We start from the raw sequence: 57,671 nt of genomic DNA on the forward strand, positions 1-57,671 counted from the left end.
CCGCTGGAGAACGGCAGCTCCCCCTGGGCGACCTGATCGCGGTAGAAGCGCGGGTCGGTGAACACCTGCATGAACCAGCTGGGCCGCAGGATCGTCCAGGCGTGCCCGCTGTCGCGTACCGCGCGCTCAGCGCGCGGCGCCCATCCGGCGGCTCCCATGTAGTCGGCGTCCTGCTCGGACAACAGGACGATCCGGGTCCGGGAGGGCGTCTCGGGGAGGAGCGCGCCGATGAGGTCCGGCGCGTCCGCGCGATCCGGTCGGACGATGTACATCGCGTCCACGCCGTCGGTCGCCGCCGACCATCCGGCTGGGTCGTCCCACGAGAAGGCGATCGGCCGTACGCCGCCGATGTTGACCGAGTCCGGGTTGCTGCTGCCGCCGAGTACGTCGATGCTCGGCCGCTCGGCCAGCAGCCTGGCCAGCGCCAGCCCGGTCTTTCCACGGACTCCGGTCACCAGCACGCGGGTCGGGTCGGCCCCCGTCGAACTCTGATTCGTCACGTCCAGTCGCTCCCTTTGGTTTAGTGACTAAAGTTCATCGACTCCACTAAAGCAGCGTTATCTGAGCGAGTCAACTAATCTCTGGCCATGACCGAGGTGGCGGACACCCTTGCCCGGCAGGTGTGGGATCTTGTATTCGCCTACGACGCGGCCTATGACCGAGCGGCGCAGGTCGCCGGGCTCAGTGCCGCGCAGGCGTGTCTGCTCGAACATCTCTCCGGAGGTAGTCGCTCGATGGGGGAACTCGCCGTTGAGCTGCTGTGCGACGCCTCGAACGTCACCCAGCTCGTTACCCGGCTGGAGGCCCGCGGCCTGGTGGCCCGGGTGCCCGACCCGGATGACAGGCGGATAAAGCGCGTGTCGGTCACGCCGGCGGGGCATGACGTGCAGCGTGCCGTGCGGCGGGCCTTCGAGTTCCCGTCCGAGCGGATCGGGCTGCTCACCGATCAGGAGCAGCGCCAGCTGTCGGGTCTGCTGGGGAAGGTGCTGGGCCGGGCTTCGTAGCACGTGCCCGGCGGGTGCCGCCAGGCCCAGCACGGTTCGCCGACGGTCAGGCTCGGCCGGCTCGGCGAGCCGCAAACGCGGCGTTGGCTATGTGCAACCATCGATGTTAGCGCCATCATCCGCCGTCTAGTTCGCCGCCACAGGGTTCGGAGCGCCGGGTGCTCCCGGTGGTTGCTGAGGGTGGTCGGATGAACGCGACGACCAGGCACGTGTCTGATAATTCGGGTACGTCGCGGGCCCCATGATTCCGGAAAGTTTCGACTTGACGAACGGCATGTTATCGCCCACAGTCGATGGTCAAGGACGGCGATGCCTACGGCTTACCGGGCAAGCCTGCTTCGTCGGGCCGGTGGACCAGGCGTGTGCGGGGACATGCGGACATCCATGTTAGCGCTAACACAAGGCGCCACGGACGCTCGACGGCGTGCCCATCATCGGGCTTGCTGGTCGGGTCTCGGTCATTGAAGGAGGAACATGTCTGCCCTTGGTAGGTCTCCATCTCTCCCGCCGCCCACGCGGCAACGTAGGTGGTTGCTGCGGGTCGCCGCCGCCGGTGTGACGGCGGTGGTGGCCGGTAGTGCCGCAGCGGTGGCGGTGTCGACACCCGCCGCTGCGGCGACCGTCGACACGAACGCGTGGTACGTGCTTGTCAACCGCAACAGCGGCAAGGCCCTGGACGTGTACAACCTGGCCACGAACGACGGTGCGCGGATCACCCAGTGGTCGCGGAACAACGGCAACCAGCAACAGTGGCAGTTCGTGGACTCCGGCGGTGGCTACTACCGGCTGAAGTCACGGCTGTCCAACAAGGTGCTGGACGTCTACAACTTCTCCACCGCCAACGGTGCCAGCATCGTGCAGTGGTCCGACCACAACGGGACGAACCAGCAGTTCCGGCTGGCCGACTCCGACGGTGGCTACGTCCGGTTGATCAACCGGAACAGCAACAAGGTGATGGAGGTCCAGGGCGCCTCGACCGCCGACGGCGGAAACATCGTGCAGTACGACGACTGGAACGGCGCCAACCAGCAGTGGCAGCTCGTCCGCGTCGACGGCGGCACGAACCCGCCGCCGACCACGCCGCCCCCGTCGGGCACCTGCAACCTGCCGTCGTCGTACCGGTGGTCGTCGACCGGAGCGTTGGCGCAGCCGAGGTCTGGTTGGGTGTCGTTGAAGGACTTCACCCACGCGCCGTACAACGGGCAGCACCTGGTCTACGGGACTACCCATGACACCGGTACGACGTGGGGTTCGATGAACTTCGGGCTGTTCTCGAACTGGAACCAGATGGGTTCGGCAAGCCAGAACCAGATGCCGTTCGCCGCTGTCGCGCCCTCACTGTTCTACTTCGCACCCCGCAACCTGTGGGTGCTTGCCTACCAGTGGGGTGGTCCGGCGTTCTCCTACCGGACCTCGACGAACCCGACGAACGTGAACAGCTGGTCCGCGCACCAGACGTTGTTCACGGGGTCGATCTCGAACTCGGGTACTGGTCCGATCGACCAGGCGTTGATCGGTGACGACCAGAACATGTACCTGTTCTTCGCCGGTGACAACGGTCGGATCTACCGGGCCAGCATGCCGATCGGCAACTTCCCGGGCAGCTTCGGGTCGAACTACACCACGATCATGACTGACACCACGAACAACCTGTTCGAGGGTGTGCAGGTGTACAAGCTCCAGGGCCAGCAGCGGTACCTGATGATCGTCGAGGCGATCGGCTCGCAGGGCCGCTACTTCCGCTCCTTCACCGCCACGAGTCTCGGTGGCAGCTGGACCCCGCAGGCGGCGACGGAGAGCAACCCGTTCGCTGGCAAGGCCAACAGCGGCGCCACCTGGACCAACGACATCAGCCACGGCGAGCTCATCCGCACCAACGCCGACCAGACGATGACCGTGGACCCCTGCAACCTGCAACTGCTCTACCAGGGACGGTCACCCAACTCCGGCGGTGACTACGGCCTGCTGCCGTACCGTCCCGGCCTGCTCACCCTGCAACGCTGACGACACGAAACAGATCCGGCGCGAAAGATGCCTGATCGTCGCGGATGAGGGCGCTCGTCGAATCGGATGAGCGCCGGCATCCCCGCGGTCGATCGGGTGGGGCCGGAACGGGCGGGCTCGGTGTACACCGAGCCCGCCCGGTCAGTCGGTGGATGCCGTTTGCCGGCGCCCTGGCGGGGAAGTCCCGCGAGTGCGGCGGCGGTGACCGTCGCCGGCAGGAGGGGATGCCGACGATGACGAACCACCCGTCCATCGCACCGCCCCTGAGTGCCGTGGACGCGCCGACGCGGCTGACCATCGGGGTGGAAGAGGAGTTCCTGCTGCTGGACCCGGAATCGGGAGAGAGCCTGCCGATCGCCGACCGGGTGCTGACAGCGCTGCACGGGACGGCCCGCGCACAGAGCCGGCAGGAGTTCCGGCACAGCATGGTGGAGATGGTCACCCCCGTCTGTGCCGACCTGGCCGATCTCCGGACGCACCTGATCACTCTGCGACGTGCCGCTGCGGAAGCAGCGCGGTCGGTGGGAGCCCGGCTGGTCGCGGTGGGCGCCACTCCGGTCAACGAGTCGCACCGGACGGTGCCGGACGAACCCCGCTACCGCGCCATGTCCCGCCGGTTCGGTCCGGTCGCACACGATCCAGCCGTCTGCGGCTGCCACGTGCACGTGGGTCTGCCGGACCGGGATCTGGCGGTGCAGGTCTGCAACCACCTACGGCCGTGGTTGCCGGTGGTGCAGGCGCTCACCGCCAACTCGCCGCTGCACGACGGCACGGACACCGGCCACGCGAGCTGGCGCTCCATGCAGCTGGAGCGCTGGCCGAGCATCGGCCCCACCCCGTACTTCGCCTCCGTCGCCGACTACGACGCGACGGTGGCGGAACTTGTCGACGCGGGAATCATGCTCGATGCGGCGATGGTCTACTGGTACGCCCGACCGTCCGCCAGCTACCCCACCGTGGAAATCCGGGTCGGGGATGTCTGCCCGGGGGTGGACGACACGGTATTGGTCGCGGCACTGGTGCGAGCCCTGGTCGCCACCATGGTCGACCAGGTGCGTGCCGGCGTTCCCGCGCCCCGCCTGCGTAGTTGTCTGCTCGCGGCGGCCCACTGGCGAGCTGCTCACGAGGGGTTGGACGGCCGGCTGATAGATCTGCGCGGTGGCGGCGCGCGTTCGGCGTGGGACCTGGTGGAGGAGTTGTTCACCACGGTGGCCCCCGCGCTGGTCCGGCACGGCGACTTGTCGTACGTCCAGCAGCAGCTGGCCCGGTTGCGCCGCGACGGCACCGGCGCGGCCCGGCAGCGGCGGGTCATCGCGCGCACCGGTGGCGACGTGCGCGCGGTCCTCGACCACCTCGCCGCCGAGACCACCGCCGGCTAGCACCCTCAGCGGATGTCGTGGGTCTGGAGCCAGAGTTCGAGCAGGCCCAGCTGCCACAACTTGTTGCTGCCCGCGGTGGCCTGCGCCTGTTCCGGGTCGGCGAGCAGCGTCTCCACGTACGCCTGCCGGAACAGCCCACGCTCCCGAGCGGCCGGCGCCCGCAGCGCCGCCACCACGAGGTCGCGGACCGGGCCGTCGACGTTGCGTAGCGCGGGTACCGGAAAGTAGCCCTTAGGTCGGTCGATCACCTCGGCCGGCAGCACCTCGCGGGCGACCTCCTTGAGCACCCCCTTGCCGCCATTGGCGACCTTGTGCTGCGGCGGGCAGGCCGCCGCGAGAACGACCAGATCCTGGTCGAGAAAGGGGGTACGGACCTCAAGCCCCCAGGCCATGCTCATGCTGTCCACCCGCTTGACCGGATCGTCCGGGAGCATCAGGTGGGTGTCCAGGCGCAGCACCGCGTCGAGGGCGGTGTCCGCACCCGGGGCGTTCAGCTCCGCGAAGACCAGATCCCGGCTGGCATCGACGTCGACGGCGTACGCCGGACCCACCACCCGGATCAGCTCGGCGTGGTCGCGGTCGAAGAAGGCGGCGGTGAAGGTCTGCGCCGCCTCGGCCCGGGACACCTGGGTCAGGGGCTGGTGGTAGCCGTACCCGGCGAACACCTCGTCGGCGCCCTGCCCGGACTGCGCCACCTTGACATGTGCCGCGACCTGCTCGGAAAGCAGGTGGAAGGCGACCACGTCATGGCTGCCCATCGGCTCGGTCATCGCCTCGACCGTCCGGCGGACGGCCGGTACCAGGTCGTCGTTGGTGAGTTGGATGCGGAGATGGTCGGTGCCGTACGCGCGGGCGACCAGATCGGAGTAGTGGAACTCGTCGCCGGCCTCGCCGTGCCGGCTGTCGAAGCCGATGCTGAAGGTGCGCAGGTGCTGCTGCCCGGCCTCGGCGAGCAGTGCCACGATCAGACTCGAGTCCAGCCCGCCGGAGAGCAGCACACCCACCGGCACATCGGCGACGAGCCGGCGTCGTACGGCGGTACGCAGCGCGTCGCCGATCGCGGCCCGCCAGTCCCGGTCGTCCCAGCCGGCGTGGCCGGGTTTCCGGACGTAGTCCGGCCGCCAGTAGACGCGATCGCGGCTACGCCCGTCGGCCTCGACGACCCGCACGGTCGCCGGCGGTAGCTTCCGGACACCGCGCAGGATGGTGCGGGGCGCCGGCACGATCGAGTGCCACGACAGGTAGTGGTGCAGCGCCACCGGGTCCACGCTGGTGTCCACGTCACCCGCCTTGAGCAGCGCCGGCAACGTCGAGGCGAACCGCAACCGGCTCGGCGTCTCGGCGAGGTAGAGGGGCTTGATGCCGAGTCGGTCCCGGGCCAGCACGAGCCGACGCCGGGTGCGGTCGATCAGGCCGACAGCGAACATGCCGACCAGGTGATCGACGAAGTCCTCGCCCCACTGCGCGTACGCCACCAGGATCACCTCGGTGTCACTGGTGGAATGGAAGGTGTGCCCTGCGGCACTTAGCTCCGCGCGCAGCTCCGGGTAGTTGTAGACGCAGCCGTTGAAGACCAGCGCGAGGCCGAGATCCTCTCGCACCATGGGCTGGCCGCCCGCGTCGGACAGGTCGATGACTGTCAGTCGGCGGTGCCCGAGGGTCACCCAGCCATCGCTCCACAGGCCCTCGCCGTCCGGGCCCCGGGACCGCATCGCTTCGGTCATCCGGGTCACCGCGTCGGCGTCAGGCGTGGTGCCGTCGAACCTCACCTCACCGCTGATGCCGCACATCAGGTTCCGATGTCATGCCTCGTCCTCGTGTCGCGGCGCGCAGTCGTCCGTGACGGCAGGTCGACTGGTCCTCCGTCCCCGACCATCAGGCGTGGTGGGACGGCCGGCCTGCCTCGACCGTACGTGGCTGGTGTGCCAGGCGAGGACGGATTGGGGAAGGAAGCGGCAGGTCCTCCGTCCGGCGGAACAGAGCTACCGGGACGGGTACCGAGGCGAAGTGCCGGGGGGTGGCGCTGGTAGGCGTGCCACCCCCGGGTAGAGATCCGGTCGAACACGGCGAAACGTGACCCCGGAGATCGGCCTGCTCTGTCTCGGCGGGCCAGGCTTGGTCGCGCACGCAGTGGGAACGCGGTCACCGCCAGCCGGATCGTCGAGGAGGATTTGCCGTGACGGACACCTCGTCCAGCAGGTCGACCACCGACCAGGCCGAAGGCGGCTTCGCCGTCGTGGAGATGTTCACCTCCCAGGGGTGCAACAGCTGTCCCCCCGCCGAGGAGGTGCTGTCCGAGATCGAACAGAGCGCTCGGAAGCGGGGCCGGCCCGTGTACACGCTGGGCTTCCACGTCGACTACTGGGATCACCTCGGGTGGCCCGACCCGTACGCCGACGGCGCGTACACCCGGCGGCAGGAGGACTATGCCCGGGCCTTCGGGTCGGGTGGCCTGTACACCCCGCAGATGATCGTCAACGGCACTACCGACTTCGTCGGCTCCGACCGCCGGCAGGCGTCGGAGGCGATCGAATCCGCCCTGGCCACGGCGGCGATCACACCTCTGAGCCTGTCAGTGGTCGAAGCGGGCGGCGACGGTGCACGCCGGCTGACCGTGGACTACCGGGTCGACCGTCCGCCGGCGCTGGGAACGATGAACGTGGCGGTCGTGGAGGATGGTCTGGAGAACGACGTCCCCCGTGGGGAGAACGCCGGGCGGCGGTTGCGCCAGGACGCCGTGGTCCGCGCCTTCACGTCGGAGCGGGTCGACGGGGATCTCGGGCAGGTCGAGCTTACGGTGCCGGCCGATCTCGATCACCGCCGCGCGATGGTGATCGGTTACGTGCAGAACGACGGTCACCGGGCGGTCGTCGGTGCCGCCGTTTCGACGTTCGCCCGGTAGGCCGGCCCGGCCTACCGGGCCGCTGCGTCGAGGGCGTCCTGGCAGGCCCGGGCGAGCCGTCGCTGACGGGTCAGCCGTCGCCACAACCCGAGCGGCGGCGCGAGGGCGGTACGCACAGGTGCCGCCGTCACGGCCAGGACCCCGTCGGTCAGCTCGCCCCGGGTAGTCCACGGGGTCCACCGTTCGAGGTCGGGGGCGGAGAAGTCGTGCCCCAGCAGCACCGCAGGCCCGTTGGCGGGCAGCCGTCCGGCGAGGCTGCGCACCCGGACCGGCTCGGCCCCCTCGCGGTCGGGCCGGGTCACCGAGTCCACGTACAGATGCTGATCGTCTCGGGCGACCGCCAGCACCTCACCGGCCCCGCCGACGCGGGCACCGACGGCGGTCGCCGAAACGACCTCCAGCGCCACGATCAGTCGGGGCAGGTACCACCAGTGCTCCCGGCGTAGCAGTGGTGAGTCGATAAGCGCCCGTGCCGGTGGGTACTTGCGCAGTTCCTGGTCGAGCAACCGCTCCACGAACAGCGCGCCGTCGCGATCCTCGGTCAGCCGGGGCCGCCCTGCCACCGCGACCGGCCGCCAGGTACGCCCGGTGAGCCGGTCGTCGGAGACGACAAGCGCCGCATCCGGAGCGGTGGCCAACTGGCGCGCCAGGCCAACCTCGGCGTACGGGAACGCGACGGCGGGCCGGTCGCCGAGCAGCAGCGGCGTGACCGGTCGGGCCTGCGGCCGGCCGTCCCGGTCGAGCCAGGCCAACTCGCCGACGGTGGCAGCCTGGATCGCGCGGCGAACATCCGTACCCACGTCCATGTGATCCGACCCGTTCGGTCGACCTTGCAATGTGATCTCCATTACATTACCGACAGGTTTCGGGATCTGCACACGAGCGCCCGCCCCTGAGGGCCGCAAGGAGGCAGCCGTATGCCCGCCATCGTCGTCGTCATCGCGGTCATGGCGATGTTCGCCCTCGGCTACCGGTACTACTCGCGTTACCTCGCCGACCGGGTGTACGGGTTGGACCCCGCCTACGTGACCCCGGCGCACCGGTTCGCCGACGGAGTCGACTTCGTCCCCACGAACAAACATGTGCTCTTCGGCCACCACTTCACCTCGATCGCCGGGGCCGCCCCGATCGTCGGTCCGGCGATCGCGGTGTTCTGGGGGTGGGGCCCGGCGTTGGCCTGGGTGGTGTTCGGCACCATCTTCGCGGCCGGCGTACACGACTTCGGGGCGCTCGCGGTCTCGGTACGACACCGGGCGCGTAACATCGGCACCCTCGCCGCGGACGTGATCAGCAAGCGGGCCCGGACGCTGTTCCTGCTGATCATCTTTTTCCTGCTCACGCTCGTGAACGCGGTCTTCGCGGTGGTGATCGGCAATTTGCTCGTGGCGTACCCGGGGGCGGTCATCCCGATCTTCGTGGAGATTCCGCTCGCCATCGCGATCGGTCAGTACATCTACCGCACCCGTAGCGCGGCGCTGGTGCCGTCGCTCATCGGCGTGGCCGCGCTCTACTTCCTGATCTGGGTGGGCAACCTCTACCCGATCGAGATCACCGGGCTGGCCGACGCGCTGGGTTTCGAGCGGACGCGTGACCTGTGGGTGATCATCCTCTTCGTCTACGCGTTCATCGCCTCGCGGTTGCCGGTCTGGTTGCTGTTGCAGCCGCGCGACTACATCAACTCCCACCAGCTGTTCATCGCCATTGCGGTGATCTTCGCTGGAGTGCTGGTCGGGATGGACCGGATCGTGGCGCCGATGTTCAACGACGTACCGGCCGGCTCGCCGAGCATCTTCCCGTTCCTGTTCATCACCGTCGCGTGCGGTGCGATATCCGGGTTCCACTCGTTGGTGGCCTCCGGCACCACGTCCAAACAGCTCGACAAGGAGACCGACGCCCGGTATGTCGGCTACGCCGGGGCGATCGGCGAGGGAAGCCTCGCCCTCGGGTCGATCATCGCGGTCACGGCCGGGGTCGCCGCCACGCGGGCCGAGTGGGAGGGGTTGTACGCCAGTTACGCCGAAGCGTCCGGCGGCGCCACCCGTAACTTCGTCAACGGCATCGCCAGCTTCGCCACCAACCTCGGCATCGAGTTCCAGCTCGCGACCGTCTTCGCGGCGGTGGTGGTGATCTCGTTCGCGGCCACCACGATGGACACCGGCGTCCGGTTGCAGCGCTACATCGTGCAGGAGATCGCCGAGTTGGTCGGGTGGCGACGGCTGTCCCGTCACCTGACCCTGGCCGGGCTGCTGGCGGTCGCCGCACCACTGACACTCGCCCTGCTGCCGGGCGGTGGGGACGCCGGCTACACCTTCGGAGTGCTGTGGCGACTCTTCGGCACCACCAATCAGCTCACCGCCGGCCTCGCCCTGGCTGTCATCGCGGTCTGGGTGCTGCGCCGTCGGCGCAACCCGGTCGCGGTCGTCGTGCCGCTCGTCTTCCTGCTGGTGATGACGACCTGGGCGCTGATCGTGCAGTTGCGCGAGTTCGTGGCGGCCGACGAGTGGGTGCTGGCCCCGCTGGACGCCATCATCTTCGTCCTCGCGCTCTGGCTGATCGTGGAGGCGGTGCTCGCGCTGCGCCGCGCCAGTGGCCAGCCCGCCGAGTCGGCAGCGGACTCCGGGCCGGGACCTGACAGCAGCGGTGCCAGCGAATCCGAGCCGGGCGACACGTCGCAGCAGGCCGTCGGAGCCGAGCCGGCAGCCGGTGCCGGCGCCATCGACGATCGCCGCTGATGGCCCGGCACCGGGTTCTGCTGATCCGACCGTGGGACGCCGCCGGGGCCGGCTCCGGCTGCTGCACCGGCGCGGCCGGCAGCTGCGTCGAGGGCCGGCACGAGGATCCCGCGCTGGCTCGGCAGCGGGCCGACCAGCGCCCGTTGGGCGAGGTCTACCAGGTGGTACGCGCCGGTCTGCCCGCCGAGGTCGCGGTGGAGATCGTCGACCCACGTAACACGCTGTTCCTGCTGCCGGCGATCGTGCGCGACGGTCGCCGGCACCGGCGGTCCTGGCGGGCCCTGTTGCGCGACCTGGTCCGGGGTACCGGGTACGCGGCGATCGTTGTGGACGGCCGGGTGGTGAGCGAATCCGGCCTTCCCTCGCCGGATCAGGCCCTGCACATCGTCCGGGGGGCGCTCGGCTCGTCGGCCGCCCTCAGCCGCCGCAGCAGCCGCCGGTCCGGTCGGTAGCCGGCGCGTCGGTGCCGACCAGGTTCAGCGGTGTGCTGAGCAGACCGCCGCTGATGCCTGTGGCGAGGCCCTTGCCGGCCGCGGCGGGAGCTGGGCCGCAGCAGTCGTCACCGGCGACCGAGTCGGCCGGGTTACTGCTGCACACCCCCGTCTCGGGCAGTTCGAGCTGTACGTCGCGGGCGGCCTGCCAGTCGCCGGCTAGGGCGGCGACCACGGATCGGGTCTGTTCGTAACCGGTGGCCATGAGGAAGGTGGGCGCACGGCCGTAGCTCTTCATGCCGACGGCGTAGTAGCCGGGTTCCGGGTGGGCGAGTTCGTCGACGCCGTGCGGCGGGACGGTGCCGCAGGAGTGCTCGTTGGGGTCGATCAGCGGAGCGAGAGCGCGGGTGGCGCCCATGATCGGGTCGAGGTCCAGGCGCAGCTCGGCGGCGATCGTGTGGTCGGGCCGGAAACCGGTGGCGGCGACGATCCGGTCCACCGTGACCTGCTCCTGGGTGCCGTCACCGCGTCGGACGAGCACCGCGACCCGGCCGTCGGTGGGGGTGATCGCGTGGACGGAGAAGCCGGTGAGCAGTCGGATGCGGCCGGCGTCGACGTGCGTACGCAGGCGGGAACCGAGCGCGCCGCGAGCGGGTAGCGCGTCCGCGTCGCCGCCGCCGTAGGTGCGCGTCGGGGACAGCGCGCGGATGGCCCAGGTGACCTCGGTGCCGGGCGTGGTGGCGGCGAGTTCGGCGAGCGAGAGCAGGGTGTTGGCGGCGGAGTGCCCGGCGCCGACGACAAGCGTGTGCCGACCGGCGAAACGGACCCGGTCGGTGCCGAGGACGTCGGGCAGCGCGTGCTCCAGGTGGGCCGCGGCGTCGGTTTCGCCCTGCGCGGGCAGGCCGGAGGCGCCGAGCACGTTCGGGGTGTCCCAGGTGCCCGAGGCGTCGATGACGGCTCGGGCGAGGATCTCCCGGCCGTCGGTGAGGCGGAGCAGGAACGGGGCGGATTCCCGACCGGTCGTGCGCAGCCTGTCGTAGCCGAGTCGGCTGATCGCCGCGACCCGGGCGCCGTAGCGCAGCTGTGGCTTGAGCTGCGGCAGGTCCGCGAGAGGCTGTAGATAGTGCTCGACCAGTTCGGCGCCGGTCGGCAGGGCGTCCGGGTCGGGTGCCACCCAGCCGGCCTCGTCGAGCAGGCGGCGGGCGGCCGGGTCGATGTTGTACCGCCAGGGTGAGAAGACGCGCACGTGGGCCCACTGCCGTACGGCGGCGCCGGCACCGTCGCCCGCCTCCAGGACGGTGTACGGGAGTGCGCGCTCGTGCAGGTGGGCGGCGGCGGCGAGGCCGACCGGCCCGGCACCGATGACGGCGACGGGTAGCTGGTCCAGGCTCATCACGTACTCCTCGCGTTTGATGGTTGTCGAAACAGCGTGGCGTGGCGAGGCTGTCTCGATGCTCTTCGAAACAGAGAGTTGCACGTTGCTTAGACAAATGTCAACCTAGGGGCATGTCGAAGCAGGCAGCACCACTTTCCCTCGACTTCACCGCCGCGACGTGCTGCCCACCGCTGACCCAGCAGCGGGTGCCGGGTGAGGCCGCCGCCGCGCTGGCACCCGCGTTCAAGGCGCTCGGCGATCCGGTTCGGCTCCAGTTGATGTCGATGATCGCCTCCGCCGAGGGCGGTGAGGTGTGTGTCTGTGACCTGACTCCGGCTTTCGACTTGAGCGGGCCGACGATCTCGCACCACCTGCGGACGCTGCGCGAGGCGGGTCTGGTCGACTCCGAACGACGGGGGACCTGGGTCTACTACCGGGCCCGACCCCAGGTGCTGCGGCAGCTCGCCGCCCTGCTGGCGGTCGAACCGACGGCTCCGGCCGGCCGGTGACTCGGGCGGGGAATCCCGCCCCGGCGGTCCACGTTCTCTCCTGCGTACGACGTACGGCCCGAGTCGAGGAGAAACGGACATGAAGGTACGTAGTTCGCTCCGATCGCTGAAGCGGAAGCCGGGTTCGACAGTGGTGCGCCGACGCGGCCGGGTGGTCGTGGTGAACCGGGTCAACCCGCAGTGGAAGAGCCGCCAGGGCTGAGCTGGTCGAGCGCTGGTTGGTGCCGCTCCCGCTGGCCGACCGGCACCGTGCCGGGGACCGTCGCATCGGTGCCACCGGGCGGCTGCCGGTCGTCATCGGGCGGCTGTGGCGGTGAGATCCAGGTGACGAGTACCACCGAAATGATCATCAAGAGGAACCACGACGTCAGCTTCGTCAACGAGACCGGATGCCAACCGTCGACCTGGCTCGGGTAGAGCCACGCGTTCGACCAGGTGGCGATGTTCTCCGCGAGCCAGATGAAGAAGGCGACGAGGACGAAGGCCAGCAGCAGCGGCATCCGCCACCGCGCCCGGAATATGCGGAAGTGCATGACACAGCGGCCGAACACGAGCGCGACAACCGCGATGAGCGGCCACCGCACGTCCGGCAGGTAGTGGTTGGTGAAGAAGTTGAGATAGATCGCGACCGCCACGAGGGCTGTCAACAGGCGCCGCGGATACCGCGTGAAGCGCAGGTCGAAGAGCCGGTTCACCCGGACCAGGTAGGAGCCGACCGCCGCGTACATGAAGCCACTGAACAGGGGCACCCCGCCGAGGCGGAGCACGCCGTCGGGCTCGTAGGTCCACGAGCCGATGTGGGTCTTGAACAGTTCCATCACCGTGCCGACGAGGTGGAACAGGACGATCACCCGTAGTTCGCGCAGGGTCTCCAGACGCCCGGCCACCATGGCGACCTGAATGGCGACGGCGGCGACGGTGAGGGCATCGTTGCGAGCGAGCGCGGCGTCGTCCGGATACCAGAGGTGCGCCGCGCTGAGGATCGCCAGCATGGCGGCGCCGAACACACACGCCCAGGCCTGCTTGAGCCCGAAGACCACGAACTCGGTGAGCCATCCGGCCGGACCGTGCCGCGGCAGCCGGGCCAGCCCCGCGCGGAAACGGGCATCGATCGCGCGTTCGGCGGTGGTGAGCGTGGTCCGTCGGTCGTGGATGTGCCGCATCGCCCCGAGGTTAGTGCCGGGCCGGCCGGCCTGGACAGTCTCCCCGCGCCCGCCTGGGCAGCGTGCTGACCTCGCGGTTCAGCGCCGGAGCAGGACCGGTCGGTGGTACGACTGAGGCGCGATCACCAGGACCCGGGGGGCGGGAATGTCCAGGGAGCTGCCGGCACGGCTGTTGCGGCGGCGCGAGGTCTCCCGGCGGGCGTCGTTCCTGGAACTCTTCTTCGATCTGGCCTTCATCCTGGCGTTGAACCGGTTGTCCCGTGCTCTGGAGGACGACCTCAGCGTGGGCGGGGCGTTCCGGACGGCACTGCTGCTGGCCGCCATCTGGTGGGTCTGGTTCGTCACCGCCTGGTCGACCGACTGGTTCGAGCCGCGTACCCCACTGATCACCACGCTGCTGATCTGGGTGATGTTCGGCGGGATGTTGATGGCCGCCGCGGCACCGACCGCGTACGCCGGACACGCGCTTGTCTTCGCCGGTGCCTACGTGGCGATCCATCTGGGTCGGGCCGCCCTGCTGCTGCCGGCCCTGCACGGGCACCCGCTGCAACTGCGGACCCTGCGGGTGGCGATCTGGTTCGCCGTCTCCGGGGTGCTGTGGCTGACCGGGGCGTTCGTCGGACCGGCCCAGGTGGTCCTCTGGACGGTGGCGGTGGTGCTTGACTACTCGATGGCGCGACTGCGCTGGCCGACACCGGCGCTAGGGCGCAGCAGTTGGGAGAACCTCCAGATCATCGGGGAGCACCTGTCCGAGCGTTACCAGCAGATCTTCATCATCGCCCTGGGCGAACTGATCCTGACCGCCGGCATCACGTACAGCCAACACGGATTCGACGTCGGCCGCAGTCTGGCGTTCGCCCTGATGTTCATCAACGCGGTGAGTCTCGGCCGGCTCTACCTGGTGCCCGGGGGAATGCGGCTGGGTGCCGCGATCGAGGCACTGGGACCCCCTGGAAGCAGGTTGGGGCTGCTCGCCGGCTACCTGCACCTGGTGATGATCGCCGGCGTGTTGGCGACCGGGGTCGGCTCACGTCTGATGATCATCGAACCGTTCTCCCATGACCCGGCCGCGATCGTGGTCATGGGCTCCGGGCCGGCGCTCTTTCTGACCGGCTGGATCCTGTTCGCGCTGGCCGTGCAGGGCCGGATCTCCTGGCACCGGGTGATCGGGATGGCCGCCATTCTGGTCGCCGTCGCGGCGGCCCACGAACAGTCGCTGCTTGTCAACTCCGCGATCGTCACCGGCCTGCTGATCCTGATAGCGCACGGCGACACGCTGGCCCGCCGTGCGCGCCGACCCAGCAGCTGACAGGTGCGGGGGCCGTCCCTGCCACCGCCCCGGCGGATCTGCCCGACCGCGGATGCGCGGGAAAGATGACACGCTTCGGTTGTCCGGATGCCGGGTCCGCCGTTCGTCATGTCGGTGGAACCACAGATCCTGACGAATAAACGAAAGGCACTGACGTGAAGTACCTGATGCTTGTCTGCACCGACACCGAGCCGGACCCGGAGTCGAGCAACCACCCCGACGTCGAGGTGTGGGTGGCGGAGAACGACGCGTCCGGCCGACGCCTCCAGGGTGCCCAGCTGGCACCGGCGTCGGCCGCCACCACGGTACGGGTCCGCAACGGCCAGTTGCTGGTCTCCGACGGGCCGTTCGCCGAGGTCAAGGAGATGATCGTCGGCTTCGACCTGCTGGAGTGCGTTGATCTCGACGAGGCCATCGAGGTCGCCCGGGCGCATCCGATGGCGTGGGCCGGGCGGATCGAACTTCGTCCGTTCGCCGACTTCGAGCAGTGACGGATCCGGCCGCCGAGATCGTGGTGTCGCCGGCGCTGGGCGAAGCCGGCGCTGCGGTGCAACGGCATGCCGACAACGGGGGCACGGCGGTCGGTCGGGCCGCGGCGGCGCAAGCCGTCGCGGCCACCGCCGTCGAGGCGTACCCGCGGATCGTGGCTGCCCTGATCCGGATCACCGGTGACTGGACGCTGGCCGAGGACTGTACCCAGGAGGCGCTGGCCCGGGCGCTGGACCGCTGGCCGGTCGACGGGGTGCCGACCAACCCGGCGGGCTGGTTGATGGCTGTCGCCCGCAACCGGCTGCTCGACGTGGTGCGGCGGGCGTCGGTCGAGCGGCGCAAGCTGCGTGACCTGGCGGTGCTGGCGCTGACCGCCGCCACGGCGGATCCGGTACCTGACGAAGAGGTGGTGGACGACCGGCTGCGGCTCATCTTCACCTGCTGCCATCCGGCGCTCGCGCCGCAGGCGAGGATCGCGTTGACCCTCCGGACGATCTGCGCGGTGCCCACCGCCGACATCGCGCGGGCCTTTCTGGTCAGCGAGTCCACGATGACCCGGCGGCTGACCCGGGCCAAGGCGAGGATCGCCGAGGCGGGCATCCCCTACCGGGTACCGCGTGGCGACGCCCTGACCGAGCGACTGCCCGGGGTGCTTGGCGTGTTGTACCTGCTGTTCACCCAGGGATACGACGCGGACGGCGAGCCGGCCTTCGCCGAGGAGGCGATCAGGTTGGCCCGGCTGCTGGTCCGACTCATGCCGGAGCAGTCGGAGGCGAAGGCGTTGCTGGCGCTCTGCCTGTTGCAGCACTCCCGCCGGGCCGCCCGACGGGACAGCGACGGCAGCCTGGTGCCGCTCGATCGACAGGACCGGTCCCGCTGGGACCACGCGGCGATCGCCGAGGCCGACCGCCTGCTCGGCGGGCTGACCCAGTCCGGCCCGTACGCGTGGCAGGCCCGGATCGCGGCATGCCACGCCACCGCGCCCAGCCCCGAGCGGACCGACTGGCGACGGATCGCCGACTGCTACGACCAGCTCGCGCAGGTGCAGCCCACCCCTGTGGTCGCACTGAACCGGGCCGTCGCGCACGGGTACGCGTACGGGCCGACAACCGGGCTGGCCCTGCTCGCCGAGGCCCGCGCCGGTGGTGGGCTGGACGGCTATCCGTTGACCCTGGCGGCCGAGGCGGATCTCGTCGCCCGACACGGCGACCGCGATCGTGCGGCGGCGCTGTTCCGTGCCGCGGCGGACCGGGTGCACAGTGAGGCCGAGCGCCGGGCACTGCTGGAGCGGGCGCGACGCGGGTAGTCGACCTTCTGGGCCGGTGCCGGGAGGCGGCAACCGGACACCCGCGGCGTCGGGCCGTACCGGGCTGCGCAAACGACGAAAGCGGTCGATACTGCGGAGATGATGCGGTGGGCCCGGATGAGCGCCGTCGTTCTGCTCGCGTCGAGCGTGGCGGCCTGTGACGGCGCGTCGCCGGACGCCGCCCCGGTGTCGCCGCCGGCCGCCACCTCGGCCTCGCCGGTACCAGGGGCCCCGTCCGCAGGTTGGCCGGCACCGCCGCTCCGGCTGCCCAGCGCCGGGCCCGGCGACGCCTGCCCGGTCACCGAGCCCCGGCCCTGGTCCGACACCGACCAGGCGTCCCGGGTGCTCGGCCCCGGCCCGTTGTACCCGGTGGCCGATTACTTCGTCGACGGTGTCCTGCAACTACGCGACGAGGACCGGGAACAGGACGGCACATACACGAAGAAGGTCCGGTGGATCGGCTCCGGCTACACCGGGCCGGTGCTGGTACGGGCGGCCCGGATCGACGCGCCGGGCAGCGCGACAGTGACGTTCTCCTACACGGGTGAGCCACGCGACGACGGACACTACGCCGTGCTGGGCGATCCGGAGAGCGACCTGCCGGCCACCACGACGGTCAGTGGACCGGGTTGCTACGCCTACCAGGTCGACGGGGTGTCGTTCAGCGTGGCTGTCGTCTTCCGGGCCGCCCCGGCAGCCCTCGACGGCCCGTCCTGATCGCCCGGCGTGCCGTACCTGTCACGGCCGCGACGCCGGCTCCGCCGTCCCGCTCAGGTAGTCGACTCCGGTGGCGGTCGTCGTCGGCAACGGCGACGGAACAGGAGCGTGGTTTCATGGGCGCATGGCGAACCCGGTGATCCTCTCCGTCGACGACGACCCGGCGGTCTCCCGGGCTGTCGCACGGGACATCCGGCGTCGCTACGGCGACCGCTACCGGGTGGTCCGTGCCGCGTCCGGGCCGGAGGCGTTGGAGGCGCTGCGCGAGGTCAAGCTGCGGGGAGACCAGGTGGCGCTGCTGTTGGCCGACTACCGGATGCCGGAGATGAACGGCATCGAGTTCCTGGAAGCCGCGATGGACCTGTTCCCCGCCGCCCGCCGGGTGCTGCTGACCGCGTACGCGGACACCGGTGCGGCGATCGACGCGATCAATCTGGTCGACCTCGATCACTACCTGCTCAAACCCTGGCACCCGCCGGAGGAGAAGCTCTACCCGGTGGTCGACTCGCTGCTGGAGGCGTGGGCGGCCAGCCCGGCCGCCGGGGCCAGCGAGATCCGGGTGGTCGGGCACCGCTGGTCCGCCGAGTCGTTCACGGTAAGGGACTTCCTCGCCCGCAACCTGGTCCCGTACCGGTGGCTGCTGACCGAGGACCCCGAGGCCGGCCGGCTGCTCACGGCGGCCGGGGTGACCCCGGCCGACGTCCCGCTGGTGGTCACCGCCGACGGCAAGGCGCTGGTGGCCCCCTCGGAGGCGGAGCTGGCCGGGCTGGTGGGGCTGGACGTCCACCCCACTGCCGACTTCTACGACCTGGTGGTGGTCGGCGGCGGGCCCGCCGGCCTGGGTGCCGCCGTGTACGGGGCCTCCGAAGGGTTGCGCACCGTGCTTGTGGAGCGACTGGCCACCGGCGGGCAGGCCGGGCAGAGCAGCCGGATCGAGAACTATCTCGGCTTTCCCGACGGGGTCTCCGGAGCGCAGCTCACCGACCGGGCCCGCCGGCAGGCGCTGAAGTTCGGCGCGGAGCTGCTCAGCACCCGGGAGGTGGTGGGCCTGGCGGAGGCCGGGTCGGCGCGGCTGCTGCGGTTCAGCGACGGCCAGACCCTCGCCGCCCACTCGGTCGTGCTGGCCACCGGTGTGTCGTACCGGATGCTCGGTGCGCCCGGCCTGGCCGACTTCACCGGCCGGGGCGTCTTCTACGGTTCGGCGGCCAGCGAGGCACCGAGCTGTGTGGGTGAGGATGTCTACATCGTGGGCGGGGCCAACTCGGCGGGCCAGGCGGCTGTCTACTTCTCCCGCTACGCGCAGCGGGTGCACCTGCTGATCCGGGGCGCGGACCTGACCGCGTCGATGTCGCGGTACCTCATCGACCAACTCGGCCGCATCGACCAGGTGGTGGTGCATCCGCACACCGAGGTGGCGGGTGCCGCCGGTGACGAGCACCTGCAACTGTTGACCCTGCGGGACACCCGGACCGGCGAGCAGCGGGAGGTGGAGACTTCGTGGCTGTTCGTCTTCATCGGCGCGGAGCCTCGCACCGGTTGGCTGGACGGCACACTGGTCCGCGACGAGCGGGGTTTCGTGGTCACCGGACCGGACCTGGTCACCGGAGGGCGGCGACCGTCGGGCTGGTCGCTGCCCCGCGAGCCGTACCACCTCGAATCGAGCGTGCCCGGGGTGTTCGCCGCCGGTGACGTCCGCGCGGCCTCGGTGAAGCGGGTGGCCTCCGCCGTCGGTGAGGGGGCCATGGCCGTGTCGCTGGTGCACAGGTACCTGGAGGCGCAGTGACAAGCGGAGATCCGGGCGCAGGCGGGCAGCAGCGGCGGCTGGGCGCCGACGACCTCCGGACGCTGTTCCTCTTCGAGTCGCTCGACGAGGGGCAGTTGAACTGGCTCGCCGACCAGGGCCGGGTCGAGCGGCGCAACGAAGGTGACCTGGTCTACGGCGAGGGTGACTCCGCGGAGTGCTTCTTCGTCCTGCTCGACGGCACGGTACGGCTCTGCCGCACGGTGCACGGCGACCAGGTGGAGATCAGCCGTACCGCCCAGCGTGGCGTGTACGGCGGCGCCACCCAGGCGTATCTGGGTGACGATCGGCAGTACCGCAACAGCATGTGGGCGCTCACCGACGCCGAGTTCTTCGTGCTGCCGGCGGAGCAGTTCGCCCACGCGGTACGCACCTGGTTTCCGATGGCGATGCACCTGCTGGAGGGCATGTTCATCGGCATGCGGGACACCCAGACGCTCATCGGCGAGCGGGAACGGCTGCTGGCCCTGGGCTCCCTGTCGGCGGGCCTGACCCACGAGCTGAACAATCCGGCGAGCGCGGCGGTGCGGGCGACCACGAGTCTGCGGGAGCGGATCGCCGGGATGCGCCACAAGCTCGCCATGATCGCCGATGGTCGGCTCGACGGACGGCGGCTGCACGCACTGGTGGCCCTTCAGGAGGAGGCTGTCGAGCGGGTGGCGAAGGCGCCGACCCTCTCACCGCTGGCGACAAGCGACGCCGAGGACGAGTTGACCGACTGGCTGGACGACCGGGGCCTGACCGCCGGCTGGGAGCTGGCGTCGACACTCGTCGGTGGAGGGCTGGACGTCGACTGGCTGGAGCGGGTCCGCGTGGCGGTCGGCGAGGAGGACCTGGAAGCCGCGGTGCGCTGGTTGACCTACACGGTCGAGACCGAACTGCTGATGCGCGAGATCGCGGACGCCGCCATCCGGATCTCCACGCTTGTCGGTGCGGCCAAGCAGTACTCCCAGCTCGACCGGGCCCCGTACCAGGTGGTCGACGTGCACGAGCTGCTCGACGCCACGCTTGTGATGTTCAAGGCGAAGATCTCCGCCGGGGTCCGGCTGGTCCGCGACTACGACCGGGGCCTGCCACCCGTTCCGGCGTACGCCGCGGAGTTGAACCAGGTGTGGAGCAACCTGATCGACAACGCGCTCGGCGCGATGGGTGGCGACGGCGTGCTGACCGTCCGGACTCTCCGGCAGGACGACTGGTTGATCGTCGAGGTCGCCGACACCGGCCCGGGCATTCCGGACGAGATCCGCCCCCGCATCTTCGAGCCGTTCTTCACCACCAAGCCGGTCGGCGAGGGCACCGGCCTCGGTCTGGACATCTCCTACCGGATCGTGGTCAACAAGCACCACGGTGACATCCGGGTGACGAGTACGCCCGGCAGCACCCTGTTCCGTGTCCTGCTGCCGATCAGCCCGCCGGAACCGCCGGCCGGTTGATCGGCAGCCGCCCGGCGCGCCCCGGCTGGTCACCCTGGCCGGCGAGCGGTCAGCCGGCGCGGTCCAGCCGTACGCCTGCCGGTTCGGCGTGCTCGAAGAGGTCGTTGACGAGCACCACGTCGCGGCCGGCGTTGGCCAACAGAGAGGCGGCGAGGGCGGCCCGGTAGCCGGAGCCGCAGTGCACCCAGACCGTGCCGTCCGGGATGTCGGCCAGCCGGCGGGGCAGCTCGGGCAGCGGTACGTGCACGGCACCGTCGACATGACCGTTCCGCCACTCGTTGCCCAGCCGCACGTCGAGGACCACCTGCGGTGCGGGCAGCCCGGCCGGCGGGTTCCCGGCCTGCGCGGCGGCCAGCGCCGGGAAGTCCGCGACGAGCAGCTCCCGCAGGTCGGTGGGTCCGTCCGCCCATTGGCGGGGAGTGCCTGTCGCCTGGGCGGCGGGCCTGTCGATGCCGATCCGGACCAACTCGCGCTGGGCGTCGGCGACCTGCTCGGGCGTCTCGGCCAGCAACGTGACAGGGGTGCCCCAGTCGATCAGCCAGCCGAGCCAGGTCGCCATCGGGCCGTCCAGGCCGAGGCTCACCGTGCCGGCCAGGTGGGAGACGGCGTACGCCTTGCGATGCCGCAGGTCGACCACCCACTCCCCGGCGGCGATGCGGTCCCTCAGGTGCGCGGCGTCGGCCCGCGCCACCGGGCTGAGGTCCACCGGCACCGGGCCTGCGGTGTTGGCCACCCCCATGTGCGCGTAGTACGCCGGATAGGCGTCCAGACCGGCCAGGGTCTCGGTGACGAACTCGGTTGCGGCCAACCGGAAGACCGGGTTCACCTGCTTCTCCCGACCGATGGTGGAGTCCGGGGCGTCGGCCTGGCTGGCCGAGCAGAAGCTGCCGAAACCGTGGGTCGGCCACACCTGCGCCCCGTCGGGCAGCAGGTCGGCGAGCCGCTTCGCCGAGGTGTGCTGCCGGCGGGCAAGCTCGTGCGCGTGCTCCGCACCGAGGAGGTCGGTGCGGCCGGTGGTGCCGAACAGCAGCGACCCTCCGGTGCAGACCCCCACCGGTGCCCAGTCACCCTCGATCGCCTCGTCGACCACGTACGACAGGTGGTGGAAGGTGTGGCCCGGGGTGGCCACGGCCCGCAGCCGCAGCGCCTCCGACACCTCGATGACGTCGCCGTCGCGAACCGGTACGCGGTCGAAATCGACAGCGTCGGCGGCGGCGACCAGGTAACGCGCCCCGGTGAGCCGGACCAGATCCAGCCCGCCGGAGACGTAGTCGTTGTGCAGGTGCGTCTCGACCACGTGGGTGATCCGCACACCTGCCGCACCGGCGAGATACAGCACCCGGTCGACGTCCCGCTGCGGGTCCACTACGACCGCCACCCGGCCGTCGGAGATCAGGTAGCTGCGGTCGCCGAGGGACGACGTCGTGATGACCGACACCTGCACCGTCATGTCCAACTCCTCGATAGCTCGTCTCCAGCGGGTGGCTTACCCGGTCGGGGTGCGGAGATGCCGTCCCGATCCGGTACCTGTCTCCGAATATACCCCGGGGGGTATGTAACGCCCAGTCGGGTGGGACCTCCACCGACAGGTGGGCCGGTCCGCGGTCGGACTGCTCCGACCGCGGACCGGCGTTGTCAGCTACCTGTCACAGGCGCGCGCACTGACCCGACGCCGGGCCCCGCACCGTGTTCGCCCGACCCTCGTTCACCGGGGCCGGCGTGTTGCCCGAGCAGGCCAGTGGCCCGCTGACGGTGTTCGCGGCGACGACCACCGGCTGGCTGCCGGAGTTGCCTGTCACACTCACCGGGCCGCTGACGGTGACCTCGTCGAACCGCACCCCACCGAGGTTGGCGACAAGCGTCACCGGCCCGTTGATCCGAGCCTTGCTGATCTTCAGATCGCCGGTGGCGCCGGCCACCGTGACCGGACCGGAGACCTTCGTGCCCGACAACTCGAACAGCACCGGCCGGGTGGCGGAGACCGGGCCGTTGATGGTGCCGCCGGTCACCCGCAGGGACGCCCCCGCGGCGATCGACACCGGACCGGCGATCGTGGCGTTGTCCACGCAGGTCAGGCCGGCGGTCACGAGCAGCGGCCGGGAGTGCTTGCCGGTGATCGTGGTGGTGCACTCCGGCCCGCCCTGACCGATCGACGATCGCGGCTCGGTGTCCGCCGTCACCGGCGAGTTGGCGGCGAAGTAGCTCACCAGCATGGTGAGGTCGTTGTCGCCGGTGGTCACCGGGTCGGTGCCGCCGCCGAGCGCTGTGAAGTTGTCCCCGCCGGCGGCGAGGAACGAGTTCACCGTGACCCGGTAGCTGCCAGTCGGATCGACAGGCGTGCCGTTCAACCGCATCGAGGTGATCCGTGAGCCCTGGGCGGCCTGCGGGTCGTAGGTGTAGCTGAAGCCCTCCGACACGCCGAGCCACAGCACCGGGCGGGACGCGCCAGCCGGCTGCCACTGCTGCTCCAGCACCTGCTTGATCTCCGCCCCGGTGTAGGTCTTGGTGACCACGTCGTTGGCGAACGGCTGGACGGCGAAGGCCTCGGCGTAGGTGACCGTGCCGTCGTCCCCGTACAGCAGGTCGGCCCGCAGTCCGCCCGGGTTCATGAACGCGATCTGCGCCCCGCCCCGACCGGCGTCACGGGTGCCGGCGAGCTGCACGTCGGCGATGAAGTTGCCAAGCGCCGACTCCTTGCCCCGATCCTCGTTGCCGTCGGTGTAGGCCCGCCGGATGTCGGCGGTGATCTCACCGAGCTTGCGCTGGCCCAACTCCTGCGCCCGGACCTTCGCCGCGGCCACGATCTCCGCCACCGCCGGGTCCTGCGGAGCACCGACGACATCCACCAGGGACGCGTCGGCGGAGGTCACCGACCCCGACTCCGGGTCGAAGGTGAGCGTGACCTTGCCCAGGCGCTTGCCGTAGTCCTCGGCCTGGACGATCGGCCGCAGCTTGTCGGTGCCGGGAATCGGCACCTCGAAGGCGTACGGCTGGTGGGTGTGCCCGCTGAAGATGACGTCGATGCTGGCGTCGGCCCGGGTGAACTTGCCGAAGACCGGGTCGTTCGCCAACGCCTCGGGCGAGTCGATGTTCTCCGTCGCGGCACCCTCGTGCGCCAGCAGCACCACCAGATCGGCCTCGCCGTTGGCCGGGTCGCCGTCCTTGAGCTGGCGTGCCACGGCGTCGGCCTCGGCGACCGGCTCCCGGAAGGTGATCCCGGCGATGCCGTCCGGGTTGACGAGCGAGCCGGTCTGCTCGGTGACCACGCCGACGAAGCCGACCTGGACGCCGCCGATGGTGTGCACCGAGTACGCCGGCAGTGCCCGCTCGTCACCCCGGTACACGTTCGCGCCCAGGTGCGGGAAGTCGGCCCGCTCGGTCACTCGGCCGGTCAGGTCCGCCATGCCCTTGTCGAACTCGTGGTTGCCCACCGCCGAGGTGGTCAGACCCATCTGGTTCAACGCGTCGATCGTCGGGTTGTCGTCGTCGATCGCCGAGATGAAGGTGGAGGCGCCGATGTTGTCACCGGCGGAGACGAACGCGGTGTTCGGGTTCTCCGCCCGCAGTTGACCCACCAGCCCGGCGAGCTGGGCAGCACCGCCGACCGGCTGACCACCCACGGTGGCCGGTGACTCCAGCCGGCCGTGGAAGTCGTTGATGCTCAGCAGTTGGAGGTCCACCGGACCGGATGCGGCCCCGGTGTCGATGCCCACCACCAGCGGGTTGTGGTCGCTGGCCCGGTACGGGTCCGGGGCGAAGAACGCGGCCAGGCCGTCGTACTGGAAGGCGTACGACTCGACCGCGTTGATCTGCCACACGTCGACCCCGGTGACCCGCGACGCCAGCGACGGCGAGGCGAGCGCGTGGTCGAGCGAGCCGGACTCGCCGTTGAAGACGTAGCTGGTCTTCCCGGTGTCGTTGAGGTTGCGGTAGTCCCTGCCGTAGAGGACCTGCATCGGGTCCTCCTGGGTGTACGCGTTGAAGTCACCCAGCAGCAGCACGTTGTCGGTGCCGCTGGCCGCCTTGACCTGGTCCACGAAGGTCGCCAGCGCGGTGGCCTGCCGGACCCGGTCGCCGTTCCAACCGCCCTGGCCGTCCCCGGCGTCGGCGTTGTCGCCGGTGCCGGCACCGCTCTTGGACTTGAAGTGGTTGGCCACCACGATGAAGTCCACCGAGCCGGCGGTGAACGTCTGCGCGATGGGCTCGCGGGCGTTGAACCACACGGTCTCGTCGTTCACCGACCGCGACGGGCCCTTCGGCTGCGCCTTGGCCGGCTTGAAGATGATCGCGGTGGTGATGACATCCTGCTCGGCCGCGCCGGGCAGGTCGGCCGGAGTACGGACGTAGTCCCAGGTGCCCGCGCCGTCCTCGCTGTTCAGGGCGGCGACCAGGCGCTTGAGTGCCTGCTGCGGGTCCTCGGTGTCGAACCGGACCGAGTTCTCGATCTCCTCCAGCGCCACCACGTCGGCGTTCAGCGCACTGATCGCCGAAACGATCTTCGCCTCCTGCTTGGCCAGCGCCGCCTCGTCGGCGGCACCCCGGGCGTCGCCACCGAAGTGGACGAAGTAGTTCAGCACGTTGAAGCTGGCCACCCGCAGGTCGCCACCGACGTCGACGGGGCCGGCGGTACGCGGGTTCGTGGTCTTGAATGTGGTCCGGTCGGCCGGCGAGGTGTCCGCGTCGACCGGGCGGGTGGGCTGCAGGCGCCACTCGTTGAAGCCGTACGAGAGCACCGACGGACCGAACGCCTCCACCGAGTCACCGACCCGCAGCGGGCTGGTCGGCGAGACGTACGGCGGCAGCAGCCCGGCGGTGGCCAGGTTCGTCGTCCGGCCGTCATCCACGAGCAGGCGACGCAGCTTGTTCTCGGCAGCCAGCGCCTGGGCGGTGTCCGAGCCGGGACGGGCCACGTCGGTGGGCGTCCGGGCCGGCTGGTCACCGGCGGAGATCGCCACCTCGCCGTACCTGTTGGTGTTGTACACCTCGGAGACGGCGTACGCGCCGACCGGCGCCACCAGCATCGACTCGACCGACTCGCGAGCCGCCTCGTCCAGCGGGAACTCGACCGGGACCGGCGTCGGCAGCGGTGCGCCCTGCGCACAGACCTGGACGTCGGTCCGGGCCGCGATGGTCAGCTGGGTGAGACCGTTGAACTCGCTCGCCGTGCCGCTGACCCGTACCCGGTCGCCGATCGCGACAGTCGGGTGGTTCGCGGTGTTCGTGGTGAGGTACACGAAGATGCCGTCCGAGGCGGTTCCGGCGGCGACCTGTCGCTCCGCACCGCTGCCGGCCGTCTGCACGTACACGCCGTTGTAACCACCGGTGCGGTGGTCGGCGGTGACGATGCCCTCCACTGTCACCCGGCTGCCGGCCACAGGCGTGGCGGCACCGCTGCCCTGCACCTCGGCGATCGTGTGGTCGACGGTGACGGTGCAGCCGGTCGGATCAGGGTCGGGGTCCGACGCGGCGTTGCGGACCCCGAAGGTGTTCGGGGCCGCTGCCTGCCAGCTCCCCTCGATCTTCTGGAGCGAGTGGCCCGCCGGGGTGGACGCGGTCTCCTGCACGCCGATGTCGACACCGGTCCGGCCGTTCGCCGCCCCGCCCACCGCGGTGAAGGTGCCCTCGTAGGTCAGGAACTCGGCGACGTCACCACCGGGCGCGACGAGCGCGACGCCGTCGGGTGCCCCGTTCTGGATGCCGTCGGTCGGGTACGACTCGACGACCACACCGGCGGCCGGCACCGCACCACTCAACGTCCTGGTGCCGTACGCCGAGCCGTTGGCGCCGTTGTAGAGGATGATCTGCCAGCCGGTCAGGTCGAAGCCGACGGGGGCCTCGATCTCGATCGCCTCACCGGTGTCCGTGCCGACGTTGTCGTAGTGGATCTCACTGATGAACGGCGTCGTCGGCACCGGGTCCGCGAAGGCGGTGGTGCCGCTGGAGAGGATGAGCGTGGTGGCGGTGACCAGTACGCCCGGGATTGTGAGTAGTCGTGTACTTCTTGTGCGCTGCATGTATGCGGCCTCCGAAGGGAGTAGACCGTCGGAGGATAAGCGGCACCGGTGTCCAGGGGGGAGCCGCCGGGTGTACCAATGCGGCAATGACCGGGATCTGAGCCGCCGGCCACCCCGCTGTCGTAGCGCTGGGTGATGATGAGGGCATGGTCGTGCTCTGGGACGTCATCGGGGCCCCGTCGAGCGCCGGGGCGCACACTCCCGGGGTGGAGCAGGCACCTGCCGCTCTCCGCGAAGCCGGCCTGGTGGAACTGCTGCGGCAGGCCGTCGAGGTCGACGACACGGGTGACGTGCGGCCGTTCCGATGGCGGCCCGACCCGGCCCGACCCGACGGCCAGAACGCCGCCGAGGTGCGCCGGGTCGCGACGGACGTCGCGCACCGGGTCGAGGCGTCGGTACGCCGAGGTCGCGCACCGCTGGTCCTCGGTGGCGACTGCACCGTGACACTGGGCCTGGTAGCCGGCCACGAGCGCGCGGGCTCACCTGTGGCGCTCGTCTACGTCGACGGGGGACCGGATCTATACACGCCGCTGACCAGGCAGAACGGCAACCTGGACGCGATGGGTCTGGCACACCTGCTCGGGTTGCCGGGGACACTGCCCGAGGTCGCCGCGGTCGGCGGGGTGGTGCCGCTGCTGACCCCTGAGCGAGTGGTCGTCTACGGCGACTCACTTCCCCCCGGCGACCACGAGTACGACCTGGTGGCCGCGCTCGGCATCGCGTACGTGCCGGCGAGCGAGGTGCATGATGATCCGGTCGCGGCTGCCCAGCGGGCGCGGGCTGCCGCCGAGGCCGCCGCCGGGTCGTTCGTGGTCCACTTCGACGTCGACGTACTCAATTTCGTCGAGGCCCCGCTTGCCGATGTGCCCGAGCCGGCCGGGCTCACCCTGGAGGAGGCGTCGACCACGCTCGCCACCCTCGTGGCCAGCCCGCGTTTTGCAGGGCTCTCGGTCACCGAAATCAACCCGGATCACCTGCCGGACACCGAGCTTCTGCCCCGGTTCGCCCGGATCCTGGCCAGAGCACTGACCGCCGACTGAGCAGCGGTCGCGGTCAGCCGCCCCGGGCGACCGGGCCGATCAGCTGGCGTTCGGTGCCGGTCATGCTGAGCATCACCCACTGCACCCGGCCCTTGGTGATCAGACCGACCATCTCCGGATGCAACTGGGTGAACCAGCTCTGCACGCTGGCCAGACCGAGGGCGTTCGCGGCGGTGGCCGCCTCGGCCTCGGTGAGCCGCTGAAGCACCACGATGTCGCTGCGTACCAGCACCTCGACATCCCACCCGGCCAGATCGTCGCGGATCACCAGGGTGGCCCGCCAGGGTGCGCTGAGATTGGTGTCCGGCCCGGTCACCGGGCCGGTGTCGATCACCACGAGCTGGGGTTCGGTAGGCGTGGCCGGCACCGGAGGAGCGACACCTGGCGGCAGGAACGAGGCGATCTCCCGACCGATCACGCAGCGCCTCAGGAAGGCGTCCCACTCCTGCTCCCGGGCGGTCTGAATGAACAGCCGGGCGCCCAACGCCAGGGACCGGAAGGCGAGCAGTTCAGCCGCGCGTACGCCGCCGGTAAGCATCAGCCGGGTCGGCTCGGCCCGGAACACCCGCAACCCCACCGGCTCCTGCTGACGGTTGCGGCCGACGACCAGCCCGCCGCCACCGGCCACAAGTCGTAGACCGGCGACTGCGGCACCGTCCGCTACGTGCAGCCCCATCCGGCTACCGGGAAAGGAGACGCTGTTCACCGTAGGAAGCCTCCCAACGGCAGGGTGGCGGCCACGCCGTGGGCGTGCTCACCGTCGAGTCGCTGCAGGCGACCCCCGTGATCGCGGATCGCCTGGTCGAGGGCCTGATCGGCGGCGGCCAGCGCGGCCGGGTCGGCACCGATGAGCCGGAACGCCACCTCCACCAGGGCGTCGTCGTCACCCGGTCGACCACTCTCCCGAGCCACCGAAATGGACACCACACCGGCCGCGGCCGGCAGCCCGCGCAGCAGCGGGTCCAGTTCCCAGGCCCGGCTGGGCCAGGCGAGCAACCGATGACAGCTCTGCGGGACGCCCTGCACCGACATGCTGCGCCAGCCTTCCCGGGCCAACGGCCGGTCGGTGCCCACCACGCCGCCCGTGAGATGGGTCAGCTGGGCGACCGCGGTGAGCACCTCGTCGCGATTGAGCAGGCGGGCCGTCGCCCGTTCCTGCCGGAGCTGCCGTCGGGTCCGGCGGATCGCCGCGGTGAGGGCCGGCCGCAGGTCGCGGTCGGCGTGGAAATCAGGGGTACGCGGAGCGTGGAGCACCACCCACGCCTGCCGGCTGGCCGGGACACCACCGTTCGTCAGTTCGCGGTACGCACGGTCGACCGCCGCCGCGCGGGCGCGTGGCGCCGGGGTCACCTGGATCAGCACCTGGACCGTCACCACAGGTGTCTTCGGGTCGGCGGCCGGCAGCAACGCCACAGGCGACGGCAGGGCCTGCGGTGCGCCCATGAGCAGCGCGCCCTCGGTCGGGTCGACCTCCAGCACGGCGCTGAGCCCGCCCCGGTGGGTCAGCAGCACGGCCGGCTGGTCGTCGATCTCGACCTGATCCAGCTCGACGGTGCGCTCCAGGTGGCTGAGCAGCTGCCAGGGGCTGTCGGAGCCGACATCGATCAGCTGTCGGCTCCGCCCCCGGTACGACCACCACACGGCCAGCCACTGGTGCAGCCAGCGGCCCCGGTGGCGCACCACAGTGGGGGAGAGCAGCAGCACCGTGACGGCGGCCACGGCGACGGTCAGCGGCATGCCGTGCGGGCTGGCCGCCAGCACCGCCGCCGCGCCAGCCTGCCAGGCCACGAGTTGGGCCAGGTGGATCCCAGCGACGCGGGGCTGCCGCCGGTGTGGGCGTACCACCGGAACGGCCTCGGCCGCCGCGGCCGCGACCTCGGCGACGGGCTGTCGTGCCGGTGCGGCCGTGGCCTGCGGGACGACGCGGCTCTGCGGTGCCCGGGCGGCGGGCGCGGTAACGGCGGCCGACGCCGCGGCGGCCTGACTGGTGTACGCGGTGCCGACGGTCGCCCGCCCCTGCCCGCGCTGCGTCGCCCAGGTGTGGCCCGGGCCGGCCCCGCCGAGTGTCGGCGCCGGTGCCGCACCCTGCTGCTGGGGCTGCGTCGCGCGCTGCTGTGGCGGCGGTGCCGCCGCCCCCGGGTGATGCTGCCAACCCGGCTCGCCCGGCTGGGCCGCACCCGGATGCGTCACCGCACGTCCCTCCCTGACCGGCGCGGCATCGTCATCGCCCGATCGCGGCGCGGACGTCGGCCACGGTCACGGTCCGCAACTCGTCGAGGCTCGGGCGTTGGCCGGACTGCCGCAACCGCTGCGCCTGCGTCTTGCGGACGCCCTCGAAGAGCTTGCGTGCCTCGCGGGCGTTGCCGAAGTTCTGGTCCCGTTCGATGGCTCCGAAGTGCTCGCGGAGCACCTCGGAGACGCCGTCGGCGAGCAGATACTCGTCGCCGCCGGCCATCCGCTCCACGATGACCACCAACTGCTCCGGTGAGTAGTTGCCGAACTCCACAGTCTTGGCGAAGCGGGAGGCCAGACCAGGGTTGGCATCGAGGAACTGCAGCATCTCGCCGGTGTAACCGGCCGCGATCACCGCGATCTCGTCGCGGTGGTCCTCCATCAACTTGACAAGCGTGTCGATGGCCTCCTGGCCGAAGTCGCCGCCGGTGCCCGACGACCGGGACAGCGTGTACGCCTCGTCGATGAAGAGCACGCCGCCCCGCGCCAGCTCGAACGCCGCAGCGGTCTTCTCGGCGGTATGGCCGATGTACTGGCCGACCAGGTCACGTCGGGAGACCTCGCGGAAGGCTCCGCCGGGTAGTGCGCCCAACGCCGCCAGCAGGTCACCGTAGATGCGTGCCACAGTGGTCTTACCGGTACCGGGGGCACCCGCGAAGATCAGGTGGTGGCTGACCGCGCCGACGGGCAGCCCGGCGCTGCGTCGCCACTCGTTGACCTGGATCTCGTCGATGAGGGCGCGGACCTCGTCCTTCACCGACTCCAGGCCGACCATCGCCGCCAGCTCGGCCAGCAGCTTCTCCACCCGGGCGGCGTCCTGACCGGTGGTGGCGCGGGCGGCGTCGGCACCGAAGGCGGCCTTCCGGTTGACGGTGCCCTCGACGATCGTCGGCTCGGCACCCTCGGCGATCTCGATCGCCGGATCGCCTGTGTTCTCCGTGGTGCACTCCTCGACGGTGCCTCGGCATCCGCGGGCGAAGGAGACCGCCGGGCCGCGGGTGTCGCGGATCCGGCAGCGACGCAGCACCGGAGCGCTCTGGTGGACCACCGCCACGCCGGCCTGCCCGGTCTGGGAGATGTCGCAGGTCTCGATGGTGGGCCGACCGTACTGGTAGACGTAGATGCCACGGTTGCCGCAGCGGGTCACCGTGCTGGTGCGGATGGTCGGGGCCGCGCCGATCCGGACGATGATGCCGTCCTCGCTGAGGTCGGTGAACTCGCAGCCCTCGACGCTGCCGTCGGAGTCCTCCACCACCAGGCCGTACCGCCCGCCGGTCACCCGGCAGCGGCTCAGCGTGAACTCCGAGCGGCCGGCGATCTGGATCGCCGCGCCGAAGCCGGCGCTCAACTCGCAGCCGGTCATGGTGATCTTCGCCCGGTCCGCCACCACGACCGGCGCGTCACCCGCCTTGAGGGTCAGGTCGCGCAGCTCCAGCCGGCCCGAGTTGCAGGACACCGTCGGGTACGTCCCGGAGGATGCGTCGATGGTGACCGTTCCCGGGCCCTGTGCCGCGACCACGCTGACACCACGGTCGTTGACGAACAGGGCCTCGTGGTAGGTGCCGGGGCTGACCGAGACGACCGTGTCGTCGCTGGCCACCGCCAGCGCCTCCCCGATGGACGGGTAGGCACCGGGCTGATCCGGGGAGACGAGAAGGGTGCGCGTCATGGCTCCGGCTCTGGACGGCGAAGAGGGGGCTGGACCGACGATATCCCAGGCGGTCGAGGTGGTGTGAGCCCCTCGATGCCAGTGGTACCCCGACGCACCACCCGCCGGACGGGCGACGACGGTTAGGCTCGCGTGCGGGGCTGGCGAAACCCTCGCCGATGGTCCCCTTTCGACGTGCGGGAGGACGGATGGCGCAGCCACGGATGCTGCCGCTGGCGGCCGGTGCCCTACTGGCCGACGGCACCGTCCACACGCACACCTCGGTACGTGGCGATCTGGCCCCCGACCTGCATCCGGTGGTGCGGCGTTTCCTGCACGGGCTCCCCGCCGAGCAGCGTGAGCGCTACACCGGCTGGTGCGCCGAGGCGGTGCTGATCTCCGACCGGCTCTACGCCGCCGAGGCCGGGGGGCCGCCGCTCGACGCCGCCCGGTCCCGCGCCCTGCTCTGGGGCGCGAAGATCCGGGTGACCCGGGTACGCGAGGAGGGTGACCCGCGCCACGGCGAGGTTCAACCGCCCTGCCGCTCCTGTGCCGCCCTGCTGGACTGGTTCGGTGTGGAGGCGCTGGCATGAGCGAACGCTTTCCGCCCCTGGTGGCGCAGACCCTCGCCGCCGCCGGGTGGTCGCCCGACCGCGTCGACGAGAGTCGGGGCCGTGAGTGGGGGCTGCGGATCGCCGCGCACGCCACGCCCGGCGGCCGTCAGCACACCGTCACCGCCCGGGCGATCGAGGCGTACGCCGAGTTCGGTGGGCTGCGGGTGCGACCGCAGGGCGAGGGCGAGCAGCTCGCACCGAGCGACTTCCATCTCGATCCGTTCCTGGTACGGCACTCGGTGGAGACCCTCGCCGAGCTGGCCGAGGCGATCGGCGCGCCGCTGAGCCCGCTGGGCGAGGAGGGCGACGGCACCGGCATCCTGGCTCTCGACGAGCATGGCCGGGTGTTCGTGCTGGACCACACGGGTGACTGGTTCCTCGGCGCCGATCTCGACGAGGCACTCACCACGCTGGTGCTGGGCCGTCGACCAGCACGGGTACGCGCGGACGGCACCTGGTGACCGGCTGGCAGCCGACCACGGCCGCTGAGCGGGCGTTGCTGACCGCCGTCGAGGCCGACGACCGGGAAGGATTCCTCACCGAGCTGGTCGCCGGTCCGCTGCTGCTGCCCGTGTCGCCGGCTGCGGCGGCCGGACGGGAGCCGATGGCGTGGCCGACCGCCCAGCACGAGGGCGTCACCCACGTGCTCGGGTACACCTCACCGGCGGCCATCGCCGCGGGGATGCCCGGCCGATCGGTGAGTTACCAGGTGTCGGGTCTTGTCGACATCGCTGTCGAGTGGCCCGACGACGAATGGTTGCTGGCGATCAACGCCGGCCTGCCGATCGGCATCCGACTGACCGCCGAGGAGCTTCGGGCCCTGACCGCGCCGGTGGTGGAGGCCGAGCGGCCGCTCCGCGAGGCCGTCCGGCGGCAGGACCCGAACGCCCTGATGTCCGCCCTGCTCCGGGCCGAGCTGGTGCTGCCGGTCGATCCGGCGGGTTCGGCGACGCGTGACCTGTCCGATCCGGAGTTTCCATGGTGGACCTTCCCCGACGAGCGGGGCCGGGCCAGCCTGCCCGTGTTCAGCTCGGAAGCCCGCCTGCGACAGGCGCTCGGCGATCGTGACCTGGTGGTGGTCAGCAGTCTTCAGCTCACCGACCACTGGCCGGACCTCTCCTGGCAGCTGCTGCTCAACCCGGAGACGCCGCTGGCGGCGGCGCTTCCCGGCGAGGCGTTGCTGACGTTGCGGGACTGGCTCGGCGAGCTGCGACAGGTGATCAGCGAGGCGGCTGAGCAGGAGCAACTGCGCCGCGACACGGCCAGGTACGCCGACCCGTCGACGGTGGGCGTACCGGTGCACCGTCCGGCACCGGAATCCACCGACGACGACGGGCCCGACCCCGCCGCGCCGCTGCTCCTGCAACTGGTCATCCCGCACCGCTACCTGACGTCCTACCTGGACGACGGGTACGACCGGGCGGCCGGGCTGGTGCACGCCTGGCACGGACCGGGACGCGACACACCGACGCGGCTGTACCGACGGTTGGGGCTGCTCGGCGAGGGCTCACCCTTCGAGGAGTCCGACGAGTGGGTGGCTGTGCTGCGTTGGCCTCCCGGCGAGGCGACACCCGAAGCGTGGGGGCAGGGGCAGCCACGGATGGAGTCGCTTGTCGTACCTGACGGCACCGAGCTGCACTGCCTGCACGCGGACGGCCGCGACGAGCTACTGGCCCGCTTCGACGCCACCGGCCGCCGCTGGTCCCCGGCCTGACCGGCCGGCTGCCGGTGAGCGGTAGCGGGTCAAAGAATCTTTTGACGGCCGCCCCGGGTGGGCACGACGCCGCGTTCGCGGTCGGTCAGCGACCTCGACCGGCGAACCAGGCCCGCGCTTGCGGACTCTTGATCAGCCCGAGCGAGACACCGGCCAGCCCACCCACGACCAACGGCGTGACCATCGTCGGGTGGTAGCTGAGCTTGCCCTGCGCCAGCAGCGTGACGATGACGACGACGAAGAGCCCGAAGGTGAACCCGGCCGGCACGGCCAGCCCCGCCGGGTTGTCGCCGGTCCAGGCCATCAGGATCCCGAGGGCGGCGAGCAGCGCCACAAGCAACGCGATCGCCAGTACGCCCGCACCGATGCCCACCACCAGGAACTTGCCCAGCCCATCGCCCTCGGCCCGCAGCATGGCGCGGAAGAAGGCGATCCCGGCGATCAGCCAGATGACGATCGAGGGCACCATCAGCAGGACGGCGAGGGTGACGACGAGAGGTCGACGGCGTGCCGCCGGGCCGGGTCGGCCGAGAGGCGTACCCGGGGCCGGGCCGAGGTTCGGGGACTCGCCGGCTGGCGCGGCGGACGACATGGATGCCTCCTCGGGGCGGTGGGGTCAGCCGGGCGGGCGTCGCCAGACCGCGTCGTCGGTCCGGTCTGCGGGCTGACCTGTGCTGCCGGTGGGCGTGGCCGGGCCTCCTGCCGCCGACGCAACAGATCCGGGAACTGCCGACATCTCCTCCGGCGGATCATCTTCGGCCCACTCCGTCTGACGTTGGCGTGCGCGGCCCCGTAGCAGCATGACGGTGCCGACGGTCCCGCCGACGATGAGCAGGAGCACTGCGATGATCACAGCCCACACGAAGACCAGGATGCCGTCCTCGCGCTCGCGGGGGTCGGCCTGCCACGGCTCCAGACGAAAATCGTCAGGTGCGGCCTCGGTGCGGCGGGTACCCCGGCCGTCCGGTTCACCAGTCAACGCCTGCCGGATGTCGAGGGCGCCCCACCCGTAGTGCAGGTCGTGGCCGGGCTCGCCCTCGTCGCGAGTGGTCTCCAGCAGGCGCTGGAACATCTCGTAGCCGTTCAGGTCCGGATACTCGGCCTTCACCAACGCCAGCGCGCCGGAGACGAGGGCCGTGCTGTTACTGCTGCCGAGCCCGGCGTGGTACCTGTTGCCGGGGACGGCGTGGACGATGTCCTCGCCCGGCGCGGCGATGTCGACCTGTTCGGCCGGTAGGGCGGCCTCCTTGCTGATCCTGCCGTTGCGGTCGGTGCCGTTGACAGCCATGGCGCTCCGGTGCGAGGCCGGGCTGGCGATGATCGAATCCTTACGATTGCCGACACCGGCGACGACGATCACGTTGCGCTGGTAGGCCCGTTCCACGGCCCGGTTCAACTCTTCGTTGAAGCTGCTGGACAGCGAGACGTTTATGATGTCGGCGCCGTGGTCGACCGCCCAGTTGATTCCCGCGGCGATGGCGGTCGGCTGGATCAGCGAGCTCCGCTCGCTCTTGATGGTCACCGGGAGGATCTTGGCCTTCGGGGCGATGCCGAGCACACCGTCGCGGTTGCCCGGCCCGTGACCGTGACCGGCGATCAGCGAGGCCATGGCGGTGCCGTGGCTCGCTCGGTCGACCCGGCCCTTGGCATCGTCGTCGTAGAAGTCGACCCCGGGCAGGACGTTGTCCCGAAGGTCCTGGTGCTTCGCGTCCACCCCGGTGTCGATCACCGCCACCACGACACCCTCACCCTGAGTGATCTTGTGCATCTCAGGTATCTCCAGGGCCTTCAGGTGCCAGGAGTCGTCCCTTATGGAATCGGCGAGTGCGGGTGCCGCAGGCAGCCCCAGAGGCGCCAGGACACTTGCGGCGGAGATCCCCAGGATGGCTACCGCTCGGGCGAGGACACGCATGCCCGTCTACCTTCCTCTGTGGGTCATAGCCGGGACGGCCGGGTTGGGCGGTCACTGCATGGTACGGGCCGGCCACCCAGGGTTGGGTGACCGGCCCGCACGCGGTCAGCTCTGGCCGAGGGCTCTGCCCTGCTCCCGGGGGCGGTGCTCCGTCGGGGCCTCCACGACGCCGACGGCTGACGAATCGGTGACCCAGAGTTCGTCGTCACCGTCGCCGTACTCCCAGGTCTCCTGGTCGCCGTCGCGCGGCGCACCCTTACGCGGAGCCGGGGCGGTCGGGCCACCGCGTCGACCACCCAGCGAGGGAGCCGGCCCGGTGGTCGGCGCGGGTCGGCCGGTGCCCGCTCCGGCGCGTCCGCTCAGATCGGGCCGGGCGCCGGCGGTGCTCCCGCCGGTCACCGGCTTGCCCGTTGTGGGCTTGCCGCTCAGCGGCGAACCGGCCTTGGGCGGCGTGCCCGGAGCGGCACCGCGCTGACCGCCGAGACTCGGCGGAGGTGCGGCGGGACGCCCAGGGGCGGCGCCGCGCTGGCTGGGGCGGGCGGTGGAGCCGGGCAGGCGCGGGCTCGACGGTGGTGGGGTGGTCGAAGCACCAGGTCGTCCCCCCAGACCCGGCCGGCCCCGGCCACCGCCAGGGGCACCGCTGCCGGTGTTGCCGGGCAGGGTCGGGCGGTTCGGCGCGGCACCCCGCCGGCCACCTCCCGGTGCCCCGGACCCGCTGCCCGGACCGCCGGCACCGGGCAGCGTGGGCCGGTTGGGCCCCGGCCCACGGCCACCGCCCGCACCCGGCAGGGTGGTCCGTGGTGCGTTGGGTCGCGCCGAGTTCGGTGTGGCCAGGCCGGGGTTGCCCGGTCGCGGCCCAGGTGGGGCCACCGGCGGCACCACCGGACCGGGCGTCACCGGGGCGTTGGGTGCGGTGGTCACCGGCGGTGCGGTCGGTGGTGGTGGGGCGACCGGCGCGGCGGCGCCACCGGCGAGACCGACGCCCTCCGGAAGGCCGGGTGGCGGTGGCGGTGCCGACCCGGCCGGCCCGTCCCCCGCGCCGGGTTGATTCGGCAGGTCCGGCCGGTTGGGCATGCCCGGACGGTTCGGAGGGGCACCGTTCACGGGTGCGCCGGGCGGGGGCGCTCCCGGAGCGCCCGGGCCGGGCACGCCGGACGGACTGGTGATGACCGCGTCCGTCGGGCCCTTGAACTTCCCACCCCGGGAGATGTTGGAGATGTAGACGTCGATGTAGAGGTCCGCCAGCGGCTTGGTGATGTTCTTGGCGCGCTGGTGGTACTCGTTCTGCACGTCCTCGTACGACCTGGCGTCGTTGCCGGTGACGCCGGGGACCCAGTCGACGAGGTCGACCGGCTGGAAGCCCTCGTCACTGGTCCGGCGCTCCCCCTCCCGGATCTGCGCGGCCCGGTACTCCTCCCAGAGCGTCTTCATCTCTCGCTGCGCAGTCCCGATCTTGCTGGCGAGCTGGTCCAGGCCGGTGGCGTTGTTGCTGGCCACCTCCTTCCACTCGTCGAGCGAGTGCAGCGTGGCACCCACGCGGGACATGAAGACCCGCGCCGCGGGCGACTGCCAGCGGGCGTCCAGGGAGTCGGCGTGGCGTTTGAGGTTGTCCCGAGTGGTCTGCAGCAGGCTCGCCGCTCGCCGCCACATGTCGGCGAGCGCTGTCGTCCGCTCGTCACTCTCCTTGCGGACGTACTCCCACATCTGCTCGATGTTCACCGAGTCCCAGGCCGTGGGCTCGTACGGCGTGGCCCCGGCGGCCCGCTCGGCCGCGTAGTCGTCCGTCACCCCGGCGTACATCGGGTAGCTGACCGGCTGCCAGCCGTAGTAGTCCTCGCTCATCCCCGCTCCTCAGGCCCTCGCCCCGGACACCGTCACCGGAGATCCGACTGGTTCAGCCGGAGATCTTCGCCGTGCATGCGTTCGCCGTCACCGTGGATCACGTAACTGCCTGACCCTTCACCGACGACCTGCGCCTGCGCCCACTCCGGGGTCTCCTCGCTCTGCCCACCGGTCGGGCAGGAGTCCATGCCGTAGTAGGGATTCATCGGCTCCGGGTTCCGTGCCGCCTCCGGCACCGAGTCCGCTGGGTTCTCCGCGCCCTCCTGCCATCGGCCGCCGAGAGTGTCCTGACCACCGACGGCGGAAAAGGCGTTGTAGACGTCCTCGTTCGTGGCCTGGGCCAGCGCGTCACCGGTCAGGTACTCCGCCGAGATGGACATGGCGGCCACGCTCAGGGCGGTGAGTCCCTTCATCACGTCGCCCATCAGGTTGGAGATGGCCATCCGGCTCTCGTCGTGCCGGCCCCGGAAGAACGCCGCCTCCTTGAGCCCGCCTCCGCCGAACGGTGCCTGCACCGTGAGCATGGGGCGCAGGCCGTTGTCGAAGCTGGGCTGGAAGTTGGTTTCCATTTCCTTCTGGATGGCCAGCGCGAAATCCTTCAGCTGCTGGATGTCGACGTCGATCTGTTCGTCGACGAGCCACTCGTCGCCCATGTTCCCTCCCCCGTTCGCTCACACGATGCCGGCGCGGCTGCCTCCTCCTCCGACATGTCGGGGTTCCTGCAGCCGCGCACTGTAAGTCCACTCTGGCCGACAGTAGCCTGATCGGGCAACCCCGTACCGGGCTCAGGAGCGCGGCGGAAGATGCACCAACTGCACCAACCGGGTACCGCCCCGTCGGGACACCAGCCAACCCCGGCCCGGTGGCAGCGGTCCCGGCCGGACGGTGCCGAGCAGCACCCCCTCGTCGCGGTTGCCGGACATCACGATGCCCGGCGTGCTGATCTCCCGAAGCCGCATCAGCACCGGCTCGTAGAGCGCCCGGCTGGCACCACCGGTACGCCTGGCGATGACCACGTGCAGGCCGATGTCCCGAGCCTGGGGCAGGAACTCCAGCAGCGGCGTCAGCGGATTGCTGCCGGCACCCGCCACCAGGTCGTAGTCGTCGACAAGCACGTACAGGTCGGGACCCTTCCACCAGTCGCGGGCCCGCAACCGTTCGGCGTTGATGTCCGGCGGTGGCAGCCGGTCACGCATCACCGCGGCCACCTCGGAGATGATGCTCTCGGTGACCTGCGCGGTCGAGCCGTACCCGATCAGGTGCGGTGTGTCGATGTCCCCGAGCAGGCTACGCCGGTAATCGACGAGAACCAGCCGGGCCTCGGTCAGCTCGTTGCGGTCGACGATGGTCTGCGCCAGCGCACGCAGGAAGGTGCTCTTACCCGACTCACCGTCGCCGAACAGCATGAAGTGCGGGTCGGCGGCGAAGTCCACATGCACCGGTTGGAGATCCACCTCGGCGATACCGATGGGGATACCCGGCCGGCCGGTGCTCGGCAGGCTGCCGTACGGCACCACCGGCGGCAGCAGCCGGATCGGCGGCGCTCCCGGCCCCTGCCAGGCGGCGGCCAGATCGGTGACCAGCTTCCGCGCCCCCTCGGACAGGCTCTCCGCCTCCTGTGCGCTGTCCGCCCTCGGTAGCGCTGCCAGGAACTGCTGCCCGTCCGGGGTGATCCCCCGACCCGGTGACTTCTCCGGGACGTTCATCGCCGCCCGCCGGTCCAGGTTGGAGTCACTGGCATCGGCCAGCCGCAACTCCAGCCGGGTGCCGAAGACGTCCCGGACCGCCGGCCGCAGGTCCATCCAGCGACTCGCGGTCACGATCAGATGGATGCCGAAGGACAACCCACGGTTGGCGATGTCGTTGATCGTCGGTTCCAGGTCCTCGAACTCCGCCCGCAAGGTGGCCCAGCCGTCGATGATCAGAAAGACGTCGCCGAACGGGTCATCGTCATGCTGACCGTGCCGCCGGGCCCGCCGGTACTCGGCCATCGAGTCCACGCCACGCTCGGCGAACCGCCGCTCCCGCTCGCCCATCAGCAGTTGCAGTTCGGCGACGGTACGCCGGACCAGGCCGGCGTCCAGGCGGGTCGCCACCGACCCGACGTGGGGCAGGTCGCGCAGCGACGACAGCGCGCTGCTGCCCAGGTCGAGGCAGTAGACCTGGGCCTCGCGTGGGGTGTGGGTCAGGGCCAGGGAGGTGACGACGGTCCGGAGCAGGGTGCTCTTGCCGCTCTGCGGACCGCCGACGATCACCGCGTGGCCGGCCGACCCGGCCAGGTCGAACCAGAGCACGTCGCGGCGCTGGTCGAAAGGCTTGTCGACGATGCCGACCGCGACCTGCAACTCGCCGAGCAGCCCGGCGTGCGCGACGGTGATGCCCCGGGCGGGATCGGCGGTCATCGGCGGCAGCAGCTGATCCAACGTCGGCGGCTCGGCCAGCGGGGGAAGCCACACCTGGTGCGCGGGCTTGCCTCGGCCGGCGAGTCGGCCGACCAGGATGTCGAGCACACTCTCGCCCACCCCGTCGGCGGGCTCCGGTGCGATCTCCTCCTTCGGCGCACGGCTCACCGGCGGCGCGACATAGCTGGTGGTGTACTCGCGGACCCGGTCCTCGCCGTCGCCGGCCGCCACCGCCGCCGCGGTCTTGCTCCGATAGACGCCGGAGACGTACGCGGCCTTGAACCGGATCAGCGGCTCGGTACCGAACCGCAGGTAGCCGTGACCCGGTGACCGGGGCAGCTCGTACGCGTCGGTGGCCCCCAGCACCACCCGGGACTCCATCGCGGAGAAGGTCCGCAGACCGATCCGGTACGACAGGTGGGTGTCGAGTCCCCGCAGCCGGCCCTCCTCCAGGCGCTGGCTCGCCAGCAGCAGGTGCACACCGAGGGAGCGACCGACCCGGCCGATCTGCACGAACATGTCGATGAAGTCGGGCTTCGCGGTCAGCAGCTCGGAGAACTCGTCACAGATGATGAGCAGGCTCGGCAGCGGAGACAGCGGTGCGCCCGCCGCCCGCGCCTTCTCGTAGTCACGCTGGGAGGCGTAGTTGCCGGCCGCGCGGAGCAACTCCTGCCGACGGACCAGCTCGCCGTTGATGGAGTCGGTCATCCGGTCGACCAGGGGCAGTTCGTCGGCCAGGTTGGTGATCACCGCGCTGGTGTGCGGCAGGCCGTCCAGCCGGGTGAAGGTGGCGCCACCCTTGAAGTCGACGAGCACGAAGTTGAGGCTCTCCGAGGAGTGCGTGGCCGCCAACGCCAGCACCAGGGTGCGCAGCAGCTCGGACTTGCCGGAACCGGTAGCGCCGATGAGCAGCCCGTGCGGGCCCATCCCGTCCTGCGCCGACTCCTTGAGGTCCAGCTCCACCGGCCCGCCGTCGGCACCCACCCCGATCGGCACCCGCAGCTTGTCGCGGTTGGGGCGTGGCTGCCATGCCCGGTCGACGTCGAACTCGTACGGATCGCCGATGTCGAGCAACTCGGCCAGCCCCAGCTCGGTGGTCAGCGGAGTGTCGCCGCCACCCCGGGAGGCGGCGGACAGGCGTAGCGGGGCCAGTTGCATGGCCAACGCCTCCAGCTCGGCGACCCGGCAGTCGTCGGCCCGGCCGATCTCGGCCTGACCATCCACCGTCACGCTGTGCAGCCGACGTTCCGCGGTGACCTCGAGCACCAGGCGCGCCCGATCCAGCAGGCGCGGCGCTGGAGTGGACAGGTCGAGCAGGGTGACGCCCTCAACCCCGCCCTCGGTCATCAGGTGGTCCGAACCGGCGGTGTCGCCGCCGTCGATGACCACAAGCACATGCGGCCCGGCGACCTGGGGCGTACCGCCACTGGCGTTGAACCGCGGCCGACTGGCCAGCACGTCGTCGAGCATCGCCTCCAGGCCGGTGACCGAGGGCGCCACCAGACGCAACTGGCCGAGCGCGTCGGTGCGCGACGGGTGCAGGGCGTGCGGCAGCCACTTCGTCCACTCCCAGTCGGCCCGCCGGTCCGGCGCCGCGCAGATCGCGACGAGCATGTCGTCGGGCGCGTGGAACGCTGTCGCCTGGGCGAGCACCGCCCGGACCATGCCCCGGGCGGCGTCGACGTCACCGCGCAGATGCACCCGGGCGAATCCGTTCAGGGCCATGGTCACCGGCAGGTCCGGCACCTCGCCGTAGGTGGTGAGGAACCGGCGCAGCGCGAGCGCGCACATCGGCTCCAGCTTCTCCAGCGAGGTGGCCGGTGGCGGCACCAGCGGAGTCGCCAGCTCCTGCGGCCCGAGACCGATGCGTACGGTGGCGAAATCCACATCGCCGCGACGGCGCTCCCACAGCCGGGGACCGAGCGGGAGGGACCAGAGGACGTCCGGGTCCGGGTGCCGGTAGAAGGCCGCCTCCCGTTGCTTACGGATCGTCTTGAGTACGCGGCGCCGCTGACGGGACAGGTGCGTCATGTACTCGCGGCGCTTCTGCAGCATCTCCTGCTTGCCCGGTCCGCCCGAGTTGTTGGTCAGCTGCGACCCGAGCATCCCGATGGCCGAGAGTCCGAAGAGGCCACCTGTGACGTAGCCGAGGGTCGACCCGCCCCGACCGGCGAACATCAGGGCCATCGCGAACGAGCCGGCGAGCATCGGCAGCAGCATCAGCATCTGCCCCCACGCCTTACCGCTCGGTGCGGGCACCTCGGGCGGCGCGTCCAGCAGCACTTCGCCGGAGGGATACTCCGGCTCCGGCTGGCGGGCGGGTCGCTTGACGACCACCGTGCTCACGTGACAGACCTCCGTCGTCTCTCCTGGGTCTGGTGCGCCGCGGTGAACCGCCCCCCGCGTCACCGGCACATGGTAGGTAGCCTTTGCCCGTCAGGACAGCCGCGGGCCCGCCGGCCCGCTCCTCGTACCGAGGGGTCGTCAGTGGTCACCCAGGCCGGAACCGGACTCGCGCGCATCGCCGTCGTCGCACCCAACCGACGGTTGGACCTCGCCCTGCCCGAGCACCTGCCGCTCGTCGGGCTGCTACCCGCCGTGCTGCGGCAGGCCGACGAGGAACCATCGGACGGCACCAGCCACGGTGGTTGGATACTGCGGCGCAGCGACGGCAGCGCTATCGATCTGACCCGTACGCTCGCCGCCCAGAACGTCCGCGACGGTGAGACGCTGCACCTGGTGCCGCGGCGTACCGAATGGCCGGAACTGGCGTACGACGACCTGATGGAGGCCGTCGCCGACGGCGCCCGACGGCGCGGGGTGGCCTGGAGCCCGTTCGCGACCCGGCTGACCGGTCTGATCGTGGCCGGCGTGCTGCTGCTGCTCGGCCTTGTCGTGATCGTGACATCCGAGCAGCCCGGCTGGCTCGGCGGCGCGGTGGCCCTCGGCGCGGCCGGTCTGTTGCTGGTCTGCGGGATCGTGCTGTCCCGGGCGATGGCCGACTCCCTCGCCGGCGCGGTCGTCGCCGCCGCGGGTCTGCCGTACGCCTTCGTCGGCGGCGTGCTGGTGATCGGCACCGGCGAGTCGGTCTGGGCGCTGGGCGCCCCGCACGTACTGCTCGGCTCCGCCGTGCTGCTGCTGTCCGGGCTGCTCGGGCTGCTCGGCGTGGGCGACGCGACGAGGGTCTTCGTGGCCGCGGTCTTCGTCGGTTTCTGGGGCATGGTCGGCGGGTTGATCGCCCTCGGCTCCATGGACGCCGCACAGGGCAGTGCGATAGTGGTCGGTGCCGTGGTGCTGCTGTTGCCGGCCATGCCGCTGCTCTCCGTACGGCTCGGAAAGATGCCGATGCCGGCGTTGCCGCGTACCGCCGCGGACCTGCTCCGCGACGAGCCGCAGCCGAAGCGGGAAGTGATCTACCAGGCCACCGCCCGAGCCGACGAGGTCTTCACCGGCATGATCTTCGGGGCGTTCGTCGTAACCATCGCCGGCCTGATCGTCCTCACCGCGACCGGCACGCTCTCCGCGCTGCTGCTCGCCGGCATCATCTCGCTCGGCTACCTGCTGCGCGCCCGACTGGTCTCGACGGTCCGGCACCGGGTACCGATGCTCGCCGTCGGTCTGGTGGGCCTGGGTCTGCTGCCCCTGGTCGGTGCGGCCCACGCGTCGACCGGGGCCCGGGTGCTGGCCGTGTTGCCGGTGGCGCTGGTCGCGGCCGGGTTGTCGGCCGCAGCCGGGCTCGCCTACAGCCGGCGCGCCCCGTCTCCCCGACTGGCCCGGCTCGGCGACATGTTCGACATCCTGCTCCAGTTGGCCGTGGTGCCTGTGGCGTGCAGCGTGCTCGGCCTGTACGCCTTCATGCGCGCCATCAACGGCTGAGGGGCTGCCTCACCAGTCGCGGTCGCTGGCCTCGGACATCTCGTTACCTCTGATCAGGTTGACGATTGCGGAGTCGATGTCCGGGCCGACGAAGAAGTCGTCGGCCCAGTGCAGCATGAACACACGCCCCCGCGCGTCGGCGACCAACTCGGACGGCCCGTCCTCGTTGTTGCCGATCGGAAAGACAGGATTCTCGAAGTCCTCGGCGAATCCGCGCGCTTTGTCCGTGACGACGCCGCCCAAGGTGGGGAAGAAATGGCTGGTGAAGCCGCCGTATAGCTGACCGGGTATATCGATCTGCGGCAGCTCCAGGCCGCCGAACTCGATCAGTGCCGCCCGGACGACTGGTGGACACTCCAGCCCGGCCAGTTCGTCAGCGAAGCTGACCATCCAGTGGTCTACACCGGTGCTGTTGTCGCGGCCGGGAAACCACCCAGCCCGGTCCAGTACCTGTCGCACATCAGGCGGAAAGCGACCCTCGGCTGTGCGATAGAGTGCGTAATCTTCGGCCACCATGGGTGCGGACAATGCGGTCCATTGGGAAACCTCACCGGTTTCGCGGTCGATGACCGCTCGGGGATATCCCGTCGACGGTGGCGGCACAGGTACGCCGTCGACGACGGCTGTTTCCGGCAGCACGCGCCAGACGACGTAGCCGAGGTCGAACTCGTACAGATCCACTTCGGGTGCCGGCCCCGGCTTGCCCGAACTGGCCCATTCGCGGGCGATGGCCAGGGCCTCGTCGCGGCTGATCATCGAAGGACTCCTCGGGCGGCCCTCTCAGCGGAAGGCGGCCACGGGCGGCTGCCGGGGGTGGGGGTGTTCACCAGTCGCGGTCGCTGGCCTCAGCCATCGGGCCACCTCGGATCAGCTTGACGATGGCGGAGTCGATGTCCGGGCCGACGAAGAAGTCGTCGGCCCAGTGCAGCATGAACACGCGCCCCTGCGCGTCGGCGACCAGCTCGGACGGCCCGTCCTCATTGTTGCCGATCGGAAAGACCGGGTTGTCGAACTCCTCGGCGAAGTCCCGGGCCGCGTCCGTGACCACGCCACCCCGAGTGGGGTGGATGAAGCTCATGAAGCCGCCGCCTGGACGGCCGCTCCGACCGAACTGAGGCAGCCGCAGGCCGCCGAATTCCACAAGTGCGGCGCGTACGACGGGTGAGCATGCGAGCCCGGCCAGTTCGTCGGCGAAGCGAACCATCCAGTGATCGACTGCCGCACTGGCATCACGGCCAGGGAACCAACCGGCCTGCTCCAGCACGTACCGCACGTCGGGAGGGAAGCGCCCCTCGGCGGCCCGGCGCTGCGCGTACCGCTCGGCGATGGTCTGCCACGGCAGCGAGGGCCACTGGGAGACCTCGCCGCTCTCTCGGTCGATGACGGCTCGGGGATACCCGGTGGACGGGGGCGGCAAGGGTGGACCACTGGTCGCGGCGGCGACCGGTTCGACCAGACAGGCGACGTAACCGAGGTCGAATTCGAACAGGGTCACGTCGAATGCAACCCGGCGCTCGTCGGCCCACTCGCGGGCGATGGTCAGGGCCTCGTCGCGGCTGATCATCGAAGGACTCCTGGGGTGGCCCTTTCAGCGGAAGGCGGCCAAGGGCGGCTGCCGGGGGTGGGGCTGTTCACCAGTCGCGGTCGCTGGCCTCAGCCATCGGGCCACCTCGGATCAGCTTGACGATTGCGGAATCGATGTCCGGGCCGACGAAGAAATCGTCAGCCCAGTGCAGCATGAAAACCCGCCCCTGCGCGTCGATAACCAGTTCGGACGGCCCGTCCTCGTTGTTGCCAATCGGGTAGACCGGGTTGTCGAACTCCTCGGCGAACTCGCGGGCCGCCTCCGTGACAACACCGCCCACCGTGGGGTGGATGAAGCTCATGAAGCCGCCGCCCAGGCGTCCACTCCGGCCGAACTGAGGCAGTTGTAGGCCACCAAATTCGACAAGCGCGACCCGGGCGAGGGGTGAGCATTCGAGCCCGGCCAGTTCGTCGGCGAAGCGGACCATCCAGTGGTTCACTGCGGAAGACACGTCTCGGCCGGGAAACCAGCCTGCCCGGTCCAACACGTATCGCACATCAGGCGGAAAGCGACCCTCGGCTGCGCGATTGAGTGCGTAATCTTCGGCCACCATGGGTGCGGACAATGCGGTCCATTGGGAAACCTCACCGGTTTCGCGGTCGATGACCGCTCGGGGATATCCCGTCGACGGTGGCGGCACAGGTACGCCGTCGACGACGGCTGTTTCCGGCAGCACGCGCCAGACGACGTAGCCGAGGTCGAACTCGTACAGATCCACTTCGGGTGCGGGCCCTGGCTTGCCCGAACTGGCCCATTCGCGGGCGATGGCCAGGGCCTCGTCGCGGCTGATCATCGAAGGACTCCTCGGGCTGCCGTCGTCGGTCCCGCCGGCCGACGCCGGATGCGGGCACCGGGCGGCTCGACGCCGTGCCTATGGTAGGCACCGCGGTCCGGAGTTCGTGACCGTGCCGGCGTACGCCAGGGGAGGGGTGCCATGCCGTCGCGGCGGGACCAGGTCCAGTCATACCAGTTCTTCGTCCAGCGGATGACTTCCGCGCTGGTGGCGCGCGAGCCCGATCCGGAGTCTGCGCCGTTCCGCCGGCTGGGTGGCGCCGGTTTCGCCAGCGTCATGGTGGCCGTGCTCTGTCTGGCGGCGGTGGGGGTGTACGGCCTGTTGCGTCCCGGCGGCGCGACCAAGTGGAAGGAGGGCGGTGCGGTCATCCTGGAAAAGGAGACCGGCACCCGCTACCTGTACCGGGAGGGTCGGCTGCACCCGGTGCTCAACTACGCCTCCGCCCTGCTGGCCATGGAAACGGCGGCACCAACCATTTCGGTCTCCCGGAATTCGCTTGTCGGCACCCCGCGTGGGCCCCGCATCGGCATTCCGTTCGCCCCGGACGCGCTGCCCCCGGCCGGTCGTATCCTGGACGGGCCGTGGACGCTCTGCACCCAGCCGGCCCGGAACGCGGCCGGCGGCATCGTCGCCACCACAGTGCTCACCGTCGGGCGGGCACCTGGTGGCGGGCGGGAGCCGGGTGACAGCGCACTGCTGGTCCGCGACCGCAAGACAGAACGGTTGCATCTGGTGTGGCACGACCATCGGTACGAGATCCGCAGCGAGAAGATCGTGCTGGAGGGCCTCACCATGAGCGCCGAGCCGGTGGTGGAGGTCGGTGGGGCGTGGCTCAACGCGCTGCCCGCCGGAGAGCCGATCGCGCCCCGACGGGTGGCCGACCGGGGGACACCTTCGGCCGCGTTGCCGGATGCCCGCGTCGGTCAGGTTTTTGTCGTGGAGAGCCAGGGCGGCAGCCGTCAGTACTACCTCGCCGAACGGTCGAGGCTGGTGCCGCTCACCCCGCTCCAGGCGGACGTGGTGCTGGCCGACGGGGAGACGCAGTTGGCGTACCCGGGAGAGGCGAGGCCCTACCCGATCGAACTGGCCGCCGGCGCCGCTGCCGCCGCGCCCAAGGCGGCGCCGCCGGCCCAGGGACGCCATCGTGCGCCGGAGCAGCGGCCGGAGATCGCCCGGCTGGCCGGCGACCAGCCGGCGATCTGCGCGGCCTACCAACCGGGCGCGGACGAGCCGACGCTGCTGCTCGACGCGCAGGTCCAACCGGTGCGTGAACCGGTACGCACCGGTGAGCAGGCAGGTGACGGCATCCCGCTCGCCGATCGGGTCGTCATCGAGCCGGGCTACGGTGTCCTGGTCGCCGCGGTCTCCTCCCCCGACCAGGAGACGGGCACCCTCAACCTGGTCACCGACCTTGGCCACCGCTATCCGCTGGCCTCCGAGGGCGTACCCGCAATCCTCGGCTACCCGGGTGTGCAACCGGTACGGCTGCCCGCCAGCCTGGTGGTTCGGCTGCCCGCGGGCCCCGTACTCGATCCGACGACGGCGAAACTCGCGCTCGACCCGGAGTGACCTGACCAGCCACAATGGAAACGCGGAACGAGTAGCGGTCTAGCGCGGGCTGGACACGACCCGTTACCGTTCGTACGACGATGGTGCGCGAGCACCGACTGACAGGACGCCCCGGTGAATCGGGGCGATCAATTGAGGACGGGGGTGACTTCCGCCATGTCGATGAATACCGACACCGGCTTGATGCTGAAGACCGAAGGTGACGTCGATGCCGTCGCCGATCGGCTCACCGGCAACCTCAACTCGCTGATGGACCAGCTCGCGCCGCTGTACGACCAGTGGAGGGGCGCTGGTGCCGGTTCCTTCCAGCAGGTGCGTGAGCGGTTCGACCAGGACATGGCCCGACTCAACGTCGCGCTGCGGGCGATCGCCGAGGCGGTCGGGTCTGCCGGTAAGGACTACGACGTCAGTGACGAGGAGATCCGGGCCGACATGGATGGCGCGGGCGCCACCGCCGGCCAGATCACCGCGGCGCTGAAGCTCTGACGGGGGAGAAGACTCATGACGGAGATTCGGTACAACTTCGCCGGGCTGAACGCCGCAGCCGACAGCTGCAACGGTGCGGTCCGGAACATAACCGGAGAGTTGGACGGGCTCAAGTCCGGCATCGCGCCGCTGCTGGCCACCTGGGACGGTGACGCCAAAGAGGCGTACTTCCAGCGGCAGACCGAGTGGGAGTCGGCCGCCAACGACCTTCGTGACCTGCTTGGTCGGATCGAGAAGGCGCTGCGCGAGTCGGCCGCGAAGATGCAGGCCCGCGAGGCGGCGAACCGCTCGAAGTTCGGCGGCTGAAACGTAGACCCGCAGCACCGATGGCCCGGCCCGCGCCGGGCCATCGTCGTCTGTGCCGCAAGCAGCGGTCACCGTCCGACGTGTTCCGCCGACGCCGCTGTCACCCGCGCGGCATCGAGCTCGGTACCCGGAAGAAGATCTCCTCGGGCTCGTCGATATCGGAATCGGTCGGCGGCGGCGCCGACGGGCGGGTGGGCCGCCACCGTGTGCGGCGACCGCGTGGCAGCAGCGTGGCAAGCACCGCGACTCCGACCGCCATCGCGGCAAGCCCGAGGCCGATCCAGAGGGCCAGCCGACCGAACAGCGCCCAGCGCTCCGCGCGCGCCTGTGCCGCTGCGTCGTACGGCACGTCGGGCAGCGGAGGTTGAGCCACCGGTGCCCCGGTGGTCAGCCGTTCGGTGACCGCCCGGTACGGGTTCACCACCCCGCTGCCGTAGCCGCGCGTGGCGTCGCCCCGGGCCGGATCGGCGGTGGCGAGTATTCGTCGGGTGACTTCCCGGGCCGACAGATTGGGCTCCGCCGCGCGGACAAGTGCGGCTGTCGCACTCACCATCGGGGCGGCGAAACTGGTGCCGTCGTAGGCTCCGTGTCCGAACAGCCGGGTAGCGGCCACCACCGCACCGCCCGGGGCGCTGATGTCCACGTACGGCCCGATCTGGGACTGCCGGATCCGGGCGCCGTACTGATCGATGGCGCCTACGCCGATCACGCCGTCGTAGGCCGCGGGGTAGGGCACCGGATCGGGGCGAGCGCCGTCCTGATGCTTGTTGCCGGCGGCGGCGACCAGCACGACGTCCTTGTCCAGGGCGTAGCGCACGGCCTGCTCCACGTCGCGGTCCGGCTGGTAGAGCGTCACCGACAGGTTGATCACATCGGCGCCGTCATCGACCGCGTACCGGATCGCCTGGGCGAAGACGGCGCCGGTGACGGTGTCACCACCGGCACCCGGGCCGTCGTTGGCGTTGCGTTCACTGATCCTTACCGGCACGATCGCGACATCCGGGGCGAGGCCGTGAAAGCCGACGCCGTCCTGCCGACCGGCAGCGATGATGCTGGCCACGGCGGTGCCGTGGGACACGCAGTCCACATCGCCTCCAGAGGCGCCGCGCAGGGCGTCGAAGCCGCTGGTCACCCGGCCGGCCATCTGAGGGTGGCTGCTGTCGGTGCCGGAGTCGACGACCGCCACCCGCACTCCCGCCCCGGTGCTGAACGGCCACACGCGTTGCGGGGCGAGCCACCGCTGATGCCAGGGCGTCTCGGTGTTGACCTCTCCCGGATCGCTCGGATTGTCGCAAATCGCCGGTGCGGCAGCCGCCGGGCTCGCGACGGGAATCGTCAACGCCGTGGCCATAAGTGTCCCTACCAGCGCGAACGTCGTCACAGGACGGTCCCGGAACATGTCTGCACGCCTCCCGTCAACCGGTCCCGCTGCATCCTAGCCGCGGGTGGCCGCCAGACCGGGCACCCCGATGTCGTGCCCATTCAGTATGGTCGAGTTGTCACGCCCGGGCGTGGGCGGCGGATCAGACCTGCGCGGGGAGGAACACGCCATGGACGTACAGGCGCTTCGCGCCCGTGCCGACGAGCTGATGGCGCAGTTCGAGCGGATGCGCTCCGGCGTCGGCGACCTGCAGCAGCAGCTCAAGACGGTGAAGGCCACTGTCACCTCCGAAGACGGCTTGGTCACCGTGACTGTCGGTCCCCGTGGTCAGGTGACGAAGGTCGAGTTCGACCCGCGGATCTACCGCCGGCCCAACTCCAAGGAGCTCTCCGCCACGGTCACCGAGACGATCCGGCGGGCGACCGAGCAGGCCATGGCGGAGGTCGAGAAGCTGGTTCGACCGTTCGTGCCGGACAGTCAGTTCCAGGCCTACATCGATCACGATCTCGACGGCATCTTCCGTCAGCTGGACAGCGAACTGCCCGGGGAGGAGAGACGATGAGCGAGTTGCGCGAAACATTCGTCAAGCCTGACGCTGCCCTGGAGGGCGCCAACGAGCTCGGTGCGGCCGGCGCTCGGCTCGCCATGACCTGGCAGAACCTCGCCGCGACGATCGGGACGCTGAACGGCGACCGGCCCTGGGGTGACGACGAGCCGGGCAACGAGTTCAACAAGAACTATCTCGGCGGCGACGATCAGCCTGCGCAGCGGGTCCTCGACCTCGCCGCGGATCTCGTGCCACTGGTCGAGGTGCTGGGGCCCACCGTCAAGGGGGCGGTCGAGGGGACCGTCGACACCGACGACATGGTCAAGACGCTGTTCGGCGGCGACGACAAGTAGCAGCTCGCCCGCTACGGGTCGACATCGGACAGAGGGGCTATCGGGGTGGCGGTACCCAATCCCAGGAACTCGCTGGGCGAGTACGCGTGGGTCTGGGACGCCATTTGCTGGGTGAGCGCCGGTGAGGCGTGGCCCAGCGGCGACGAGGACCGGATGCGGGAGCTGGCCGACGCGTGGCAGGCGTTGGCCGACACGGTAAGCGAGACGCTCGGCCAGGCCGATCCGGCGGTCATGAAGATCCTGCAGAGCTGGGGCGGCGGTGCCGGCGAGGCGTTCGGCGGGCTGTGGAACCAGCTCGGGGTGGATCCGAACACCGGCCTGCCGCTGATTCAGGAGATCTCGGCCGCGTACGCCGCCGGCTGTGACCAGGCGGCTCTGGAGATCGAGTACGCGAAGCTGACAGTGCTGATCGCGGTCATCATCACCGTGATCGCGGTTTTCGTCGCGCTGCTGATGGCCTGGCTGGGTGGGGTGTCGGCAGGTGCCATCCCGGGCATCCTGGCTGGCGGTCGACAGGCGGTGACGGTCGCCTTCCGGCGGTTGATCGCTCAGATGGGTCGGCAACTGCTGACCCGGGCGGGAATGCGGGCCGCTCTGCGGATGGCCGGCACCCGGATCGGCCAGATGGTCACCAGTCAGGGCTTCCGGCAGGGCCTCAACCGCCTCGGCCGTGAGTTGCTGGAGGAGATCGGCGAAGAGCTGATCATCGACGTCGGCGCTCAGGCGTACCAGATGCACACCGGCGAGCGGCGTCAGTGGGACGGCAACCGAACCCTCACCGCTGGTGTGGGTGGCGCGTACGGTGCGGTGCTCGGCACCGGCATGAGCTGGGCTGGCCGGCGGGCGGCACCCCGGATGCCGTTCTCGTTCAGCCCGTCACAGCTCTCTTTCCGGGGCAGTGGCCTGGTCCGCTGGGGCAGCACGAGCCTCGCCTCCGGTGCTCAGAACGCCGTCGTCTCGCCGGCCGCCAGCGTGCTCGCCAACGGCACGATCAACGGGCAGTGGGCCATGCCCGGTGCGGATGCGTTCCTGGGCGGTTTCGCCAGCGGCGCCGGCCGTACCGGGGCGACCCTTGCCGGCGGCGCCGCCGGCAATCTGGGTGCGCGGGTCACCAACTGGGGCCTTGGCAACATGGGGATCAACCTGGCGCCCGGCACCGGCCCCGCCGCGGGCGGGATCGGTCCGGGTGTCGGAGGCGCGAACGGCCTCGGTGATCTTGGCGGCGGCGCCAACGGTGCTGGTGCCGGGTCCACCGGCGATGGTTCCACCTCGGGTGCCGGCGCGACAGGTAGCGGCGCGGGCTCGGCGTCGGATGGCGGATCTTCCGCCTCCGGTGGTGACTCCGGAACTGCCGCCGGCGGAGCCGGTTCGGACGGCACGGGCAGCTCCAGTGGAGCAGGCGGGACTTCCGGTGCCGGGACGACCGGGACGGGCGACGGCGCGAGCCAGAGCGGCACGGTCCCCGACAGCGGGGCGGGGTCGATCAGCCTCGCGCCCCCTACGTCGGACGCTTCCGCAACGCCGGCGAGCGATGTGGCAGGTGCGCCCACCGGGGACGCGGCCAACGCCGCCGACACGTCGCCGGTCGAGGGCTCCACCGACAGACCGACGGTTGTCCCCGCCGGCGCGGTGACCACGGCGCCGGACGGCTCGCCTGCCGTCGGCGACGTCACCGCCACCAACGACCAGAACGGTGCGCCGGAAAGCCGAGGTGCGCCAGCCACCGAATCGCCTGGCACCCACCGGACCGACACGAACACCAGCACCGGCGGCAACGACCGGACAGTGAACGAGGCGTCGGGCCAGAACGACGGTGGGACGGTCGCCGGCCCGTCAACGGACGTCACCACCACCGCACCACCTGGCGACGGTTCGACCGGGTCCGGTCGAACTGTGACCGACAGCCCGGCGCGTGACGTCACCGACGCCAGCCCGGTCGACACCGCAGGCCCGTCCGTCGCCTCGGATGTGCCCCCCACGGTGCTACCAGGCACACCGACCGCGGCCCCGGTGACGACGCCGCCCGGCGCTCCGGCGGTCGGTACCCCGCCAGGCACGGCCACGCCCGCCGGTCCGACCACCGCGACGAACCCGGCTCCCACCGCCGGGACACCGGCCACGACCGGCCCCCAGGCGGCGAGCACTCCGAACGCCTCGACGCCGACCACGACCGGCACACCGACCACGGGTACGAACCCTCAGCAGCCCACCGGAAACACCGCCGCGCAACCGACTCCCGGTCGTGGCACGCCGGTCGGGCCGGCGGTCATTCCGACGGCGGCGAACACGGCGGGCTCGATCTCGCTCGCACCAGCCGCTGGCCCGAACACGACAAACCCCACCCAGCCGGCCGCCGGACCCACCCAGCAGGTCGGGCCCACCCAGCAGCCGGCAACACCGGCCCAGCAGACCCCGGCTCAACCGACTCCGTCCAGCGCTCGGCCGGACACGACGCCTGTGCCAGTCGAGCCGTCCGCCCCGACGGTGCCGACACAGACGGCGGGCATCGATTCGACGACGCCCCCTGTCGACGCCACTCCCCCCGCCGGCACGGACACGGCTGCGGATCCGAACCCAGAGCGGACCGACCAGGCGCAGCAGAGCACCGACGGTCCGGTGGTGATCCCGGTGCCGACAAGCAGCGGCACCCTCCAGGGCGGGCCGACAAACCCCGGCCCCGAGACCGCGACCGGCCCGGTCGACCCGCAGACCCTCAGACGGTCCGAGGGGCCGACCGGCCGCGGTACCCACAGCTGGCAGCTGGCTCCGACCTCGGTCGACGGCGATCCGAACGGCCCCGAAGCCGAGCGCGCGCTGATCGAGGCGTCACGGACGCTTGCCGAGACTGTCCGGACGGCGATCAAGTCCGCCACGGTCTCCAAGACCAAGCAGCCCGGCATGGCCGGTGCGTTGCTGATGCCCGATGGCACCATCACGACGCACACCAGCATGACCGCCGACAAGGGAACAAAACCGCCCACACAGCCCCGGGTACATCCGCTTGCGCAGGCGGCACTGGACCGCATCGCGGCGAACCTTGTCGATGGTGTGGGGGGTGGGCACGGGAAGTGTGCCGAGGTTGCCCTGGTTTCCGACCAGCTCTACCTACTGGAACAGCAATGGCGGGACGCCCGGGAGCCCGGCACCTTCGAGCAGTACGCCCTGAACGCTCTGCAAGGCGCCAAGATCGTTACTCACCAGGTCAAGTCGGCTAAATCTGCCGGTGTCACGTACGAGCTTGGGCATTATCGGCCGCCGTGCCGATCGTGCGCGCATTTCCTGCCAGGGTTCAATATCGAACCGATCACCGATCCGGATCGTGACGTCACTGTCTACCAGCCGTCCGTACCCGGTGTGGTGGGCAACGGGCTTCCGCTGAGCGACAACCGGCCGTACGGGCAGCCGGAGGGCCTGCTGCCGCCGGACCAAGCCGACCAGGATGCGCTCGACGCGGCCGTGCCTCGGGACCCAGCCACTGGAAGACCTGCGGTTCACCCGGATCCGCGTGTCGGCTCGTGGGCAGGGCTGCTCAACGATGGTGGGCCGACCGTCCCGGGACGCAACACGAACTGCGCCGATGTTGGGCTCTCCGTCCTGTCGGCCTGGTACGGCCGTCCCGAGGTAGCGGCGCCTACGGTCCCGTCAGCCGAAGTGGAGCGGGGCAGCACGGCTCGGCAGGAACAGGCCTTGCGGTCCAGCTTCGGCCATCAGGGTAGCGGTGCTCCCGCCTTGGACACGGTCGCTGAAGCTCTGCGAGCGGCTGGGCCCGGTGCTGCGGCGATCATCATCGGCAGTTCTCCGGACGGTAGTGGTCGGGCGCACACGTGGAATGCGGTGAACCACGAGGGCACTGTCATCTGGGTGGACGGCCAGCGTCGGAGCATCTCCGATGGCGACCCGCTCTACGCCGACCAGGTGGGGGATGTCTGGGCGATCGTGCTGGATGCCGAGGGTGATCCGGTCAGCCAGGCGCAGCCCGAGGCCAGCACACCCGCTCCGGTCCCGCCGGCCTCGACCGCCGACGTGCCGGCGGGAGGCCGGGATCAGAACGACTCCCCGACCGGCCGGCCAGGCGCAGGTGTCGACCCGAACAGCCCGGACCGTACGCCGGGCGGCCCGACAAGTCCCGACGGGACACCGGCCGGCCCGAACAACCCAGAGGGACCGCCGGCCGATCCGAACAGTTCCGACGGGACGCCAGCCGTCCCGCCTGACTCGGGCATGACATCGGGCGATCCGAATCTGGAGGGCGATCCCGACCCGGGCCCCGAGGGCGCGCCGGATTCGGACGTCGAGGGGAATCCCGATCCGGGCGTCTGGCCGGACATGCAGGGCTGGCCGATGCCGGACACCCGACAGTTCGGGCCGGAGCAGTTGGCGCCACTTGAGGATCCGCAGTACCAGGACGATGTCGAGGACAGTCTGCGAACCCCGGAAGGCTACGAGGTCTACGCCGACCCCTCCACCCACCCGTACGGCCAGCTGATCAACGACGGTGGGCCGGATCAGCCTGGCCGGGCCAACAACTGCGTCGACACGATCCTCGCGGCGCTGGCCAGCTTCTACGGCGATCCGCAGGTCTCGCACCCACGTTGGCCGGACCGGCTCGACGACGGGACGGTCGACACCACGCTCGGTGAGTTGAACGGCTTCGGCCGGATCGAAAGTTGGATAGGCGGCGACTGGACCGGAGACAACGACGCTCTACCGGGTACGCCCGCCGAGCGTTCGGCCGCACTCGCCGACCAGTACGAGCAGCTGTCCCAGCGGGTTCTCGACGCGGGCCCGGGCGCGGCAGCGGTCATCGCCGTCGACTGGATCCTGTTCGACGAGAACACCGGCGACCCACTGCTCGACGCCGAGGGCAACACGCAGCCCGCCGGTGAGCACGTCTTCCTGCTCGTCTATCCGGAAGGCGCGGACGGGCCGGTGTGGTGGGATCCGCAGTTCGGCAGCACCACCACCGATCCGCTGCCCGGCGACTATGTTGGACTGACGCACAACCTGTGGTCGATGGAGGTGCAGCCCGCCCATGCCGATGAGCAGGGAGGAAGCCCGGCAACTGATGACCAGGCTGCTGGGGACGGACAACCCGGTGGCGGTGTTCCCGTTCGAGTTCGGCTGGGCAGCCCAGGAGACGCTCTCCCCGCAGCAGCGGACGCAGGGTCGGCAACTGGGCCAGGGGGTCTTCATCATCGACCAGACGGGAGTGGTGACCGTACATCCCAGCCTGCCACCACCGTTGATCATGAAACGGTACGCGGCGGCCCGCCGGGAGGGCCGGATCACCGGCCGGCAGGTCTGGCCGGCCCCGGATCCGATGGACTGAGCGACGCTGACGCCGCACCGGGCAGCGACCCTGTCGGGAGTCCCTACCTGGACGGACTGCCGGACACCGACCGGGCCACCCTGCTCGACGCCCTGACCGAGGCGGCGGCGGAGGCCGACCAGATCCTGGCCGACCTGCAGAGCGTCAACGCCGAGGTGAACGCGCAGCTCGGGCTGACCGGTGCCGACGCGCTCAGCACCCTCGGCGAACAGCACCGGGTCAAGGGCGCCGAGTCTCTGGCCCGCAAGTACCGCACCGAGCTGGAGCCCCTCGGGTACGACGTCGGCTCGGCGTTGGACACCGTCAACGACGTGGTGCGGTTCTCGGTGCGGGGACCGGAGACCGAGGCGTACGGGCCGGCGGTGGATGCGCTCCTCGCCTCGCTGGAGGCCCAGGGCTATCAGGTCACCGACCTGAAGAACTTCTGGCACCCCGGAAACCGTTTCTTCGGTCTGAACTGCACGCTCACGGCACCGTCCGGGCGTACCTTCGAGCTGCAGTTCCCGACCGACACCAGCTACAACGTCGGCAAGCAGACCCACGACCAGTACGAGGTGATGCGCGACCCGGCGCAGTCGCCGGCCGCCCGCGTAAACGCGTTCCTCGACATCCTGGCAGTGAACAAGTCCAACGGCATCGCGGCGAGCATGCCGGGGGGCATGGACAGCGCCCGGTTCGACACGCCCAAGGACACCAGCTTCGCGAAGTGGATGGCATCGCCTCGGCAGGCGAGTATCCGGGAGTCGTACCTCGACTGGCTCGGGCAGCAGGGCCTGACGTTCGCCGATGTGCTCGCCGCGCGAGGATTGGCCATGTCCGACCTGCCGGGTCTGGACCCTGACCTGATGGGGGGCGTGCATGGCAGCGCTGACGTTCGGCTACTTCCTCCTCCGGAGACCGGAGGATCCGGACGGCCCGCCGGTAAACCTGATCGCGGAGGCGGACAGCACCGGGCCGACCCAGGCGGTGATCTGGGACCGACCGAAGCAGGCGTGGACGTTCCGTCCGGACGTGGCGGCGGCGATCCTGTGGGCGAATCCGGAGCGCCACGAGATCCAGCAGGTCGACCGGGCGACGGCCGAGCGCCAGGTGGCGCACTTCACGACGGTGCCGTTGCCGACGGAGGACGAGCTGACGGAGATCTGCCGCTCGGCAATCTGACCGCTGACCTTCCCGGCGGGCCTGCCTCGTCGGTGCCGCTCGACACGGATCACGGGCTGGCGCAGACCCGCCGGCTCGGGCCGGGCGAACTGGCGCCGCTGGAGGACCCGGGATACCAGTGGGGCGTCGAGCAGAGCCTACGTACACCGGACGGGTATCTGCTGTTCGCCGACCCCTCCACCCATCCGTACGGGCAGTTGGTGAACGACGGCGGACCGGACCAGCCGGGGCGCGCCAACAACTGTCTGGACTCCTCGCTCTCGGCGCTGTCCAGCTTCTTCGGCGACCCCCGGGTGTCCTTCCCCCGCTGGCC

Annotated in this window: 43 protein-coding genes and 1 pseudogene (2 of these 44 running past the window's edge); 25 read left to right on the forward strand and 19 right to left on the reverse strand. The window is 70.7% G+C overall.

Translation table 11 applies throughout. The features are described 5' to 3' along the window. Window positions 1–500: the 5' portion of an NAD(P)H-binding protein gene (locus tag Van01_RS18600; protein ID WP_204008787.1), read on the reverse strand. Its footprint begins 370 nt before the window's first position; 500 of the gene's 870 nt are visible here — the first part of the coding sequence; it begins with the start codon at window positions 498–500; its stop codon lies beyond the left edge, outside the window. Between the two features lie 87 nt (window positions 501–587). On the opposite strand from Van01_RS18600, the gene Van01_RS18605 reads away from it, so the two are divergent. The 3 genes from Van01_RS18605 (at window position 588) to Van01_RS18615 (ending at window position 4,387) form a co-directional block, all read left to right on the forward strand. Next, window positions 588–1,004, forward strand: coding sequence for a MarR family winged helix-turn-helix transcriptional regulator (locus Van01_RS18605; RefSeq protein WP_204008796.1), 417 nt, complete (start codon window positions 588–590; stop codon window positions 1,002–1,004). Between the two features lie 474 nt (window positions 1,005–1,478). Continuing rightward, window positions 1,479–3,008 carry a non-reducing end alpha-L-arabinofuranosidase family hydrolase gene (locus Van01_RS18610; protein WP_204008798.1) on the forward strand — a complete coding sequence of 510 codons (1,530 nt, stop codon included), beginning with the start codon at window positions 1,479–1,481 and terminating at the stop codon, window positions 3,006–3,008. 233 nt (window positions 3,009–3,241) lie between these two features. Next, window positions 3,242–4,387, forward strand: a complete 1,146-nt coding sequence (locus tag Van01_RS18615) for a carboxylate-amine ligase (RefSeq protein ID WP_204008945.1) — start codon at window positions 3,242–3,244, stop codon at window positions 4,385–4,387. Between the two features lie 5 nt (window positions 4,388–4,392). Here Van01_RS18615 and Van01_RS18620 read toward each other — a convergent pair whose 3' ends face one another. Then, entirely contained in the window at window positions 4,393–6,177 is a 1,785-nt protein-coding gene (locus Van01_RS18620) for an N-acetylglutaminylglutamine amidotransferase (RefSeq protein ID WP_204008800.1), read from the reverse strand. A gap of 386 nt (window positions 6,178–6,563) precedes the next feature. On the opposite strand from Van01_RS18620, the gene Van01_RS18625 reads away from it, so the two are divergent. Then, window positions 6,564–7,289, forward strand: coding sequence for a DUF1223 domain-containing protein (locus tag Van01_RS18625; protein WP_204008802.1), 726 nt, complete (start codon window positions 6,564–6,566; stop codon window positions 7,287–7,289). A gap of 11 nt (window positions 7,290–7,300) precedes the next feature. On the opposite strand, the gene Van01_RS18630 is transcribed toward Van01_RS18625, so the two are convergent. Then, window positions 7,301–8,095, reverse strand: coding sequence for a pyridoxamine 5'-phosphate oxidase family protein (locus tag Van01_RS18630; RefSeq protein ID WP_204008804.1), 795 nt, complete (start codon window positions 8,093–8,095; stop codon window positions 7,301–7,303). A gap of 111 nt (window positions 8,096–8,206) precedes the next feature. Between Van01_RS18630 and Van01_RS18635 the strand changes: the two genes are divergently transcribed. Next, a complete protein-coding gene (locus Van01_RS18635; protein WP_204008807.1) occupies window positions 8,207–10,021 on the forward strand; it encodes a carbon starvation CstA family protein in 1,815 nt (604 codons plus the stop codon). Continuing rightward, window positions 10,021–10,473, forward strand: a complete 453-nt coding sequence (locus Van01_RS18640; protein ID WP_204008809.1) for a hypothetical protein — start codon at window positions 10,021–10,023, stop codon at window positions 10,471–10,473. Before Van01_RS18635 ends, Van01_RS18640 begins: the two co-directional genes overlap by 1 nt. Here Van01_RS18640 and Van01_RS18645 read toward each other — a convergent pair. Next, window positions 10,439–11,845: an NAD(P)-binding domain-containing protein gene (locus tag Van01_RS18645; protein ID WP_373306269.1), complete on the reverse strand. Its 1,407-nt coding sequence runs from the start codon at window positions 11,843–11,845 to the stop codon at window positions 10,439–10,441. The two genes, Van01_RS18640 and Van01_RS18645, sit on opposite strands and share 35 nt — an antisense overlap. A 113-nt stretch (window positions 11,846–11,958) precedes the next feature. On the opposite strand from Van01_RS18645, the gene Van01_RS18650 reads away from it, so the two are divergent. Both Van01_RS18650 and Van01_RS18655 read left to right on the forward strand, forming a co-directional pair. Next, window positions 11,959–12,336: an ArsR/SmtB family transcription factor gene (locus Van01_RS18650; protein ID WP_204008811.1), complete on the forward strand. Its 378-nt coding sequence runs from the start codon at window positions 11,959–11,961 to the stop codon at window positions 12,334–12,336. A gap of 79 nt (window positions 12,337–12,415) precedes the next feature. Next, a complete protein-coding gene (locus tag Van01_RS18655; RefSeq protein ID WP_204008814.1) occupies window positions 12,416–12,538 on the forward strand; it encodes a 50S ribosomal protein L36 in 123 nt (40 codons plus the stop codon). Here the strand turns inward: Van01_RS18655 and Van01_RS18660 are convergent. Continuing rightward, window positions 12,507–13,499, reverse strand: a complete 993-nt coding sequence (locus Van01_RS18660) for a DUF817 domain-containing protein (protein ID WP_204008816.1) — start codon at window positions 13,497–13,499, stop codon at window positions 12,507–12,509. The two genes, Van01_RS18655 and Van01_RS18660, sit on opposite strands and share 32 nt — an antisense overlap. 145 nt (window positions 13,500–13,644) lie before the next feature. Here Van01_RS18660 and Van01_RS18665 point away from each other — a divergent pair, with 145 nt between their 5' ends. From Van01_RS18665 to Van01_RS18690, 6 genes are all read left to right on the forward strand, one after another. Then, on the forward strand, window positions 13,645–14,808 hold the full coding sequence (locus tag Van01_RS18665) for a low temperature requirement protein A (RefSeq protein WP_204008819.1): 1,164 nt from the start codon (window positions 13,645–13,647) through the stop codon (window positions 14,806–14,808). 155 nt (window positions 14,809–14,963) lie between these two features. Next, complete coding sequence (locus Van01_RS18670) at window positions 14,964–15,299, forward strand: YciI family protein (protein ID WP_204008821.1); 336 nt, start codon at window positions 14,964–14,966, stop codon at window positions 15,297–15,299. Window positions 15,300–15,355: 56 nt separating this feature from the next. Then, a complete protein-coding gene (locus Van01_RS18675; RefSeq protein ID WP_204008949.1) occupies window positions 15,356–16,603 on the forward strand; it encodes an RNA polymerase sigma factor in 1,248 nt (415 codons plus the stop codon). A gap of 117 nt (window positions 16,604–16,720) precedes the next feature. After that, complete coding sequence (locus Van01_RS18680) at window positions 16,721–17,320, forward strand: hypothetical protein (protein WP_204008823.1); 600 nt, start codon at window positions 16,721–16,723, stop codon at window positions 17,318–17,320. Between the two features lie 124 nt (window positions 17,321–17,444). Next, window positions 17,445–19,103, forward strand: a complete 1,659-nt coding sequence (locus tag Van01_RS18685) for an NAD(P)/FAD-dependent oxidoreductase (RefSeq protein WP_204008832.1) — start codon at window positions 17,445–17,447, stop codon at window positions 19,101–19,103. Next, window positions 19,100–20,554: a sensor histidine kinase gene (locus Van01_RS18690; RefSeq protein ID WP_239099153.1), complete on the forward strand. Its 1,455-nt coding sequence runs from the start codon at window positions 19,100–19,102 to the stop codon at window positions 20,552–20,554. The genes Van01_RS18685 and Van01_RS18690 overlap by 4 nt, the downstream gene beginning before the upstream one ends. A gap of 49 nt (window positions 20,555–20,603) precedes the next feature. On the opposite strand, the gene Van01_RS18695 is transcribed toward Van01_RS18690, so the two are convergent. Together Van01_RS18695 and Van01_RS18700 are read right to left on the reverse strand one after the other, a co-directional pair. Next, the gene (locus Van01_RS18695) at window positions 20,604–22,004 is read right to left on the reverse strand and encodes an MBL fold metallo-hydrolase (protein WP_204008841.1); all 1,401 of its coding nucleotides are present in this window, start codon (window positions 22,002–22,004) and stop codon (window positions 20,604–20,606) included. A gap of 196 nt (window positions 22,005–22,200) precedes the next feature. Next, the gene (locus Van01_RS18700) at window positions 22,201–26,568 is read right to left on the reverse strand and encodes an ExeM/NucH family extracellular endonuclease (RefSeq protein ID WP_239099154.1); all 4,368 of its coding nucleotides are present in this window, start codon (window positions 26,566–26,568) and stop codon (window positions 22,201–22,203) included. A gap of 146 nt (window positions 26,569–26,714) precedes the next feature. Here Van01_RS18700 and Van01_RS18705 point away from each other — a divergent pair, with 146 nt between their 5' ends. Further along, the gene (locus Van01_RS18705; protein ID WP_204008843.1) at window positions 26,715–27,608 is read left to right on the forward strand and encodes an arginase family protein; all 894 of its coding nucleotides are present in this window, start codon (window positions 26,715–26,717) and stop codon (window positions 27,606–27,608) included. A gap of 13 nt (window positions 27,609–27,621) precedes the next feature. Here the strand turns inward: Van01_RS18705 and Van01_RS18710 are convergent, their stop codons facing one another. Genes Van01_RS18710 through Van01_RS18720 form a run of 3 tightly spaced genes read right to left on the reverse strand, consistent with a single transcriptional unit; the run spans window position 27,622 to window position 31,509 of the window. Beyond that, entirely contained in the window at window positions 27,622–28,314 is a 693-nt protein-coding gene (locus tag Van01_RS18710; RefSeq protein WP_204008845.1) for a hypothetical protein, read from the reverse strand. Further along, window positions 28,311–29,798, reverse strand: coding sequence for a type VII secretion protein EccE (gene eccE, locus Van01_RS18715; protein WP_204008855.1), 1,488 nt, complete (start codon window positions 29,796–29,798; stop codon window positions 28,311–28,313). The genes Van01_RS18710 and eccE overlap by 4 nt, the downstream gene beginning before the upstream one ends. Window positions 29,799–29,829: 31 nt before the next feature. Beyond that, window positions 29,830–31,509: a right-handed parallel beta-helix repeat-containing protein gene (locus tag Van01_RS18720; protein ID WP_204008857.1), complete on the reverse strand. Its 1,680-nt coding sequence runs from the start codon at window positions 31,507–31,509 to the stop codon at window positions 29,830–29,832. A 188-nt stretch (window positions 31,510–31,697) separates the two neighbouring features. Here Van01_RS18720 and Van01_RS18725 point away from each other — a divergent pair, with 188 nt between their 5' ends. The 3 genes from Van01_RS18725 to Van01_RS18735 are packed head-to-tail and all read left to right on the forward strand — an operon-like array spanning window position 31,698 to window position 33,816. After that, window positions 31,698–32,081, forward strand: a complete 384-nt coding sequence (locus Van01_RS18725; protein ID WP_204008860.1) for a YwqJ-related putative deaminase — start codon at window positions 31,698–31,700, stop codon at window positions 32,079–32,081. After that, the gene (locus tag Van01_RS18730) at window positions 32,078–32,563 is read left to right on the forward strand and encodes an SUKH-3 domain-containing protein (protein ID WP_204008863.1); all 486 of its coding nucleotides are present in this window, start codon (window positions 32,078–32,080) and stop codon (window positions 32,561–32,563) included. The genes Van01_RS18725 and Van01_RS18730 overlap by 4 nt, the downstream gene beginning before the upstream one ends. Then, window positions 32,557–33,816 carry an SseB family protein gene (locus Van01_RS18735; RefSeq protein ID WP_204008953.1) on the forward strand — a complete coding sequence of 420 codons (1,260 nt, stop codon included), beginning with the start codon at window positions 32,557–32,559 and terminating at the stop codon, window positions 33,814–33,816. The genes Van01_RS18730 and Van01_RS18735 overlap by 7 nt, the downstream gene beginning before the upstream one ends. A gap of 85 nt (window positions 33,817–33,901) precedes the next feature. Here the strand turns inward: Van01_RS18735 and Van01_RS18740 are convergent, their stop codons facing one another. The 5 genes from Van01_RS18740 to eccCa all read right to left on the reverse strand — a co-directional run bounded on the left by Van01_RS18740 (window position 33,902) and on the right by eccCa (window position 42,318). Beyond that, the gene (locus Van01_RS18740; protein WP_204008865.1) at window positions 33,902–34,408 is read right to left on the reverse strand and encodes a hypothetical protein; all 507 of its coding nucleotides are present in this window, start codon (window positions 34,406–34,408) and stop codon (window positions 33,902–33,904) included. A gap of 24 nt (window positions 34,409–34,432) precedes the next feature. After that, on the reverse strand, window positions 34,433–35,728 hold the full coding sequence (mycP, locus tag Van01_RS18745) for a type VII secretion-associated serine protease mycosin (RefSeq protein ID WP_204008875.1): 1,296 nt from the start codon (window positions 35,726–35,728) through the stop codon (window positions 34,433–34,435). A gap of 105 nt (window positions 35,729–35,833) precedes the next feature. After that, entirely contained in the window at window positions 35,834–37,570 is a 1,737-nt protein-coding gene (locus Van01_RS18750; protein WP_204008877.1) for a WXG100 family type VII secretion target, read from the reverse strand. Between the two features lie 32 nt (window positions 37,571–37,602). After that, entirely contained in the window at window positions 37,603–38,223 is a 621-nt protein-coding gene (locus Van01_RS18755) for a hypothetical protein (RefSeq protein WP_204008880.1), read from the reverse strand. A gap of 132 nt (window positions 38,224–38,355) precedes the next feature. Beyond that, window positions 38,356–42,318, reverse strand: coding sequence for a type VII secretion protein EccCa (gene eccCa, locus Van01_RS18760; RefSeq protein ID WP_204008890.1), 3,963 nt, complete (start codon window positions 42,316–42,318; stop codon window positions 38,356–38,358). A gap of 141 nt (window positions 42,319–42,459) precedes the next feature. On the opposite strand from eccCa, the gene eccD reads away from it, so the two are divergent. Further along, on the forward strand, window positions 42,460–43,848 hold the full coding sequence (gene eccD / locus Van01_RS18765) for a type VII secretion integral membrane protein EccD (protein ID WP_204008902.1): 1,389 nt from the start codon (window positions 42,460–42,462) through the stop codon (window positions 43,846–43,848). A 9-nt stretch (window positions 43,849–43,857) separates the two neighbouring features. Here the strand turns inward: eccD and Van01_RS18770 are convergent, their stop codons facing one another. The 3 genes from Van01_RS18770 to Van01_RS18780 form a co-directional block, all read right to left on the reverse strand. Then, window positions 43,858–44,604 (reverse strand): SUKH-3 domain-containing protein, encoded by a 747-nt coding sequence (locus Van01_RS18770; protein ID WP_204008904.1) that lies wholly within the window; start codon window positions 44,602–44,604, stop codon window positions 43,858–43,860. A gap of 67 nt (window positions 44,605–44,671) precedes the next feature. Beyond that, a complete protein-coding gene (locus Van01_RS18775; RefSeq protein ID WP_204008906.1) occupies window positions 44,672–45,412 on the reverse strand; it encodes an SUKH-3 domain-containing protein in 741 nt (246 codons plus the stop codon). Window positions 45,413–45,479: 67 nt separating this feature from the next. Further along, the gene (locus Van01_RS18780) at window positions 45,480–46,226 is read right to left on the reverse strand and encodes an SUKH-3 domain-containing protein (protein ID WP_204008908.1); all 747 of its coding nucleotides are present in this window, start codon (window positions 46,224–46,226) and stop codon (window positions 45,480–45,482) included. Window positions 46,227–46,367: 141 nt separating this feature from the next. Here Van01_RS18780 and eccB point away from each other — a divergent pair, with 141 nt between their 5' ends. From eccB to Van01_RS18795, 3 genes are all read left to right on the forward strand, one after another. Next, window positions 46,368–47,795 carry a type VII secretion protein EccB gene (gene eccB, locus Van01_RS18785; protein WP_204008916.1) on the forward strand — a complete coding sequence of 476 codons (1,428 nt, stop codon included), beginning with the start codon at window positions 46,368–46,370 and terminating at the stop codon, window positions 47,793–47,795. Window positions 47,796–47,951: 156 nt separating this feature from the next. Continuing rightward, entirely contained in the window at window positions 47,952–48,281 is a 330-nt protein-coding gene (locus Van01_RS18790) for a WXG100 family type VII secretion target (RefSeq protein WP_204008955.1), read from the forward strand. A 15-nt stretch (window positions 48,282–48,296) separates the two neighbouring features. Next, window positions 48,297–48,587 (forward strand): WXG100 family type VII secretion target, encoded by a 291-nt coding sequence (locus Van01_RS18795; RefSeq protein ID WP_204008918.1) that lies wholly within the window; start codon window positions 48,297–48,299, stop codon window positions 48,585–48,587. Between the two features lie 100 nt (window positions 48,588–48,687). On the opposite strand, the gene mycP (Van01_RS18800) is transcribed toward Van01_RS18795, so the two are convergent. Beyond that, window positions 48,688–49,986, reverse strand: coding sequence for a type VII secretion-associated serine protease mycosin (gene mycP, locus Van01_RS18800; RefSeq protein WP_275410370.1), 1,299 nt, complete (start codon window positions 49,984–49,986; stop codon window positions 48,688–48,690). Window positions 49,987–50,137: 151 nt separating this feature from the next. On the opposite strand from mycP (Van01_RS18800), the gene Van01_RS18805 reads away from it, so the two are divergent. The 3 genes and pseudogenes from Van01_RS18805 to Van01_RS33970 form a co-directional block, all read left to right on the forward strand. Continuing rightward, window positions 50,138–50,530 carry a YbaB/EbfC family nucleoid-associated protein gene (locus Van01_RS18805; RefSeq protein WP_099852692.1) on the forward strand — a complete coding sequence of 131 codons (393 nt, stop codon included), beginning with the start codon at window positions 50,138–50,140 and terminating at the stop codon, window positions 50,528–50,530. Beyond that, a complete protein-coding gene (locus Van01_RS18810; RefSeq protein ID WP_099848825.1) occupies window positions 50,527–50,868 on the forward strand; it encodes a hypothetical protein in 342 nt (113 codons plus the stop codon). The genes Van01_RS18805 and Van01_RS18810 overlap by 4 nt, the downstream gene beginning before the upstream one ends. 45 nt (window positions 50,869–50,913) lie before the next feature. Beyond that, window positions 50,914–57,671: pseudogene (locus Van01_RS33970) on the forward strand (toxin glutamine deamidase domain-containing protein) (its annotated part continues 343 nt past the right edge of the window); the annotation flags it as partial.

Origin of the sequence: Micromonospora andamanensis (assembly GCF_016863495.1) — a bacterium.
In the GTDB taxonomy this organism is placed as follows: Bacteria; Actinomycetota; Actinomycetes; order Mycobacteriales; family Micromonosporaceae; genus Micromonospora; species Micromonospora andamanensis.

Excerpts from the sequence above, each read along its gene's own strand:
- Van01_RS18775 (WP_204008906.1), bottom strand. The coding sequence starts at position 45,412 with ATGATCAGCCGCGACGAGGCCCTGACCATCGCCCGCGAGTGGGCCGAC.
- Van01_RS18650 (WP_204008811.1), top strand. The coding sequence starts at position 11,959 with ATGTCGAAGCAGGCAGCACCACTTTCCCTCGACTTCACCGCCGCGACG.
- Van01_RS18660 (WP_204008816.1), bottom strand. The coding sequence starts at position 13,499 with ATGCGGCACATCCACGACCGACGGACCACGCTCACCACCGCCGAACGC.
- Van01_RS18805 (WP_099852692.1), top strand. The coding sequence starts at position 50,138 with ATGGACGTACAGGCGCTTCGCGCCCGTGCCGACGAGCTGATGGCGCAG.
- Van01_RS18780 (WP_204008908.1), bottom strand. The coding sequence starts at position 46,226 with ATGATCAGCCGCGACGAGGCCCTGGCCATCGCCCGCGAATGGGCCAGT.
- Van01_RS18620 (WP_204008800.1), bottom strand. The coding sequence starts at position 6,177 with ATGTGCGGCATCAGCGGTGAGGTGAGGTTCGACGGCACCACGCCTGAC.
- Van01_RS18700 (WP_239099154.1), bottom strand. The coding sequence starts at position 26,568 with ATGCAGCGCACAAGAAGTACACGACTACTCACAATCCCGGGCGTACTG.
- Van01_RS18770 (WP_204008904.1), bottom strand. The coding sequence starts at position 44,604 with ATGATCAGCCGCGACGAGGCCCTGGCCATCGCCCGCGAATGGGCCAGT.
- Van01_RS18705 (WP_204008843.1), top strand. The coding sequence starts at position 26,715 with ATGGTCGTGCTCTGGGACGTCATCGGGGCCCCGTCGAGCGCCGGGGCG.
- mycP (WP_204008875.1), bottom strand. The coding sequence starts at position 35,728 with ATGCGTGTCCTCGCCCGAGCGGTAGCCATCCTGGGGATCTCCGCCGCA.
- Van01_RS18655 (WP_204008814.1), top strand. The coding sequence starts at position 12,416 with ATGAAGGTACGTAGTTCGCTCCGATCGCTGAAGCGGAAGCCGGGTTCG.
- Van01_RS18730 (WP_204008863.1), top strand. The coding sequence starts at position 32,078 with ATGAGCGAACGCTTTCCGCCCCTGGTGGCGCAGACCCTCGCCGCCGCC.
- Van01_RS18680 (WP_204008823.1), top strand. The coding sequence starts at position 16,721 with ATGAGCGCCGTCGTTCTGCTCGCGTCGAGCGTGGCGGCCTGTGACGGC.
- Van01_RS18685 (WP_204008832.1), top strand. The coding sequence starts at position 17,445 with ATGGCGAACCCGGTGATCCTCTCCGTCGACGACGACCCGGCGGTCTCC.
- mycP (WP_275410370.1), bottom strand. The coding sequence starts at position 49,986 with ATGTTCCGGGACCGTCCTGTGACGACGTTCGCGCTGGTAGGGACACTT.
- Van01_RS18720 (WP_204008857.1), bottom strand. The coding sequence starts at position 31,509 with ATGACGCGCACCCTTCTCGTCTCCCCGGATCAGCCCGGTGCCTACCCG.
- Van01_RS18645 (WP_373306269.1), bottom strand. The coding sequence starts at position 11,845 with ATGAGCCTGGACCAGCTACCCGTCGCCGTCATCGGTGCCGGGCCGGTC.
- Van01_RS18605 (WP_204008796.1), top strand. The coding sequence starts at position 588 with ATGACCGAGGTGGCGGACACCCTTGCCCGGCAGGTGTGGGATCTTGTA.
- Van01_RS18615 (WP_204008945.1), top strand. The coding sequence starts at position 3,242 with ATGACGAACCACCCGTCCATCGCACCGCCCCTGAGTGCCGTGGACGCG.
- Van01_RS18695 (WP_204008841.1), bottom strand. The coding sequence starts at position 22,004 with ATGACGGTGCAGGTGTCGGTCATCACGACGTCGTCCCTCGGCGACCGC.
- Van01_RS18810 (WP_099848825.1), top strand. The coding sequence starts at position 50,527 with ATGAGCGAGTTGCGCGAAACATTCGTCAAGCCTGACGCTGCCCTGGAG.
- Van01_RS18630 (WP_204008804.1), bottom strand. The coding sequence starts at position 8,095 with ATGGACGTGGGTACGGATGTTCGCCGCGCGATCCAGGCTGCCACCGTC.
- Van01_RS18750 (WP_204008877.1), bottom strand. The coding sequence starts at position 37,570 with ATGAGCGAGGACTACTACGGCTGGCAGCCGGTCAGCTACCCGATGTAC.
- Van01_RS18795 (WP_204008918.1), top strand. The coding sequence starts at position 48,297 with ATGACGGAGATTCGGTACAACTTCGCCGGGCTGAACGCCGCAGCCGAC.
- Van01_RS18635 (WP_204008807.1), top strand. The coding sequence starts at position 8,207 with ATGCCCGCCATCGTCGTCGTCATCGCGGTCATGGCGATGTTCGCCCTC.
- Van01_RS18755 (WP_204008880.1), bottom strand. The coding sequence starts at position 38,223 with ATGGGCGACGAGTGGCTCGTCGACGAACAGATCGACGTCGACATCCAG.
- eccB (WP_204008916.1), top strand. The coding sequence starts at position 46,368 with ATGCCGTCGCGGCGGGACCAGGTCCAGTCATACCAGTTCTTCGTCCAG.
- Van01_RS18665 (WP_204008819.1), top strand. The coding sequence starts at position 13,645 with ATGTCCAGGGAGCTGCCGGCACGGCTGTTGCGGCGGCGCGAGGTCTCC.
- Van01_RS18740 (WP_204008865.1), bottom strand. The coding sequence starts at position 34,408 with ATGTCGTCCGCCGCGCCAGCCGGCGAGTCCCCGAACCTCGGCCCGGCC.
- Van01_RS18610 (WP_204008798.1), top strand. The coding sequence starts at position 1,479 with ATGTCTGCCCTTGGTAGGTCTCCATCTCTCCCGCCGCCCACGCGGCAA.
- Van01_RS18725 (WP_204008860.1), top strand. The coding sequence starts at position 31,698 with ATGGCGCAGCCACGGATGCTGCCGCTGGCGGCCGGTGCCCTACTGGCC.
- Van01_RS18640 (WP_204008809.1), top strand. The coding sequence starts at position 10,021 with ATGGCCCGGCACCGGGTTCTGCTGATCCGACCGTGGGACGCCGCCGGG.
- Van01_RS18790 (WP_204008955.1), top strand. The coding sequence starts at position 47,952 with ATGTCGATGAATACCGACACCGGCTTGATGCTGAAGACCGAAGGTGAC.